Source organism: Pseudomonas sp. SD17-1, from assembly GCF_029201585.1.
GTDB classification, from domain to species: Bacteria; Pseudomonadota; Gammaproteobacteria; order Pseudomonadales; family Pseudomonadaceae; genus Aquipseudomonas; species Aquipseudomonas palmensis.
In genome coordinates, this window is sequence record NZ_CP104044.1 from 114051 (window position 1) to 171721 (window position 57671).

The 57671-nt window shown below is 64.5% G+C and carries 40 protein-coding genes, 3 tRNA genes and 4 rRNA genes (2 of these 47 cut by a window edge); 33 read left to right on the forward strand and 14 right to left on the reverse strand.

Translation table 11 applies throughout. The annotated features are described in order from the left end of the window. The 5 genes from N0B28_RS00545 to N0B28_RS00565 all read right to left on the reverse strand — a co-directional run. Positions 1 to 1369 carry the 5' portion of an acetyl-CoA hydrolase/transferase family protein gene (locus tag N0B28_RS00545; protein ID WP_275729801.1) on the reverse strand. 125 nt of this gene lie to the left of the window's left edge, so the window shows 1369 of its 1494 coding nt (coding positions 1-1369); the start codon lies at positions 1367 to 1369; its stop codon lies beyond the left edge, outside the window. A 178-nt stretch (positions 1370 to 1547) separates the two neighbouring features. Beyond that, complete coding sequence (locus tag N0B28_RS00550; RefSeq protein ID WP_043862332.1) at positions 1548 to 2984, reverse strand: NAD(P)(+) transhydrogenase (Re/Si-specific) subunit beta; 1437 nt, start codon at positions 2982 to 2984, stop codon at positions 1548 to 1550. A gap of 2 nt (positions 2985 to 2986) precedes the next feature. Then, positions 2987 to 3304, reverse strand: a complete 318-nt coding sequence (locus N0B28_RS00555; protein WP_043862333.1) for an NAD(P) transhydrogenase subunit alpha — start codon at positions 3302 to 3304, stop codon at positions 2987 to 2989. 11 nt (positions 3305 to 3315) lie between these two features. Then, entirely contained in the window at positions 3316 to 4437 is a 1122-nt protein-coding gene (locus tag N0B28_RS00560; protein WP_043862334.1) for a Re/Si-specific NAD(P)(+) transhydrogenase subunit alpha, read from the reverse strand. Between the two features lie 409 nt (positions 4438 to 4846). Beyond that, positions 4847 to 5773 (reverse strand): LysR family transcriptional regulator, encoded by a 927-nt coding sequence (locus N0B28_RS00565; RefSeq protein ID WP_104571727.1) that lies wholly within the window; start codon positions 5771 to 5773, stop codon positions 4847 to 4849. A gap of 152 nt (positions 5774 to 5925) precedes the next feature. On the opposite strand from N0B28_RS00565, the gene N0B28_RS00570 reads away from it, so the two are divergent. The 8 genes from N0B28_RS00570 to rrf (N0B28_RS00605) all read left to right on the forward strand — a co-directional run bounded on the left by N0B28_RS00570 (position 5926) and on the right by rrf (N0B28_RS00605) (position 14260). After that, positions 5926 to 7107 carry an acyl-CoA dehydrogenase gene (locus N0B28_RS00570; protein WP_054916007.1) on the forward strand — a complete coding sequence of 394 codons (1182 nt, stop codon included), beginning with the start codon at positions 5926 to 5928 and terminating at the stop codon, positions 7105 to 7107. 14 nt (positions 7108 to 7121) lie between these two features. Next, complete coding sequence (locus tag N0B28_RS00575; protein WP_275729808.1) at positions 7122 to 8342, forward strand: CaiB/BaiF CoA-transferase family protein; 1221 nt, start codon at positions 7122 to 7124, stop codon at positions 8340 to 8342. Between the two features lie 542 nt (positions 8343 to 8884). Beyond that, positions 8885 to 10421 (forward strand): 16S ribosomal RNA (locus tag N0B28_RS00580). Between the two features lie 84 nt (positions 10422 to 10505). Then, a tRNA-Ile gene (locus N0B28_RS00585) sits at positions 10506 to 10582 on the forward strand. A 7-nt stretch (positions 10583 to 10589) separates the two neighbouring features. Further along, positions 10590 to 10665 (forward strand) — tRNA-Ala (locus tag N0B28_RS00590). 224 nt (positions 10666 to 10889) lie between these two features. Next, a 23S ribosomal RNA gene (locus tag N0B28_RS00595) occupies positions 10890 to 13780 on the forward strand. Between the two features lie 138 nt (positions 13781 to 13918). Beyond that, a 5S ribosomal RNA gene (gene rrf, locus N0B28_RS00600) occupies positions 13919 to 14034 on the forward strand. Between the two features lie 110 nt (positions 14035 to 14144). Next, positions 14145 to 14260: ribosomal RNA gene (gene rrf, locus N0B28_RS00605) — 5S ribosomal RNA — on the forward strand. The 16S, 23S and 5S rRNA genes sit together here with 2 tRNA genes alongside, the layout of an rRNA operon. Before the next feature lie 140 nt (positions 14261 to 14400). On the opposite strand, the gene N0B28_RS00610 is transcribed toward rrf (N0B28_RS00605), so the two are convergent. The 5 genes from N0B28_RS00610 to N0B28_RS00630 form a co-directional block, all read right to left on the reverse strand. Next, complete coding sequence (locus N0B28_RS00610) at positions 14401 to 15579, reverse strand: PepSY domain-containing protein (RefSeq protein ID WP_275729810.1); 1179 nt, start codon at positions 15577 to 15579, stop codon at positions 14401 to 14403. Positions 15580 to 15665: 86 nt separating this feature from the next. Continuing rightward, a complete protein-coding gene (locus tag N0B28_RS00615; protein ID WP_229589798.1) occupies positions 15666 to 18170 on the reverse strand; it encodes a TonB-dependent siderophore receptor in 2505 nt (834 codons plus the stop codon). A gap of 92 nt (positions 18171 to 18262) precedes the next feature. Then, complete coding sequence (locus N0B28_RS00620; protein WP_210014896.1) at positions 18263 to 19231, reverse strand: FecR family protein; 969 nt, start codon at positions 19229 to 19231, stop codon at positions 18263 to 18265. Then, complete coding sequence (locus N0B28_RS00625; RefSeq protein ID WP_054915945.1) at positions 19221 to 19718, reverse strand: sigma-70 family RNA polymerase sigma factor; 498 nt, start codon at positions 19716 to 19718, stop codon at positions 19221 to 19223. Before N0B28_RS00625 ends, N0B28_RS00620 begins: the two co-directional genes overlap by 11 nt. A 95-nt stretch (positions 19719 to 19813) precedes the next feature. After that, the gene (locus N0B28_RS00630; protein ID WP_043861332.1) at positions 19814 to 20503 is read right to left on the reverse strand and encodes a GntR family transcriptional regulator; all 690 of its coding nucleotides are present in this window, start codon (positions 20501 to 20503) and stop codon (positions 19814 to 19816) included. A gap of 211 nt (positions 20504 to 20714) precedes the next feature. Between N0B28_RS00630 and lapG the strand changes: the two genes are divergently transcribed. Together lapG and lapD are read left to right on the forward strand one after the other, a co-directional pair. Continuing rightward, entirely contained in the window at positions 20715 to 21407 is a 693-nt protein-coding gene (lapG, locus tag N0B28_RS00635; protein WP_043861331.1) for a cysteine protease LapG, read from the forward strand. Between the two features lie 9 nt (positions 21408 to 21416). Continuing rightward, positions 21417 to 23354 (forward strand): cyclic di-GMP receptor LapD, encoded by a 1938-nt coding sequence (gene lapD, locus N0B28_RS00640; protein WP_210014895.1) that lies wholly within the window; start codon positions 21417 to 21419, stop codon positions 23352 to 23354. Between the two features lie 75 nt (positions 23355 to 23429). Here lapD and N0B28_RS00645 read toward each other — a convergent pair whose 3' ends face one another. Then, positions 23430 to 23741: a hypothetical protein gene (locus N0B28_RS00645; RefSeq protein WP_043861329.1), complete on the reverse strand. Its 312-nt coding sequence runs from the start codon at positions 23739 to 23741 to the stop codon at positions 23430 to 23432. A 168-nt stretch (positions 23742 to 23909) separates the two neighbouring features. Between N0B28_RS00645 and N0B28_RS00650 the strand changes: the two genes are divergently transcribed. The 12 genes from N0B28_RS00650 (at position 23910) to N0B28_RS00705 (ending at position 34849) form a co-directional block, all read left to right on the forward strand. Continuing rightward, positions 23910 to 24809 (forward strand): TauD/TfdA family dioxygenase, encoded by a 900-nt coding sequence (locus N0B28_RS00650; protein WP_043861328.1) that lies wholly within the window; start codon positions 23910 to 23912, stop codon positions 24807 to 24809. A gap of 20 nt (positions 24810 to 24829) precedes the next feature. Continuing rightward, complete coding sequence (locus N0B28_RS00655) at positions 24830 to 25849, forward strand: ABC transporter substrate-binding protein (RefSeq protein WP_078481728.1); 1020 nt, start codon at positions 24830 to 24832, stop codon at positions 25847 to 25849. Between the two features lie 4 nt (positions 25850 to 25853). Continuing rightward, entirely contained in the window at positions 25854 to 26717 is an 864-nt protein-coding gene (locus N0B28_RS00660) for an ABC transporter ATP-binding protein (RefSeq protein ID WP_275729822.1), read from the forward strand. Positions 26718 to 26732: 15 nt separating this feature from the next. Continuing rightward, positions 26733 to 27602 carry an ABC transporter permease gene (locus N0B28_RS00665; protein WP_054915880.1) on the forward strand — a complete coding sequence of 290 codons (870 nt, stop codon included), beginning with the start codon at positions 26733 to 26735 and terminating at the stop codon, positions 27600 to 27602. A gap of 90 nt (positions 27603 to 27692) precedes the next feature. After that, positions 27693 to 28505, forward strand: a complete 813-nt coding sequence (locus N0B28_RS00670; RefSeq protein WP_275729825.1) for a tetratricopeptide repeat protein — start codon at positions 27693 to 27695, stop codon at positions 28503 to 28505. A gap of 97 nt (positions 28506 to 28602) precedes the next feature. Beyond that, a complete protein-coding gene (locus N0B28_RS00675) occupies positions 28603 to 29055 on the forward strand; it encodes a MarR family transcriptional regulator (RefSeq protein WP_043861339.1) in 453 nt (150 codons plus the stop codon). Continuing rightward, the gene (locus tag N0B28_RS00680; RefSeq protein WP_100632978.1) at positions 29052 to 31142 is read left to right on the forward strand and encodes an FUSC family protein; all 2091 of its coding nucleotides are present in this window, start codon (positions 29052 to 29054) and stop codon (positions 31140 to 31142) included. The genes N0B28_RS00675 and N0B28_RS00680 overlap by 4 nt, the downstream gene beginning before the upstream one ends. Beyond that, a complete protein-coding gene (locus N0B28_RS00685) occupies positions 31139 to 31351 on the forward strand; it encodes a DUF1656 domain-containing protein (protein WP_043861322.1) in 213 nt (70 codons plus the stop codon). Before N0B28_RS00680 ends, N0B28_RS00685 begins: the two co-directional genes overlap by 4 nt. Continuing rightward, positions 31348 to 32223 carry an HlyD family secretion protein gene (locus tag N0B28_RS00690; RefSeq protein WP_275729830.1) on the forward strand — a complete coding sequence of 292 codons (876 nt, stop codon included), beginning with the start codon at positions 31348 to 31350 and terminating at the stop codon, positions 32221 to 32223. Before N0B28_RS00685 ends, N0B28_RS00690 begins: the two co-directional genes overlap by 4 nt. Continuing rightward, the gene (locus tag N0B28_RS00695; RefSeq protein WP_043861320.1) at positions 32220 to 33620 is read left to right on the forward strand and encodes a TolC family protein; all 1401 of its coding nucleotides are present in this window, start codon (positions 32220 to 32222) and stop codon (positions 33618 to 33620) included. Before N0B28_RS00690 ends, N0B28_RS00695 begins: the two co-directional genes overlap by 4 nt. A 278-nt stretch (positions 33621 to 33898) precedes the next feature. Further along, entirely contained in the window at positions 33899 to 34141 is a 243-nt protein-coding gene (locus tag N0B28_RS00700) for a DUF2789 domain-containing protein (protein WP_043861319.1), read from the forward strand. 69 nt (positions 34142 to 34210) lie between these two features. Next, positions 34211 to 34849 carry a hypothetical protein gene (locus tag N0B28_RS00705; protein WP_054915884.1) on the forward strand — a complete coding sequence of 213 codons (639 nt, stop codon included), beginning with the start codon at positions 34211 to 34213 and terminating at the stop codon, positions 34847 to 34849. A 3-nt stretch (positions 34850 to 34852) separates the two neighbouring features. Here N0B28_RS00705 and N0B28_RS00710 read toward each other — a convergent pair whose 3' ends face one another. Together N0B28_RS00710 and N0B28_RS00715 are read right to left on the reverse strand one after the other, a co-directional pair. Further along, a complete protein-coding gene (locus N0B28_RS00710; protein ID WP_043861317.1) occupies positions 34853 to 35293 on the reverse strand; it encodes a CBS domain-containing protein in 441 nt (146 codons plus the stop codon). Positions 35294 to 35397: 104 nt separating this feature from the next. After that, positions 35398 to 36024, reverse strand: coding sequence for a LysE family translocator (locus N0B28_RS00715; RefSeq protein ID WP_043861316.1), 627 nt, complete (start codon positions 36022 to 36024; stop codon positions 35398 to 35400). A 124-nt stretch (positions 36025 to 36148) separates the two neighbouring features. On the opposite strand from N0B28_RS00715, the gene N0B28_RS00720 reads away from it, so the two are divergent. The 8 genes from N0B28_RS00720 (at position 36149) to N0B28_RS00755 (ending at position 53684) form a co-directional block, all read left to right on the forward strand. Continuing rightward, on the forward strand, positions 36149 to 37567 hold the full coding sequence (locus N0B28_RS00720) for a PLP-dependent aminotransferase family protein (RefSeq protein ID WP_275729837.1): 1419 nt from the start codon (positions 36149 to 36151) through the stop codon (positions 37565 to 37567). 58 nt (positions 37568 to 37625) lie between these two features. Beyond that, on the forward strand, positions 37626 to 39623 hold the full coding sequence (locus N0B28_RS00725; protein WP_256582752.1) for a TonB-dependent receptor: 1998 nt from the start codon (positions 37626 to 37628) through the stop codon (positions 39621 to 39623). Positions 39624 to 39990: 367 nt separating this feature from the next. Next, positions 39991 to 41763 carry a ShlB/FhaC/HecB family hemolysin secretion/activation protein gene (locus N0B28_RS00730; protein ID WP_275729842.1) on the forward strand — a complete coding sequence of 591 codons (1773 nt, stop codon included), beginning with the start codon at positions 39991 to 39993 and terminating at the stop codon, positions 41761 to 41763. An 8-nt stretch (positions 41764 to 41771) separates the two neighbouring features. Next, positions 41772 to 42290, forward strand: a complete 519-nt coding sequence (locus tag N0B28_RS00735) for a toxin-activating lysine-acyltransferase (protein ID WP_275729844.1) — start codon at positions 41772 to 41774, stop codon at positions 42288 to 42290. Positions 42291 to 42330: 40 nt separating this feature from the next. After that, entirely contained in the window at positions 42331 to 51411 is a 9081-nt protein-coding gene (locus tag N0B28_RS00740) for a hemagglutinin repeat-containing protein (protein ID WP_275729847.1), read from the forward strand. Beyond that, positions 51411 to 52025 carry a GAD-like domain-containing protein gene (locus N0B28_RS00745; protein ID WP_043861310.1) on the forward strand — a complete coding sequence of 205 codons (615 nt, stop codon included), beginning with the start codon at positions 51411 to 51413 and terminating at the stop codon, positions 52023 to 52025. Before N0B28_RS00740 ends, N0B28_RS00745 begins: the two co-directional genes overlap by 1 nt. 4 nt (positions 52026 to 52029) lie before the next feature. Then, positions 52030 to 52647: a hypothetical protein gene (locus N0B28_RS00750; RefSeq protein WP_043861309.1), complete on the forward strand. Its 618-nt coding sequence runs from the start codon at positions 52030 to 52032 to the stop codon at positions 52645 to 52647. Between the two features lie 131 nt (positions 52648 to 52778). Further along, a complete protein-coding gene (locus N0B28_RS00755) occupies positions 52779 to 53684 on the forward strand; it encodes a hypothetical protein (protein WP_043861308.1) in 906 nt (301 codons plus the stop codon). Positions 53685 to 53753: 69 nt separating this feature from the next. Here the strand turns inward: N0B28_RS00755 and N0B28_RS00760 are convergent. Continuing rightward, positions 53754 to 53830, reverse strand: a tRNA-Arg gene (locus N0B28_RS00760). Between the two features lie 262 nt (positions 53831 to 54092). Here N0B28_RS00760 and gabD point away from each other — a divergent pair. The 3 genes from gabD to N0B28_RS00775 all read left to right on the forward strand — a co-directional run. Continuing rightward, complete coding sequence (gene gabD, locus N0B28_RS00765; RefSeq protein ID WP_043861307.1) at positions 54093 to 55535, forward strand: NADP-dependent succinate-semialdehyde dehydrogenase; 1443 nt, start codon at positions 54093 to 54095, stop codon at positions 55533 to 55535. 182 nt (positions 55536 to 55717) lie between these two features. Beyond that, positions 55718 to 56998, forward strand: a complete 1281-nt coding sequence (gabT, locus tag N0B28_RS00770; protein ID WP_043861306.1) for a 4-aminobutyrate--2-oxoglutarate transaminase — start codon at positions 55718 to 55720, stop codon at positions 56996 to 56998. Positions 56999 to 57134: 136 nt separating this feature from the next. Further along, a protein-coding gene (locus N0B28_RS00775) for a response regulator (protein ID WP_275729853.1) crosses the window boundary here: on the forward strand, positions 57135 to 57671 show its start. 666 nt of this gene lie beyond the right edge of the window; only the first 537 of its 1203 coding nucleotides appear in the window; its start codon is at positions 57135 to 57137; its stop codon lies beyond the right edge, outside the window.

The following is a 57671-nucleotide window of genomic DNA, read 5'->3' on the forward strand; positions in this document are numbered from 1 at the left end:
GGTAGTCCGGGTGCACACAGTTGTCGATGATCACCCGGGCGCGCTCGCGCGGCGCCAGGCCACGCAGGTCGGCCAGGCCCTGCTCGGTGACGAGGATGTCCACGTCGTGCTCGGTGTGGTCCACATGGCTGACCATCGGTACCACGCTGGAGATCGCGCCGCCCTTGGCGATGGACTTGGTGACGAAGATGGCCAGGTGCGCGTTGCGCGCGAAGTCGCCCGAGCCACCGATGCCGTTCATCATGCGCGTGCCGCACACGTGGGTGGAGTTGACGTTGCCGTACAGGTCGAACTCCAGTGCGGTGTTGATGCCGATGATGCCCAGGCGCCGTACCACTTCAGGGTGGTTGGAGATTTCCTGCGGACGCAGCACCAGCTTGTCCTTGTAGCGCTCCAGGTTGCCGAACACGTCGGCGTTGCGACGGGTCGACAGGGTGATGGAACTGCCCGAGGCAAAGCTCAGCTTGCCGGCGTCGATCAGATCGAAGGTCGAGTCCTGCAGCACTTCGGAGTACATGGTCAGGTCTTCGAACGGCGAGTCGATCAGACCGCACATCACCGCGTTGGCGATGCTGCCGATGCCGGCCTGCAGTGGGCCGAGCTTGTTGGTCATGCGCCCGGCGTCGACTTCCTGCTTGAGGAAGTTGATCAGGTGGTTGGCGATACCCTGGGTTTCGTCGTCCGGCGGCAATACGGTGGACGGCGAGTCCGCCTGCTCGGTGATGACGATGCCGACGATCTTGGCCGGGTCGATCGGGATCGCGGTGCTGCCGATGCGGTCATCGACTTTCACCAGCGGGATCGGCGTGCGGGTCGGCCGGTAGGTCGGGATATAGATGTCATGCAGGCCTTCGAGGTTGGCGTTGTGCGCCATGTTGATCTCGACGATGACCTGCTTGGCGAAAATGGCGAAGCTGGCCGAGTTGCCCACGGAGGTGGTCGGCACGATGTGGCCGTCTTCGGTGATCGCGACCGCTTCGATGACCGCGATGTCCGGCAGCTTGAGCTGCTGGTTGCGCAGTTGCTCGACGGTTTCCGACAGGTGCTGGTCGATGAACATCACCTTGCCGTCGTTGATGGCCTTGCGCAGGGTGCTGTCGACCTGGAACGGCATGCGACGGGCCAGCACACCGGCTTCGGTCAGCTGCTTGTCGAGGTCGTTGCCCAGGCTGGCGCCGGTCATCAGGCTGATTTTCAGCGGCGACAGCTTGGCTCGCTCGGCCAGTGCGTGGGGCACGGCCTTGGCTTCGCCGGCACGGGTGAAACCGCTCATGCCGACGGTCATGCCGTCCTCGATCAAACCTGCGGCATCGGCCGCACTCATTACCTTGCTGTGCAAAGAGGACAAGCGAATACGATCACGGTACATGGATTATTATCTCGGGCTACTAAAGCTAGATGCGCAGTCTATTGATTTCGCCTGTCGGCGTCCCGCGACCAAGGTCGAATGCGAAGGCCTGAAGTAGAGCCTTCTGTCGGCTGGGCGGGCATTAAAAAGCCCCAGCCGGTACCGCGCTGGGGCTATTTGTCACAGCCTTTTCAAGGGCTTATTCCACGGCTTTGACCATGTCTTCGATGACCTTCTTGGCATCGCCGAACACCATCATGGTCTTGTCCAGGTAGAACAGTTCGTTGTCCAGGCCGGCATAGCCGCTGGCCATGGAGCGCTTGTTGACGATGATGGTCTTGGCCTTGAAGGCTTCGAGGATCGGCATGCCGGCAATCGGCGACTTGGGATCGTTCTTGGCCGCCGGGTTGACCACGTCGTTGGCACCGAGCACCAGTACCACGTCGGCCTGGCCGAACTCGGAGTTGATGTCGTCCATCTCGAACACCTGGTCGTAGGGCACTTCGGCCTCGGCCAGCAGCACGTTCATGTGCCCGGGCATGCGCCCCGCCACCGGGTGGATCGCGTACTTCACGGTCACGCCGTTGTGGGTAAGCTTTTCGGTCAGTTCCTTGAGCGCATGCTGGGCACGGGCCACCGCCAGGCCGTAGCCGGGCACGATGATCACGGTGTCGGCGTTGCTCAGCAGGAAGGTGGCGTCGTCGGCCGAACCGGATTTCACCGGGCGCGCCTCCTTGGCACCGGCCGGGCCGGCCGCTTCTGCAGCGCCGCCGAAGCCGCCGAGGATCACATTGAAGAACGAACGGTTCATCGCCTTGCACATGATGTACGAGAGGATCGCGCCGCTCGAACCCACCAGCGAACCGGCAATGATCAGCATTGAGTTGTTCAGCGAGAAGCCGATGCCCGCCGCTGCCCAGCCCGAATAGCTGTTGAGCATCGAGACCACCACCGGCATGTCGGCGCCGCCGATCGGGATGATGATCAGCACACCCATCACGAAGGCCAGGGCCAGCATCAGGGCGAAGGCGGTCAGGTTGCCGGTGAAGGTGAAGATCAGGCCCAGGGCGATGGTGGCCAGGCCCAGCACCAGGTTGAGCTTGTGCTGGCCGCTGAACTGTACCGGCGCGCCCTGGAACAGGCGGAACTTGTACTTGCCCGACAACTTGCCGAAGGCGATGACCGAACCCGAAAAGGTGATCGCACCAATGGCGGCGCCAAGGAACAGCTCCAGGCGGTTGCCGACCGGAATCGGGTCGCTGATGCTGGCCACGATGCCCAGCGACTGTGGCTCGACCACGGCCGCGATGGCGATGAACACGGCCGCCAGGCCGATCATGCTGTGCATGAAGGCGACCAGTTCCGGCATCTTGGTCATTTCGACGCGTTTGGCCATGATCGATCCGGCAGTGCCGCCCACCAGCAGGCCGACGATCACGTAGCCGATGCCGTCGGTGGCCAGCTGCGCGCCCAGTTTGTAGATCAGGCCGACGGTGGTGATCACCGCCAGGGCCATGCCGAGCATGCCGAACAGGTTGCCGCGCCGCGAGGTGGTCGGGTGCGACAGGCCCTTGAGCGCCTGGATGAAGCACACCGAGGCGACAAGGTAGAGCAGGGTTACCAGGTTCATGCTCATGTTTACTTCTTCCCCTCAGCCTTCGCGGCCTTTTTCTTGAACATCTCCAGCATGCGCCGGGTGACGAGGAAACCGCCGAACACGTTGACCGCTGCCAGGGCCACCGCGAGGGTGCCCATGGTCTTGCCCAGCGGGGTCACGGTCAGCGCGGCGGCCAGCATGGCGCCGACGATGACGATGGCGGAGATGGCGTTGGTGACCGCCATCAGCGGGGTGTGCAGCGCCGGGGTCACGTTCCATACCACGTGGTACCCCACATAGATGGCCAGCACGAAGATGATCAGGTTGTAGACGCCGTGAGAGATCAGCATGTCTTCCATTGTCTGGCTCCTTATCCGTTCTTGCGGATGACCTGGCCGTCGCGGCACATCAGGCACGCGGCGACGATGTCGTCTTCGAGGTTGATCGTGAGGGCGCCGTCCTTGTCGAACAGCAGTTTCATGAAGTCGAGCAGGTTGCGTGCATACAGGGCCGAGGCGTCCGCACCGACCTGGGCTGGCAGGTTGGTGGGGCCGACGATGGTCACGCCGTTCTCGATCACCACCTGGTCGGCCACGGTCAGCGGGCAGTTGCCGCCCTGCGCGGCGGCGAGGTCGATGACCACCGAGCCCGGCTTCATCTGCGCGACGGTTTCGGCGCTGAGCAGGGTCGGTGCCTTGCGCCCGGGGATCAGCGCGGTGGTGATGACGATGTCGGCCTGTCTGGCGCGTTCGTGCACGGCCTGGGCCTGACGCTGCATCCAGCTGGCGGGCATGGGCCGCGCGTAGCCGCCGACGCCTTCGGCGCACTCGCGTTCCTCATCGGTTTCATACGGCACGTCGATGAACTTGGCGCCGAGCGATTCGATCTGCTCCTTTACCGCCGGGCGCACGTCCGAGGCCTCGATCACCGCACCCAGGCGCTTGGCCGTGGCGATGGCCTGCAGGCCGGCCACACCGGCGCCCAGGATGAGCACGCGGGCAGCCTTCACGGTGCCTGCGGCAGTCATCAGCATCGGCATGAAGCGTGGGTAGTGATGCGCGGCCAGTAGCACGGCCTTGTAGCCGGCGATGTTGGCCTGCGATGACAGCACGTCGAGGCTCTGCGCGCGGGAGGTGCGCGGCGCGGCTTCGAGAGCGAAGGCGGTGATCCCGCGTTCGGCCATCCTGGCAATCACGTCATTGTTGAACGGGTTGAGCATGCCCACCAGAACGGTGCCGCTGTTGATCTGGCCCAGTTCGCTTTCGTTGGGCGCCACAACCTTGAGTACAAGCTGTGCGCCAAACGCATCGGCAGCGCTGCCGATGGTCGCGCCTGCTGCTTCATAGGCACTGTCGGGCACGCTGGCATTGACGCCCGCGCCACGTTGCACAGTGACCTGATGACCCTGGCCGATCAGTTTCTTGATGGTTTCGGGGGTGGCAGCGACACGTGTCTCGCCCGTCTGCGTTTCGAGAGGAACACCAATGTGCACGTCAATTTCTCCTGCGTGATCTTTTGTTGGTAAACCAGCGCACTGCGGATGGTGCGTCTGGGGCGGCCGATCAGCACGATCCCGCCCTGAATCCGGGCGGGGCGCGGCATTTTGCAGGCGATCCTGAATCGCTTCAACCGGTTCTGAAGGGTGACGAACGATAAACTACAAGTCACCCTGTGACCGAATGTCGCAATAAACGGCCTGAAGCCCGCGAACCGTGGGCTTCAGGGACATTACGCAAAATTTGAAATTTTTTCAGACAAATTTCGCGAAAGCGCATTTGTGCACAGGCTTTATGTCGCGAAGGCCCCGTAAACAGCAGGGTTAAGGGGTGTTTTGGCGTGCACCGGAACAGTCTGCTCATTTGCGACATTTTCGTATATCTGTAGGGCTCGATATTTGCTGACTACGGGGTCAACAAACCGCTCTGATCCTTGTGCTGCGCGGTATAGCGCTGGGCCTCGGCTACCAGCCAGTCGCGAAAAGCACGCAGCGAGGCGGATTCCACCTTGCGCTCCGGGATCATCAGGTAATACGCCTTGATGCTCGACAGCGCATGCGGGTTGGCAATCACCAGCCTGCCCTCCCCCAGTTCATGCTGGATGAGAAAGGGCGGGATCAACGCCACGCCCATCTCGTGCATGGCGGCCTGGGCCAACATCGAGAATAGCTCATAGCGCGGGCCGGTCATGTCGCGGGCCACGTTCATTTCCAGGCTGTTGAACCACTGGCGCCAGGCATAGGGTCGGGTGGTCTGCTGCAGCAGCGGCAGTTGCGCGAGGTCCTCGGCGCTAAGGCTAGCCTGCCCTGCCAGCAAGGCCGGGCTGCACACCGGCACGGGGTTCTCGCCCATCAGGCGGTGGGACTGGGTACCCGACCAGTCGGCGTCGCCAAAATAGATGGCGGCGTCGAAGTGGGTGTCGGCGAAAAGGAACGGACGGGTGCGGTTGGTCAGGTTGACGGTGACTTCGGGGTGCAGGCGCTGAAAGTCCTTCAGTCGCGGCAGCAGCCATTGCGTGCCGAAGGTCGGTACCAGGGCCAGTTCGATCACGTTGGCGCCCTGCTGGCCCATCACCGACAGGGTATCGCGCTCCACCGCGTCCAGCTGGGTGGCGACGCGGCGGCTATAGGACAGGCCGGCTTCGGTGAGCTTCACGCCACGGCGCGAGCGTCGAAACAGCTCCACATTCAGAAACTCCTCCAGCCCGCCCACCTGTCGGCACACCGCGCCCTGGGTCAGGGAGAGCTCCTGGGCCGCCTTGGTAAAGCTTTCGTGGCGGGCTGCAGCCTCGAAGCACACCAGGGCCGTGGTGCTGGGGATCTTGCGCCGCATATACGTCAACCTCACTAATCAGTCGTAAAAATGGCCGTTGGTGCCGTTACGAAGTGAGAAATTATCACAAGAATATGCGCAATCCTCGTTTGTCGCCACGCCCGTTACGGCCTAGGATCAACCCACGACAAAACGTTTCCGAGGATTCGCACATGGCTGGCAAGGCAAGCTTCAACTGGATCGACCCGCTGCTGCTCGATCAGCAGCTCACCGAAGAAGAGCGCATGGTGCGTGACAGCGCGTTCCACTTCGCCCAGGACAAGCTCGCCCCGCGTGTGCTCGAAGCCTTCCGCCATGAGCAGACCGACCCGGCGATCTTCCGTGAAATGGGCGAGGTTGGCCTGCTGGGTGCGACCATCCCCGAGCAGTACGGTGGCAGCGGCCTCAACTATGTGTGCTACGGCCTGATTGCCCGTGAAGTGGAGCGTATCGACTCCGGCTATCGCTCGATGATGAGCGTGCAGTCTTCGTTGGTGATGGTGCCGATCAACGAATTCGGTACCGAGGCGCAGAAGCAGAAGTACCTGCCCAAGCTGGCCAGCGGCGAGTGGATCGGCTGCTTCGGCCTCACCGAGCCCAACCATGGCTCCGACCCGGGCTCGATGATCACCCGCGCCAGGAGCGTCGACGGTGGCTATCGCCTGAGCGGCAGCAAGATGTGGATCACCAACAGCCCGATCGCTGACGTGTTCGTGGTGTGGGCCAAGGACGATGCGGGCGACATTCGCGGCTTCGTGCTGGAGAAAGGCTGGGAAGGCCTGAGTGCCCCGGCGATTCACGGCAAGGTCGGCCTGCGTGCCTCGATCACCGGCGAGATCGTGATGGACAACGTGTTCGTGCCTGAAGAAAACATCTTCCCGGATGTACGTGGCCTGAAGGGCCCGTTCACCTGCCTCAACTCGGCGCGCTACGGCATCTCCTGGGGCGCCCTGGGTGCAGCGGAAGCCTGCTGGCACACCGCGCGCCAATACACCCTGGACCGTCAGCAGTTCGGCCGCCCGTTGGCCGCCAACCAGCTGATCCAGAAGAAGCTGGCCGACATGCAGACCGAGATCACCTTGGCCCTGCAAGGTTGCCTGCGCCTGGGCCGCATGAAGGATGAAGGCACTGCTGCGGTCGAGATCACCTCGATCATGAAGCGCAACTCCTGCGGCAAGGCGCTGGACATCGCCCGCCTGGCCCGCGACATGCTGGGCGGCAATGGTATCTCCGACGAGTTCGGCGTGGCCCGCCACCTGGTCAACCTCGAGGTGGTCAACACCTATGAAGGTACCCATGACGTGCATGCGCTGATTCTGGGGCGTGCGCAAACCGGTCTGCAGGCTTTCTATTAATAAGGAGCCAGCCCATGGGCGCGCTATCTCATCTGCGGGTGCTGGATCTGTCGCGAGTGCTGGCCGGACCGTGGTCCGGACAGATCCTCGCGGACCTGGGGGCCGAGGTGATCAAGGTCGAGCGTCCCGGGGCGGGCGACGACACGCGCGCCTGGGGCCCGCCGTTTCTCAAGGACGCCTATGGCGAGAACACCAGTGAGGCGGCCTACTACCTTTCGGCCAACCGCAACAAGCAGTCGGTCACCATCGACTTCACCCAGCCCGAAGGCCAGCAACTGGTACGCGAGCTGGCGGCCAAGTCCGACATCCTGATCGAGAACTTCAAGGTTGGCGGGCTGGCGGCCTACGGGCTGGACTACGAAAGCCTGCGGGCGATCAACCCGCGGCTTATCTATTGCTCGATCACCGGCTTCGGCCAGACCGGACCCTACGCCAAGCGTGCCGGTTATGACTTCATGATCCAGGGCCTGGGTGGCCTGATGAGCCTTACCGGCCGCCCGGAGGGTGAGGACGGTGCGGGGCCGGTGAAGGTCGGGGTGGCGTTGACCGATATTCTCACCGGGCTGTATTCGACGGTGGCGATATTGGCCGCCCTCGCCCACCGGGATCACGATGGCGGCGGGCAACACATCGACATGGCGTTGCTGGATGTGCAGGTGGCTTGCCTGGCCAACCAGGCGATGAACTACCTGACCACGGGTGTTGCGCCGCGTCGCCTGGGCAATGCGCACCCGAACATCGTGCCTTACCAGGATTTTCCTACCGCCGATGGCGACTTCATCCTGACCGTGGGTAACGACGGGCAGTTTCGCAAGTTCGCCGAGGTGGCCGGCCAGCCGCAGTGGGCGGATGACCCGCGGTTTGCCACTAATAAACTGCGTGTGGCCAACCGCGCCGAGCTGATCCCGCTGATTCGCCAGGCCACGGTGTTCAAGACTACCGCCGAGTGGGTCAGCCAGCTGGAGCAGGCGGGTGTACCGTGCGGGCCGATCAACGACCTGGCGCAGATGTTCAAGGACCCTCAGGTGCAGGCGCGTGGCTTGGCCATAGAGATTCCTCACCCGTTGGCCGGCAGCGTGCCGCAGGTGGCCAGCCCTATTCGTTTGTCCGAGACGCCGGTGGAGTACCGCAATGCACCGCCGCTGCTGGGGGAGCATACCGAACAGGTGCTGATGCAGGTGCTGGGGCTGAAGGGTGACGAGGTGCAACGCCTGCGTGGCGCGGGCGTGCTGTAGGCGCCCTCTCCTATCTATATAGAGGGTGGCTAGGGCTGATTTGATAAAGTTTCAAATTAGCCCTTGACGCACGATTTAATCTCTCTATAATTCGCCCCACTTCCGGCGCAGTCGAAACGAAAAACTCCTTGAATATCAACGAGTTGGACGTTTCAGGTCAGGCTGGAGGTGCTTCGATCGAAAGATCGGCAGCGGTGAAAAAGGTGGTTGACAGCAGGTTGTAACGCTGTAGAATTCGCCTCCCGCTACGAGAGATCGAAGCGAGTCAAGTGTTTGAAGTGAAACGAAAAACTTCAAAATAAACGCTTGACAGACTCTGAGGAAAGCGTAGAATGCTCGCCTCGGTTGAGACGAAAAGTTCTTGACCAACCGCTCTTTAACAACTGAATCAAGCAATTCGTGTGGGTGCTTGTGAGCTCAGACTGATAGTCAGAAAGATTATCAGCATCACAAGTGACTGCACGAAAATCGAAAGATTTGAAAGTAAGTCATTTGAGAATGCTGAGCCAAGTTTAGGGTTTTCTCAAAACCCAAGCAGTATTGAACTGAAGAGTTTGATCATGGCTCAGATTGAACGCTGGCGGCAGGCCTAACACATGCAAGTCGAGCGGATGAGAAGAGCTTGCTCTTCGATTCAGCGGCGGACGGGTGAGTAATACCTAGGAATCTGCCTGGTAGTGGGGGACAACGTTTCGAAAGGAACGCTAATACCGCATACGTCCTACGGGAGAAAGCAGGGGACCTTCGGGCCTTGCGCTATCAGATGAGCCTAGGTCGGATTAGCTAGTTGGTGAGGTAATGGCTCACCAAGGCTACGATCCGTAACTGGTCTGAGAGGATGATCAGTCACACTGGAACTGAGACACGGTCCAGACTCCTACGGGAGGCAGCAGTGGGGAATATTGGACAATGGGCGAAAGCCTGATCCAGCCATGCCGCGTGTGTGAAGAAGGTCTTCGGATTGTAAAGCACTTTAAGTTGGGAGGAAGGGCAGTAAGCGAATACCTTGCTGTTTTGACGTTACCGACAGAATAAGCACCGGCTAACTCTGTGCCAGCAGCCGCGGTAATACAGAGGGTGCAAGCGTTAATCGGAATTACTGGGCGTAAAGCGCGCGTAGGTGGTTCGTTAAGTTGGATGTGAAATCCCCGGGCTCAACCTGGGAACTGCATCCAAAACTGGCGAGCTAGAGTAGGGCAGAGGGTGGTGGAATTTCCTGTGTAGCGGTGAAATGCGTAGATATAGGAAGGAACACCAGTGGCGAAGGCGACCACCTGGGCTCATACTGACACTGAGGTGCGAAAGCGTGGGGAGCAAACAGGATTAGATACCCTGGTAGTCCACGCCGTAAACGATGTCAACTAGCCGTTGGAATCCTTGAGATTTTAGTGGCGCAGCTAACGCATTAAGTTGACCGCCTGGGGAGTACGGCCGCAAGGTTAAAACTCAAATGAATTGACGGGGGCCCGCACAAGCGGTGGAGCATGTGGTTTAATTCGAAGCAACGCGAAGAACCTTACCAGGCCTTGACATCCAATGAACTTTCCAGAGATGGATTGGTGCCTTCGGGAACATTGAGACAGGTGCTGCATGGCTGTCGTCAGCTCGTGTCGTGAGATGTTGGGTTAAGTCCCGTAACGAGCGCAACCCTTGTCCTTAGTTACCAGCACGTTATGGTGGGCACTCTAAGGAGACTGCCGGTGACAAACCGGAGGAAGGTGGGGATGACGTCAAGTCATCATGGCCCTTACGGCCTGGGCTACACACGTGCTACAATGGTCGGTACAGAGGGTCGCCAAGCCGCGAGGTGGAGCTAATCTCACAAAACCGATCGTAGTCCGGATCGCAGTCTGCAACTCGACTGCGTGAAGTCGGAATCGCTAGTAATCGCGAATCAGAATGTCGCGGTGAATACGTTCCCGGGCCTTGTACACACCGCCCGTCACACCATGGGAGTGGGTTGCACCAGAAGTAGCTAGTCTAACCTTCGGGAGGACGGTTACCACGGTGTGATTCATGACTGGGGTGAAGTCGTAACAAGGTAGCCGTAGGGGAACCTGCGGCTGGATCACCTCCTTAATCGACGACATCAGCTGTCTCATAAGCTCCCACACGAATTGCTTGATTCATTGAAGAAGACGATTAGGTTAGCAACCTTCGATTGGGTCTGTAGCTCAGTTGGTTAGAGCGCACCCCTGATAAGGGTGAGGTCGGCAGTTCGAATCTGCCCAGACCCACCAATTTGCTGGGGCCATAGCTCAGCTGGGAGAGCGCCTGCCTTGCACGCAGGAGGTCAGCGGTTCGATCCCGCTTGGCTCCACCACCCCGCTTGCCAGTTTGTCAAAGCTTAGAAATGAATATTCGCGTCGAATATTGATTTCTGAACTTTATCAGAATCGTTCTTTAAAAATTTGGGTATGTGATAGAAAGATAGACTGGACAGCACTTTCACTGGTGTGTGTTCAGGCTAAGGTAAAATTTGTGAGTAATTACAAGTTTTCGGCGAATGTTGTCTTCACAGTATAACCAGATTGCTTGGGGTTATATGGTCAAGTGAAGAAGCGCATACGGTGGATGCCTTGGCAGTCAGAGGCGATGAAAGACGTGGTAGCCTGCGATAAGCTTCGGGGAGTCGGCAAACAGACTTTGATCCGGAGATCTCTGAATGGGGGAACCCACCTGGCATAAGTCAGGTATCTTGTACTGAATACATAGGTGCAAGAGGCGAACCAGGGGAACTGAAACATCTAAGTACCCTGAGGAAAAGAAATCAACCGAGATTCCCTTAGTAGTGGCGAGCGAACGGGGACTAGCCCTTAAGTGGCTTTGAGATTAGCGGAACGCTCTGGAAAGTGCGGCCATAGTGGGTGATAGCCCTGTACGCGAAAATCTCTTAGTCATGAAATCGAGTAGGACGGAGCACGAGAAACTTTGTCTGAATATGGGGGGACCATCCTCCAAGGCTAAATACTACTGACTGACCGATAGTGAACCAGTACCGTGAGGGAAAGGCGAAAAGAACCCCGGAGAGGGGAGTGAAATAGATCCTGAAACCGTATGCGTACAAGCAGTGGGAGCCTACTTTGTTAGGTGACTGCGTACCTTTTGTATAATGGGTCAGCGACTTATATTCAGTGGCGAGCTTAACCGAATAGGGGAGGCGTAGCGAAAGCGAGTCTTAATAGGGCGTTTAGTCGCTGGGTATAGACCCGAAACCGGGCGATCTATCCATGGGCAGGTTGAAGGTTAGGTAACACTGACTGGAGGACCGAACCGACTACCGTTGAAAAGTTAGCGGATGACCTGTGGATCGGAGTGAAAGGCTAATCAAGCTCGGAGATAGCTGGTTCTCCTCGAAAGCTATTTAGGTAGCGCCTCATGTATCACTGTAGGGGGTAGAGCACTGTTTCGGCTAGGGGGTCATCCCGACTTACCAAACCGATGCAAACTCCGAATACCTACAAGTGCCGAGCATGGGAGACACACGGCGGGTGCTAACGTCCGTCGTGAAAAGGGAAACAACCCAGACCGTCAGCTAAGGTCCCAAAGTTATGGTTAAGTGGGAAACGATGTGGGAAGGCTTAGACAGCTAGGAGGTTGGCTTAGAAGCAGCCACCCTTTAAAGAAAGCGTAATAGCTCACTAGTCGAGTCGGCCTGCGCGGAAGATGTAACGGGGCTCAAACCATACACCGAAGCTACGGGTATCACTTAGGTGATGCGGTAGAGGAGCGTTCTGTAAGCCTGTGAAGGTGAGTTGAGAAGCTTGCTGGAGGTATCAGAAGTGCGAATGCTGACATGAGTAACGACAATGGGAGTGAAAAACTCCCACGCCGAAAGACCAAGGTTTCCTGCGCAACGTTAATCGACGCAGGGTTAGTCGGTCCCTAAGGCGAGGCTGAAAAGCGTAGTCGATGGAAAACAGGTTAATATTCCTGTACTTCTGGTTATTGCGATGGAGGGACGGAGAAGGCTAGGCCAGCTTGGCGTTGGTTGTCCAAGTTTAAGGTGGTAGGCTGAGATCTTAGGTAAATCCGGGATCTTAAGGCCGAGAGCTGATGACGAGTTGCCATTAGGCGACGAAGTGGTTGATGCCATGCTTCCAAGAAAAGCTTCTAAGCTTCAGGTAACCAGGAACCGTACCCCAAACCGACACAGGTGGTTGGGTAGAGAATACCAAGGCGCTTGAGAGAACTCGGGTGAAGGAACTAGGCAAAATGGCACCGTAACTTCGGGAGAAGGTGCGCCGGTGAGGGTGAAGGACTTGCTCCGTAAGCTCATGCCGGTCGAAGATACCAGGCCGCTGCGACTGTTTATTAAAAACACAGCACTCTGCAAACACGAAAGTGGACGTATAGGGTGTGACGCCTGCCCGGTGCCGGAAGGTTAATTGATGGGGTTAGCTAACGCGAAGCTCTTGATCGAAGCCCCGGTAAACGGCGGCCGTAACTATAACGGTCCTAAGGTAGCGAAATTCCTTGTCGGGTAAGTTCCGACCTGCACGAATGGCGTAACGATGGCGGCGCTGTCTCCACCCGAGACTCAGTGAAATTGAAATCGCTGTGAAGATGCAGTGTATCCGCGGCTAGACGGAAAGACCCCGTGAACCTTTACTATAGCTTTGCACTGGACTTTGAATTTGCTTGTGTAGGATAGGTGGGAGGCTTTGAAGCGTGGACGCCAGTCTGCGTGGAGCCATCCTTGAAATACCACCCTGGCAACTTTGAGGTTCTAACTCAGGTCCGTTATCCGGATCGAGGACAGTGTATGGTGGGTAGTTTGACTGGGGCGGTCTCCTCCTAAAGAGTAACGGAGGAGTACGAAGGTGCGCTCAGACCGGTCGGAAATCGGTCGTAGAGTATAAAGGCAAAAGCGCGCTTGACTGCGAGACAGACACGTCGAGCAGGTACGAAAGTAGGTCTTAGTGATCCGGTGGTTCTGTATGGAAGGGCCATCGCTCAACGGATAAAAGGTACTCCGGGGATAACAGGCTGATACCGCCCAAGAGTTCATATCGACGGCGGTGTTTGGCACCTCGATGTCGGCTCATCACATCCTGGGGCTGAAGCCGGTCCCAAGGGTATGGCTGTTCGCCATTTAAAGTGGTACGCGAGCTGGGTTTAGAACGTCGTGAGACAGTTCGGTCCCTATCTGCCGTGGACGTTTGAGATTTGAGAGGGGCTGCTCCTAGTACGAGAGGACCGGAGTGGACGAACCTCTGGTGTTCCGGTTGTCACGCCAGTGGCATTGCCGGGTAGCTATGTTCGGAAGAGATAACCGCTGAAAGCATCTAAGCGGGAAACTTGCCTCAAGATGAGATCTCACTGGAGCCTTGAGCTCCCTGAAGGGCCGTCGAAGACTACGACGTTGATAGGTTGGGTGTGTAAGCGCTGTGAGGCGTTGAGCTAACCAATACTAATTGCCCGTGAGGCTTGACCATATAACACCCAAGCAATTTGCGTCGAACGACCAGATTGCGGTGTTGTGAAGACACAGTAAGCCGAAGATTTGTAACTCACAAACATCACATACCCGATTCGCTGGAGTGTCTGAACAAGACCTTCTGGCAACAGAATTTCTTGACGACCATAGAGCATTGGAACCACCTGATCCCATCCCGAACTCAGTAGTGAAACGATGCATCGCCGATGGTAGTGTGGGGTTTCCCCATGTGAGAGTAGGTCATCGTCAAGATTAAATTCCGAAACCCCTATCTGCATCTGCAGGTAGGGGTTTTGTCTTTAGAGTAGAAGCATCAAGAATTCGCCGGCACGTCGCAATGTACGGGCCAGCACACAGAATTTCTTGACGACCATAGAGCATTGGAACCACCTGATCCCATCCCGAACTCAGCAGTGAAACGATGCATCGCCGATGGTAGTGTGGGGTTTCCCCATGTGAGAGTAGGTCATCGTCAAGATTCAATTCCAGAACCCCTGTCTGTGCTGCAGACAGGGGTTTTGTCTTTTCAGGGGCTAGGGTAGCGGGTTGTTCCTGCCACCCTCTGCACCGGCCAGGCCGACCCCTGCACACAATGGGCTGCAGGAGCCGACCTTCAGTCTATGCAGTGCGCGGAGCCCGGCTACTGCGCCGCGCCAGCAACTTGCGCCACCAGATATACACCCCTGTCACCGACAGCACCGCAATCACTACCCCCAGCACCGCGATCATCACCTGGCCTGTAGTGCCGAGGATCCTGCCGCCATGTATGGGTAGTTGCAGCCGGTAGAAGCGTTCCCCCAGGGTGCCCTGGCCAGCGATCTCCTGCCCCAGCAGGCGCCCGTCGGTGCCATGGAAGAACAACCACGACTTGCCCTGTGCATCGGTGTCGTGCTGTCCGAAACCGGCGCCATAGAAGTTGTACTCGAAGCTGTAGTACAACTCGCCGATCGGCGCCGTCAGCCCCAGCCGCTGGCCCTCCTGCTGCGCCAGCTGATGGGCTTGATGCCATGTCAGCTGGGTCTGTCCCAGTTCTTCCCTGGGCAGCCTGCCACGGGCCTCATAGACGCTTGGTTCCACCGGCGAGAACAGCGACACCGCCGGCTTGAACACCTGGCTGGGCAGGTTCATCGCCACACTGCTGACGGCCACCGGCAACAGCAGCAGCCACAGCCACAAGCCCCCAGCCCTGTGGATATCCATGTTCAGTCGATACGCATGCCCGCCCTTGATCTTCCAGGCCGTGCTCCATTTGCGCCAGAACGGACGACCACGGGGCAGGGTCAGCAGCAGGGCGATGAAGCAGTCGAGCACCCACAGGATCGCCACCACGCCCATCAGCCACAGCCCCCAGTTGCCCGGCAGGGTCAGGTTGTAGTGCAGCTCGAGGACGAACGGCATGAAGTTCTCCCGCGAGAAACAGCACTCGCCCCAGTAGCGCTGGCCCAACGTCTGGCCGCTGACCGGGTCGAGGTAGAACACCGTGTTCTTCTCGGCATACGGCTTGTCGGTGGCCGGGTCGTTGCGCGGCACCATCGCCAGCAACGCCGAATGGCCGGGCTCGTCGGGGTATTCCATGTACCACACCTGCAGGCGCGGGTGTTCGGCCTGCACCTTGTCCACCAGGTTGCCGGGGTCCTGGCGGGGGCCTTGCGCCGGGGCTTCATAGAACGAAGGGTTCAGCCATTCGTCGATCTCGTGGTTGAACGCCAGCACGCTCCCGGTGAGCCCTGCCAGGGCAAGGAACAGCGCGGTGGCCAGGCCGATATAGCGGTGCAGCAATACGTAGAGGTGGCGCATATAAAGGGATTCCAGATCAGGTCGCCAGATGCGACAAAGCCAGCGCCTGGAATCAGGCACTGGCTTTGCGGCTCACGGGGGTGTGGTCAGAACTGATAGCTGACCGTGGCGCTGACATTGCGCTCTTCACCCATGTAGCAGTAGTTCAGGCTCGCGCACGAGGCGATGTAGCTCTCGTTGGTGAGGTTGTTGGCATTGAGCCGCACATCCACGCCCTTGAGCCCGACCTTGCCCAGGTCGTAGCCCACCGACGCATCGAACAGGGTGTACGACGGTACCTTCATGGTGTTTTCCGCATCCACCCAGCTGTAGCCCACGTAACGCACGCCACCGCCTACGCGCACACCGTCCAGCACCCCCTGGCGGAAGTTGTAGTCCGCCCACAGCGAGGCCATGTGCTTTGGCGCCTGGGTTGGCGAGTTGCCCTTGTTGTCGAGTGTGCTGCCAGCCAGGGTGCTCGGCATCGTCTTGCTGTACTCGATGTCGGTGAAGGTGTAGCTGCCCAGCACCTTGAGGTTCTCGCTCAACTGCATGTGCGCTTCCAGCTCCAGACCCTGGGAGCGTACCTGCCCGACCGGGTAGTAGAAGTCGTCCTGCGGCTGTTTGGTGGCCAGGTTCTCCTGCTCGATGCGGAACACCGAGGCGGTGAACAGGTTGTCGGTGCCCGGCGGCTGGTACTTGATACCGGCCTCCCACTGGGTGCCTTCGGTCGGTGCCAGCGGGTTGCCGGCGGCATCGGCGTAGGAGTTGGGGTTGAACGACTCCGAATAGCTCAGGTAGGGCGCAATACCGTTGTCGAACAGGTACAGCACGCCCGCGCGGCCGGTGAGCTTGGTGCGGTCATCGCTGATCCTGGTGCCCAGTGGGCGGGTAGGCTCGGCGATACGATTCTCATCCGAGGTCTTCACCCAGTCCTGCCGCAGCCCCAGCGAGAAGCGCCACTTGTCCAGCTCGATCAGGTCCTGGGCGTAGATGCCGGTCTGCTGCAGGCGCCGGGTGTAGCTGGTCGGTGCGTAATAGGTGATCTGCGAATTGCCGTACTGCGGGTTGAACGCATCGATCGACGCCAGGCCGCCGCTGCTCCAGTCCACCACGGTCTTGCGTCGCTGGTAGTCCAGGCCCACCAGCGTGGTGTGCTTGGCCGCGCCGGTGAAGTACTCGGCCTGCAGCATGTTGTCGATGATGTAGGAGTGCAGTTTCTCGTCGGCACCGGTGTAGTAGCGGTTCAGCTTGTTGCTGGTGGGCGACTCGTAGCCCCAGGCGTACACCTGGTCCATCTTCACCGTCGAGTCCAGGTAGCGGAAGTTCTGGCGTGCGGTGAACACATCGTTGAAGCGATGCTCGAACTGGTAGCCGAACGACTGCTGATTGCGCTCGTAGCTGTCGATGCCCGGCTCGCCCTCGAAGAAGTGTTCCGAGATACGCTGGCCGTTGCGTTTGTGCAGCGCGCCATCGGCTGGCACGCCGGCGTGGTAGCCGCCTTCCGGATCGTTCTGCAGGTAGGCCTGCAAGGTCAGCGAGGTGTCCTCGGTGAAGTCGATGCTCAGGGTCGGCGCCAGCGCATAGCGCTTTTCTTCGTTGTGATCGAACTGGGTGTCGGACTGATGCGTCAGGCCGGTCAGGCGGTAGGCGATACGCTTGTCGTCGTCCAGCGGGCCGCTGAAGTCGAAGCCCACCCCACGCTGGCCCTGGGTGCCGACGGTAGCCTGCACCTGGCGGAAGGTCTCGTACAGTGGCTTCTTGGTGGTCAGTGCCACCAGGCCACCTGGCGAACTGCGGCCATACAGCACCGACGACGGACCTTTGAGAATATCCACGCGCTCGAGGAAGTACGGGTCGATCTGCATGGTGCTGAAGGTGCCGCTGTCACCCATCGACTTCAGGCCGTCGATGTAGATGTTGTCCACCGAGCCATCGTTGAAGCCGCGCATGGCCACATAGTCATAGCGGTGGGTCGCGCCATACGGGTTGGTCAGCACGCCCGGGGTGTAGCGCATGGTCTGCGAGACCGTCTGCGCGCCCTGGTCGTCCATCTGCTGGCGGGTTACCACAGACACCGACTGCGACGTCTCCAGCAGCGCGGTACTGGTCTTGGTCGCGATCTGGCTGTGGGTGGCGTTGTAGCCCTCCATGCTGCCCAGCGCGTTGCCCAGGGCAAAGCCACGCACGTCGGTGGTAGGCAATGCCAGTGCGGCGTCCTGCGGGGCCGCATGCAGCACATAACTGGTGCCATCCTGGCTCACCGCCTCCAGCCCCGTGCCATTGAGCAACTGGCGCAGCGCCTGGTCGGTGGCGTAGCTGCCCTGCAGGCCGGGCGACTGCGCGCCCTGGGTCATCTGCGGGGTGCTCGACAGCGTGATGCCGGCCTGGCGTGCGAACTGGTTCAGCACCTCGTCCAGCGAGCCGGCGGGGATGTTGTACTGCTGGCTGGCGCTGCCCGCAGGTTCGGCCATCACTACCATCGGCACGCTGGCCAGGCCCAGCGCGGTACCGAACAGTGCGGCGCGCACCGCCTTGCCCAGGCGTGAATCTAAGAGAGGTTGAAACTCATTACTGTCAGTGAGCCGCGGCTGGGCCAGGGTATCGCGCATGAAGAGCATCCGTAGGGTCGGTAAGGGCAGAAGGGAGTCGCTTACTGTCCTAGCCGGACGTGCCGACAAAACCCGCCAAAAAAATCAGCGCATCACGCCTGGCGTTCCAGGCGTACCCACCAGCGCGTGCGATAGCTGACATGCACCGGCAGGGTCTGCGGCAGCAGGTGCAGCAGCTTGTCGGTGTCTTCCAGGCGGAACACCCCGGACAGGCGCAGGTTGGCGATATCGTCGGAGCAGCTCAGGTAGCCGTGGCGGTAGCGCGCCACCTCGTCGATGAAGTCCCCCAGGCGCATGTTGCGCGTGACGATCAGGCCATCGGCCCAGGCACCGGGGTCCATGTTCTGCTGCGCCACGGGCGTGGCGCCCTGGGCATTCACCAGAAAGGCTTCGCCAGCAGCCACCCATTGCAGCCCGGCGGGGCCGGGGTGATGGATCGCCACCTTGCCCTGGCTGACCGTGACGCGGGTGCAGTCGCGCTCCTGACGCACCACGAAGCGCCCATCGAAGCCTTCGAGCAGCGCATCGCGGCTCTGCACCAGCAACGGCCGCCCAGCCGGGCCGAGCGGGTGTTCGGCGCAGGTCAGCATCAACTCCCCGTGCTTGAGGCGCACCAGGCGCTGGCGGCTGTCGAAGGCCAGGTCCGCGGCGGTATGGGTATTGAGATCGAGCAGGCTGCCATCGGGCAGGCGGATGCTGCGCCGCTCGCCGGTGGCCGTGGCGAAATCCGAGGTCCACGGGTCGAGCAGGCCAATGTCCTTGCTGACCCAGGCCGCTGAGCCAAGCATCACCACGCCGCCCAGCAGCTTCATGGCCTGGCGCCGGTGCAGCCGCTGCTGGCTGTTCTCCAGGGTCTGCAGGGCGACGACACCGGCGCCCGGCACCGCACGCAGGTTCATTTCCTGCTGCAGGCTGTGCACCCGTTGCCAGGCCAGTTCGTGCTCGTGGCTGGCGCTGCGCCACTGCTCGCACTGGGCCTGCAACTGCGGGCTGGCGCCGTTCTCGCGCACCCGCAGCATCCAGTGAATGGCCTGCTTGACCACGCGCGGGCTAGGGTTCATAGCGCAGCAGGTAGCAGTGATAGAGGGCGTCGGCCACATACCGCTCCACCGAGCGCAGCGAGATACCCATCTGCTCGGCGATCTGCTTGTGGCTCAACCCTTCGCACTGGGCCAGCAGGAACGCGGTGCGCACCTTGGGCCTGAGGCCGTCGAGCAGGCACGCAATGCGTTCCAGCAGTTCCAGCAGCAGCTCGCGGGTTTCCGCTGATGGCACCTCGGCCTCGGGCAGCTGCGCCAGGGCTTCGAGGTAGGCACGCTGCAGCTCTTCGCGGCGCCAGTGATCGATCACCAGCCCCCGTGCGATGGTACGCAGGAATGCGCGTGGTGCATTCAGCTCCAGTTGTTCGCGCCGCTGCAGCAGGCGCACGAAGGTGTCCTGGGCCAGGTCCGCGGCATCGGCCGCATTGCCCAGGCGGCAGCGCAGCCAGGTGTTCAGCCAGCTGTGGTGTTGCTGATAGAGCCTGTGCACAGAGTCGTGGGAGGACATGAAGGCGCGCTGCAACCAAGGTCATAAATGATAATTAGTCTCATTGTTATGGGGCCTTGCGCAATTTGCAACCACTGACCGACCCGGCGGCGCGTTCAGCCCTGCGGCTGGCTGGCCAGGTACTGCCTGATGGCCTGCATGCCCTTGTCCAGGTGCTGGGTCAGAAGCTGTACAGCTTCGTCCACCTGGCCGGCCTGGGCTGCGTCCACCAGCGCGATGTGATCGTCCTGGGTCAGCTTGCCCAGCCCCATCGACGACAGATGAAACCGCAGGAAGCGCGCCTCTTCGCTCAACTCGTTGTCGATCAGGCGCAGCAACTTCTGATTGGGCGCCTTGCGGTACAGGGCCATGTGCAACAGGCGGTTGAGCTGGCCCATTTCGGCGTGCCGGGTCTCGTTCTGCAGTTGCTCGATGTAGCCCCGGGCCAGGGCGATGTCCTCGGCGTCCAGCAGCGGGATCGACTGGCGCAGCGCCTCGCTCTCCAGGATCACCCGCAGCCCGTAGGAGTCCATCGCATCTTCGCTGATCAGCGGGGCCACCACCGCGCCCTTGTGCGCAACCACCTGCAGCAGCGACTGCGCCTCCAGCTGACGCAGGGCCTCGCGCACCGGCATGCGGCTGACCCCGAACAGCGTCGCCAGCTCCTGTTGGCGCAACGCCATGCCGGGTGCCAGGCGCCCGTCGAGGATGGCGCTGCGCAGGCGCTCTTCGATCACGCTGCGCGCCAGGTGAGCAGGCACCTGCTCGTCACCCAGAATGCTCAGGAGTTTGATTTTTTCGGCCACGCTGACTGCCCTGCTAGCAAAGATTGGATCCAATGACCCTAGTGATGACGGTTGCGCCTGTCAAATTCAGGCCGGCGCGGGCCTGCGGGCGTTCGCGGCGGCTATCCTGAATGAAGTCGCAGCGCTTTGGAAGCTTGCCGCCGTGCGCCATTGTCTTTTGCCCGCCCAGCCTGCACCATCGCGATTCCACGATCTGCATGGACCGCCGGCCTTGGCGATACGTTGGGCTTTGCCTCTGACCCCGCGCCGGGCTGGCCTGGCGCTGTTGCTCGGCTGCGTATTGCTGGGCAACCTGCGCGCGGACTGGGACTTTTCCCAGATCAGCCGCAAGGCCCAGGCCCTGTACGGCCCCCTTGGTGCCGGCCAGCAGCGTATCGATGCCTGGCAGCAGTTGCTTGCCACCCAGCGCCAGGGCAGCGAAGCCGAGCGCCTGCAGGTGGTCAACCAGTTCTTCAATCGCCAGTTGCGCTACGTCGAAGACCCCGAACTGTGGCAGCAGGCCGACTACTGGTCCACCCCGATCCAGTCACTGATCAAGGGCGCCGGCGACTGCGAAGACTACGCCATCGCCAAGTATTTCAGCCTGCGCCGCCTGGGTATCCCCAGCGAGAAACTGCGCATTACCTACGTCAAGGCGCTGCGCCAGAATCGCGCGCACATGGTCCTGACCTACTATTCCACTCCAGAGGCGATGCCGCTGGTGCTCGACAGCCTGATCGACACCATCGAGCCGGCCAGCCAGCGCACCGACCTGCTGCCGGTGTATGCCTTCAATGGCGAGGGCCTGTGGCTGACCGGGGCGGGTGGCAATCGCAAGGTCGGCGACAGCAAGCGCCTGTCGCGCTGGCAGGATCTGTTGAAGAAGATGCAGGCCGAGGGGTTTCCCACCGAGCCGGCTTACTGAGGATTGCGGATGTCACTGTTCAAGCAATTGTTGCTCGCCATCTGCCTGTTTCTGGTGGTCGCCTTCAGCGGCAGCTTCATGGTCGGCCTGGAAAGCTCGCGCAGCCAGTACGTCAATCAGCTGCGCGCGCATGCGCAGGACGCCGCCACCGCGCTGGCGCTGTCGCTCACGCCGAACATCGACGACCCGGCAATGGTCGAGCTGATGGTCAGCTCCATCTTCGACAGCGGCTACTACGCCAGCATCCGCGTGATCGACCTGGGCCCCAATGCCCTGCTGGTGGAGCGTCACGCCGAGCCGGACAGCAGCGGTGTGCCGGCCTGGTTCATCCGCCTGATCAACCTGGAGCCGGCCGGCGGCGATGCCATCGTCAGCCGCGGCTGGCAGCAGGCGGCGCGGGTCGAGGTGGTCAGCCACCCGATGTTCGCCCTGGCCAAGCTGTGGCGCAGCGCGCTCGGCAGCCTGGCCTGGCTGCTGGCCTGCGGGGTGGTCAGTGCACTGCTGGGGGCGCTGCTGCTGCGCCGTCAGCTGCGACCGCTGGACTACCTGGTGGCGCAGTCCCAGGCCATTGCGCGTCGCGAGTTCCTCAGTGCGCCGCGCCTGCCGCGCACCCCGGAGCTGCGCCGGGTGGTGCAGGCCATGAACCAGATGGTCGAGAAACTCAAGGCGCTGTTTCTCGAGGAGGCCCAGCGCAGTGAAGCCCTGCGCGCCGAGGCCTGGCAGGACAGCCTGACCGGCCTGGGCAACCGGCGCTTCTTCGAGATGCAGCTGTCTGCCCGGCTCAGCGCCCAGGACGAAAGCCCCGGCTACCTGATGCTGGTGCACGTGCAGGACCTGGCCGGGCTCAACCTGCGCCTGGGCGGCCAGCGCACCGATGCCCTGCTGCAGGCTCTTGCGCAGCAGGTGCAGCGGGTGTGCGCGCACTATCCCAAAACCCTCGATCTGATCGCCCGTAGCCGTGGCGGCGAGTTCGCCGTGCTGGCACCGGGGCTGGTGCATGACGAGGCCGTGCACCTGGCCCAGGAACTGGAGCAGACCCTGCACAGCCTGTACGACACCGGCGCTTCCGACCGTAACCCGGTGGCCTGGATCGGCCTGGCCCCCTACAGCCCGGGCGACGCCCCGCAGGCCCTGCTCGAGCGCTGCGACGAAGCCCTGGCCCAGGCGCAGAGCCAGCAGCTGCCGACGTGGGTCTGCCTGCCCGCGCACGCCCCGGCGCTGCTGGACCACGACTGGCATGCCCTGCTGCAACACGCCCTCGACCAGCGCCGCTTCGAGCTGTTCTTCCAGCCGGTGGTGGCGACGCACGAGCTGGGCCGCGTATTGCAGTACAAGGTGCTGTCGCGCCTGCCCGACGGGCATGGGCAAACCCTCCCCGCCGGGCGCTTCCTGCCCTGGCTCGAGCGTTTCGGCTGGTCGATCCGGCATGACCTGCTGATGCTCGAACAGGTGCTGGCCCACCTGCAGCGCCATGACCAGGCGCTGGCGCTGAACCTGTCGGCGGCCACCCTGGCCGCCCCCCAGGCGTTGCAGGCGGTGTACGAGCTGCTGGGGCGTCACGCGGTGCTGGGCCCGCGCCTGACCCTGGAGATCGGCGAAGAGCAGTTGCCCGACCAGGCCGCGCTCGAGCAGCTGGCACGGCAACTGGGCGCGCTGGGCTTCAAGCTGAGCCTGCAGCACTTTGGCGGGCGCTTCAGCATGATCGGCAACCTGGCGCACCTGGGCCTGGCGTACCTCAAGGTCGACGGCAGCTTCATCCGCGCCATCGATCAGGAGCCGCACAAGCGCCTGTTCATCGAGGCGATCCAGCGCGCAGCGCACAGCATCGACCTGCCATTGATTGCCGAGCGGGTGGAAACCGAAGGCGAACTGGAGGTGCTGCGCGACATGGGGATTTTCGGGGTGCAGGGGCGTTTGATCGGCGAGCCCCGGCCCTGGGCGCCGTAGTGGCTTCTTCGCCGGCCACGCCGGCGCCTGCAGGCGACGGTGACCCCGCAGGCGCCGGCCTGGCGGGCGAAGCTGCTAGATCAACGGCCGCTCCTCATCGATCAGCTTGTTCAACCCCCCCATGGTCTGGCGCGCGCTCGAACGGCTGAGCAGCTTGGCCTGTGCGCTCGCCGGCAGGTCGGTGATGCTGATCACGCCCTTGCTGGTCAGTACCTCGATCAAGTCCTCCAGCACCCGGATCATGTCCAGGTCGCTCTGCTGCAGCTTCTTGGCAAACCAGGCCTGGGCCTCCGGCGAATCGTTGGGCAGCGCTTCGTTCTCCTCGGCAAAGGGCGTCGACTCCAACCGCACGATCTGCCCACGGGTGTCGCGTTGCACATAGAACATGGCTTTTCCCCCTGATGACATCTGCTTGATGGCCTCAGCAGCATAGGCCACGCGAGGCGGACAACCCTCTCTATGCTTATTCTCTAAAGGTATTTAAATTATTTTTCTTATGCATTTATATTTATTTCCACGCGCAGTTACCGACCCGACACGTGGGAGTGAAAAGATATGTCAGCGGCCCCTGGCGCCTTGTCGTACACCGACAGCGCCCAACCCCAAGCCTTCGAGATTCGTCCGTTTGCCGGTGCCGTGGGCGCCGAGATCATCGGCCTGGACCTGAGCCGTCCGGTCAACGCTGGCGATTTTGCGCGCATCCACCGCGCGCACCTGGACCACCATGTGGTGGTGTTCCGCGACCAGCGCATCACCCCCCAGCAGCAGATCGACTTCAGCCGCCGTTTCGGCGTGTTGCAGATCCACGTGCTCAAGCAGTTCCTGCTCGGCGGCCACCCCGAGATCCTGATCGTCTCCAACATCATCGAGAACGGCCAGAACATCGGCCTGGGCGATGCCGGCAAGTTCTGGCACTCGGACCTCTCCTACAAGGAACTGCCCAGCCTGGGCTCGATGCTGCATGCCCAGGAGCTGCCCAGCGAGGGCGGCGATACCCTGTTCGCCGACATGCACAAGGCCTGGGACCAGTTGCCCGCCCACCTGCGCGCCGCCGTCGAAGGCCGCAGCGCCGCGCACTCCTACACCGCGCGCTACAGCGAAACCAAGTTCGAAGGCAACTGGCGCCCCACGCTCACCGCCGAGCAACTGGCCCAGGTGCAGGAAGTGATCCACCCGGTGGTGCGTACCCACCCGGAAAACGGGCGCAAGGCGCTGTTCGTCAGCGAGGGCTTCACCACCCGCATCGTCGGCCTGCCCGAGGACGAAAGCCGCCAGATCCTGGCCGAGCTGTACGCCCACAGCGTGCTCGAACACAACATCTACCGCCACCAGTGGCAACCCCACGACCTGGTGTTCTGGGACAACCGCTCGCTGATCCACCTGGCCGCCGGCTGCCCCGCGCACCTGCGCCGCAAGCTGTACCGCACCACCATCCAGGGCGACGCCCCTTTCTGACCCGTCTTCAGGAGTACCGCATGCGCAACTCAATCAGCCGCCTGGCGGCCAGCATCGGCCTGGGCGTCAGCCTGCTCGCCGGCAGCCTCGTCGCCCCCGCCACGGCCCAGGCCGAAGGTGAAATCCGCATCGCCGAACAGTTCGGCATCGTCTACCTGCTGCTCAACGTGGTGCGCGACCAGCACCTGATCGAGAAGCACGGCAAGGCCCAGGGCATCGACATCAAGGTCGACTGGACCCAGCTCTCGGGCGGCGCCGCGATCAACGACGCGCTGCTGTCCGGCTCGGTGGACATCGCCGGTGCCGGCGTCGGCCCGCTGCTGACCATCTGGGACCGCACCTACGGCCGCCAGAACGTCAAGGCCGTGGCCTCGCTGGGCAACTTCCCGTACTACCTGGTCAGCAGCAACCCCAACGTCAAGACCATCGCCGACTTCACCGAAAAGGACCGCATCGCCCTGCCGGCGGTTGGCGTCTCGGTGCAGTCGCGCTTCCTGCAGTACGCCGCCGCCCAGCAGTGGGGCGACAAGGACTACGCGCGCCTGGACAAGTACACCCTGGCGGTCCCGCACCCCGACGCCACCGCCGCGCTGCTGGCCGGCGGCACCGAGCTCAATGCGCACTTCTCCAACCCGCCGTTCCAGGACCAGGCGCTGGCCAACAAGAATGTGCACGTGGTGCTCGACACCTACGACCTGCTCGGCCCCAACTCGCCCACCGTGCTGTTCGCCACCGAAAAATTCCGCAACGACAACCCCAAAACCTACCAGGCCTTCGTCGACGCCCTGGCCGAGGCGGCCGACTTCGCCCAGCACGACAAGGGCGCGGCGGCCGATACCTACATTCGCGTGACCAAGGCCAAGATCGACCGCGAGGCGCTGCTCAAGATCATCGACAACCCGCAATACGAATTCAGCGTCACGCCGAAGAACACCTACAAGCTGGCCGACTTCATGTACCGCATCGGCGCGATCAAGCACAAACCCGAATCGTGGAAGGACTACTTCTTCCAGGACGCCAAGCCACTGCAGGGGAGCTGAGCGCATGACCGCCCGCTTGCCAGGCCACACGGCCAGCAACCTGAGCCCCGTGAGCGCACCGGCGCTGCTGCAGGTGGACAACCTCAGCCTCGAATACCGCACCGCCCAGCGCGTGGTGCGGGCCACCCACCAGGTCAGCTTCGAAGTGGACAAGGCCGACCGTTTCGTCCTGCTCGGCCCCTCAGGTTGCGGCAAGTCGACCTTGCTCAAGGCCGTGGCCGGCTTCATCGAGCCCCGTGAGGGCGCGATCCGCCTGCAGGGCCAGCCGGTGCACGGGCCGGGCCCGGACCGCATCGTGGTGTTCCAGGAGTTCGACCAGCTGCCGCCGTGGAAAACCGTCAGGCAGAACGTGATGTTCCCGCTGCTGGCCTCCGGCACGCTCAAGCGCGCCGAGGCCGAACAGCGCGCCCTGCATTACCTGGACAAGGTCGGCCTGGCGGCATTTGCCGATGCGTACCCGCACACCCTCTCCGGCGGCATGAAGGCGCGCGTGGCCATCGCCAGGGCGCTGGCCATGCAGCCCAAGATCCTGCTCATGGACGAACCCTTTGCCGCCCTCGACGCGTTGACCCGGCGCAAGATGCAGGAAGAACTGCTGCTGTTGTGGGAGGAGGTGCGCTTCACCCTGCTGTTCGTCACCCACTCCATCGAGGAGGCGCTGGTGGTGGGCAACCGCATCCTGCTGTTGTCGCCGCACCCGGGGCGCGTGCGCGCCGAGATCCACAGTCACCAGTACGACCTGCAGAGCCTGGGCGCTGCCGACTTCCAGGCCAGCGCGCGGCGCATCCATCGTCTGCTGTTCGACGATGATGCCGCCGCCGAGCAGGACGCCGCCCTGGATTTCACCGACATCCGCATCGCCTACTGACCGGGAGCCCCACCGATGACCACCTCTGCACCGGCTCCGCGTCAGGAGTACGAAGTCACCCTTGAACCCCTGCTCAGCGTACCGCTGGAACGCGAGCTGCCCCTGGGCCAGCGCCTGTGGCAACAGGGCTGGCTGCGCAAGAGCCTGATCCTGATCCTGCTGGCGCTGGCCTGGGAAGCCGTGGCGCGCTATCAGGGCAACGACCTGTTGCTGCCCAGCTTCCTGCAAACCGCCGCGGCGCTGTACGACGGCCTGCTCAGCGGCGAACTGCCGGCCAAGGTCGGGGTGTCGCTGGTGGTGCTGCTCAAGGGCTACCTGCTGGGCATCGTGCTGGCCTTCGGGCTCACCAGCCTGGCCGTGTCGACCCAGATCGGCCGCGACCTGCTCAGCAGCCTGACCTCGATGTTCAACCCGCTGCCGGCCATTGCCCTGCTGCCGCTGGCGCTGCTGTGGTTCGGCCTGGGCGACAACAGCCTGATCTTCGTGCTGGTGCACTCGGTGCTGTGGGCGCTGGCGCTCAACACCTATGCCGGCTTCATGGGTGTGTCCGAAACCTTGCGCATGGCCGGGCGCAACTACGGGCTGCGCGGCTTGCGTCTGGTGGTGCACATCCTGATTCCGGCGGCGCTGCCGTCGATCCTGTCGGGGCTCAAGATCGGCTGGGCGTTCGCCTGGCGTACCCTGATCGCCGCCGAACTGGTGTTCGGTGCCACCAGCGGCAAGGGCGGGCTGGGGTGGTACATCTTCCAGAACCGCAACGAGCTGTACACCGACAAGGTGTTCGCCGGCCTGGCCGTGGTGATCCTCATCGGCCTGCTGGTCGAGAGCCTGGTGTTCAATACCCTCGAGCGCGTCACAGTACGGCGCTGGGGCATGCAGCGCTGAGCGCATCGGGGCGACAAAAGTGCGCGTCCTTGTCTAGGCTTGCCTCACAGGGTGGCATGGGCCACCCACCGGTCAGTCAGGGATGAACCGTTGTCTGCTGCCAGCACCATCTACCCACTGCTCGCGCGGCTGTTGCCCAGGGCGATCGCCCCCGATCCGGGCGGGCAGACCCAGCGCCACACGGCCGGCATCGGCATGCCGGCCCAGCGTGCGGTGCTCGGCAGGGGCTTCTGCCTGGTCAACCGCCTGGACGAAGCCGTCGACCTGCAGACGGTGTATGCCGACCTGCGCCAGCAGGCCCTGGATGGCAGCGTGGTGGCGCTCAACGACCTCGGCTGGGTATGGCTCAACGGCAAGTACTGGCGTGCCGAACCGGCCCTGGCCGGGCGCCTGCTGCGCATGGCGGCGCTGCAGGGCAGTGCGGTGGCCTGGTACAACCTGGGCCAGCAGCACTATTTCGGCAAGGGCGTGACCATCGCCTACGCCAGCGCCGCCGAGTGCTACCGGCAGGCCTTCGAGCGCGGCCTGGACGAAGCCGCCGCGGCGCTGGGCGACCTCTACGAAGAAGAGATCTGCGATACCCACCTGCAAACCTGGCAGGTCGATCCGCAGCGCGCCTACGACTGGTTCATGCAGGGCGCCCAGCGCGGCGATGGGCGCTGCCGGTTCGAGATCGGCTACCGCCTCCTGCATGGCCAGCAGGTGCGGGCCGATGCCAGGCTCGCCGTGTACTGGCTGGAGCTGGCGGCCGCAGCGGGGGTGATGCCGGCGGCCGAGGAACTGGCCATGCATTTCAGCGTGGCCGGCAACCCCATGCGCTATCTGTTCTGGCGCGACCGGGCGATCAGCCTGGGCAGCCCGCGGGCGCTGACCCTGAAACACGAAGACCAGTACCGGCGCTGACCTCGGCCGACGGATGCCGCATTGCCGCTATTGACGCCCGGGGCGTTGATCGAAGAACATTGATAGTTAGCAAACTATGAATCTCGACACCTTGCCCATGAATCTTGATGCACTGCAACTGAACATCAGCAGCGGCATGGTCGCGGCCAGCCGTCACTGGCGGCGCATCTGCCAGGCCACGCTGGTCGGCTACGGCATCTCCGAAGCCTGCGCGGTACCACTGCTGATGATCGTGCGCCTGGGCGATGGCGTGCACCAGGTGGCGGTAGCCCAGGCCGCAGGGCTTGAAAGCCCGTCGCTGGTGCGCCTGCTCGACCAGCTGTGCAGCGCCGGTTTCGTATGCCGCAGCGAAGCCCCCGGTGACCGCCGCGCCAAGGCCCTGAGCCTGACCCCGCGCGGGCGCGAGCTGGCCGAGGCGATCGAGGCCGAGCTGGTGCGCCTGCGCCGCCAGGTGCTGCACGACATCCCGCCCGCCGACCTCGAAGCGGCGCTGCGTGTGGTGCGCGCCTTCGAAGACGCCGCGCAGCGCTCGCCGGGCGTGCCTTCATGAAGGACTTCTTCAGCTCCATGCCGCCGGCGCGGGACTGGTTCTACGGCGTGCGCACCTTCGCCGCGTCGATGATCGCCCTGTACATCGCCCTGCTCATGCAACTGCCGCGCCCCTACTGGGCGATGGCCACGGTCTACATCGTCTCCAGCCCGTTCGTCGGGCCCACCAGTTCCAAGGCCCTGTACCGCGCCCTGGGTACACTGCTGGGCGCGGCGGGGGCGGTGTTCCTGGTGCCGCTGCTGGTTCAGACCCCGGTGCTGCTCACCTGCGCCATCGCCCTGTGGACCGGCACCCTGCTGTTTCTCTCGCTGCACCTGCGCACCGCCAACAGCTACGCGCTGATGCTGGCCGGCTACACCCTGCCGATGATCGCCCTGCCGGTGGTGGACAACCCGCTGGCGGTATTCGACATCGCCTCCTCGCGGGCCCAGGAAATCTGCCTGGGCATCGTCTGCGCGGCGGTGGTCGGGGCGATCTTCTGGCCGCGCCGGCTCACCCCGGTGGTGGTCGGCGCCACCGGCAACTGGTTCGCCGAGGCGATCCGCTACTGCGACACCTTTCTTGCCCGCCAGGCCACGCCCGAAACCGTGGGCGGGCTGCGCGCCTCGATGGTCACCACCTTCAACTCGCTGGAGATGATGATCGGCCAGCTGTCCCACGAGGGCGCGCGGCCGCAGACGGTCAAGAATGCCCGCGAGCTGCGCGGGCGCATGATCCACCTGTTCCCGGTGATCGACGCCCTCGACGACGCGCTGCTGGCCCTCGAAGGCCGCGCCCCGGCCCAGGCGGCGCAAGTGCAAGGCTTGCTGGAGCAGGCCCGCAGCTGGTTGCAGGCCAGCGCCGAAGACGCCTCGGTGGCGCGCTGGACGGCGCTGCGCGAGCAGCTCGAACGCCTGCAACCGAGTGTCGCCGCCCTCGACGAGCGCCCCGGCCTGCTGCTGTCCAATGCCCTCTACCGGCTGGGCGAATGGATCGACCTGTGGCAGGACTGCTGCAGCCTGCAGCACGCCATCCGCGACGAAGACCTGTCGCCCTGGCGCGCGGTGTACCGGCACTGGCGCCTGGGCCGCCTGACGCCGTTCTTCGACCGTGGGCTGATGCTCTACTCGGTGTTCTCCACCTTCACCGCGATCCTCGCCGCCACCGCGCTGTGGATACTGCTCGGCTGGCCCGACGGCGCCAGCGCCGTGATCCTCGCGGCGGTGGCGTGCAGTTTCTTCGCGGCCATGGACGATCCCGCGCCGCAGATCTACCGGTTCTTCTTCTGGACCACCCTGTCGGTGGTGTTCGCCAGCCTCTACCTGTTCCTGGTGCTGCCCAACCTGCATGACTTCCCGATGCTGGTACTGGCGTTCGCCGTGCCGTTCATCTGCGTCGGCACCCTCACCGTGCAGCCGCGCTTCTACCTGGGCACCTTGCTCACCATCGTCAACACCGCCTCGTTCATCAGCATCCAGGGCGCCTACGACGCGGACTTCCTGACCTTTGCCAACGCCAACCTGGCCGGCCCGGTGGGGTTGCTGTTCGCCTTCATCTGGACCCTGGTGGTGCGCCCGTTCGGCGTGGAGCTGGCGGCCAAGCGCCTGACCCGCTTCAGCTGGCACGACATCGTCGGCATGACCCGCCCGGCCAGCCTGGCCGAACACCGGCGCCTCGGCGTGCAGATGCTCGACCGCCTGATGCAGCACCTGCCGCGCCTGACCCAGACCGGCCAGGACACCAACAGCGCGCTGCGCGACCTGCGCGTGGGGCTCAACCTGCTCGACCTGCTGGCCTACATGCCACGGGCCACGCCGCCGGCACAGGCGGCGCTGGCGCAGGTGATCGCTGAGGTGGGTGCGCACTTTCAGGCGTGCCTCAAGGCCCGCCGCCGCCTGCATGCGCCGGCCGACCTGCTGCGCAGCATGGAGCGTGCGCGGCATGCCCTGAACCTTGAGGCCATGGCCGACTGCGGGGAAACCCGCGTGCACCTGCTGCATGCCCTGAGCGGCCTGCGCCTGGCGCTGCTGCCGGGGGTGGAGGTGGTGCTGGAACCGTCCGACGATCAACCGCAACTGCCCTACGGCATCGATGGAGCCCCCCTGTGATCGGTGAACTGGATATCAGCGGGGTATTTCTGCCCACGCTGCTGGTGATGATGGTGTTCACCTATGTGCTGTTCCTGGGGGTGCACGCGGTACTCACGCGCCTGCACTTCTACCGCCTGGTCTGGCACCGGGCGCTGTTCAACGTTGCTCTCTACGCCGTGCTGCTGGGCACGGTCGACCACTTTTGCCGAAGCCTGATGCTGCCATGAAAAAACCCTTACTGACCCTGGGCCGCGTGGTCCTGACCCTGCTGGTGGTAACGCTGGCAACCGTGCTGGTGTGGCAGATGGTGCTGTACTACATGTTCGCCCCCTGGACCCGCGACGGCCACATCCGCGCCGACGTGATCCAGATCGCCCCCGATGTGTCCGGGCTGATCCAGCAGGTGTGGGTACGCGACAACCAGGTGGTCAAGCGCGGCGACGTGCTGTTCAGCATCGACCAGGACCGCTTCCACCTGGCCCTGCGCCAGGCCCAGGCGACCCTGGCCGAACGCCGTGAAACCCTGGCCCAGGCGCAGCGCGAGGCGCGCCGCAACCGTGGCCTGGGCAACCTGGTGGCGCAGGAGCAGCTCGAAGAAAGCCAGTCGCGCCAGGCCCGCGCGCAATCGGCCCTGGCCGAGGCGCAGGTGGCGGTGGACGCGGCGCAGCTGAACCTCGACCGTTCGGTGGTACGCAGCCCGGTCGACGGCTATCTCAACGACCGCGCCCCGCGCGCCCACGAGTTCGTCAGCGCCGGGCGCCCGGTGCTGTCGGTGGTCGACAGCAACTCCTACCACGTCGATGGCTATTTCGAAGAGACCAAGCTGGGCGGCATCCATATCGGCCAGGCCGTGGATATCCGCGTGATGGGCGACGACGCGCGCCTGCGCGGTCGCGTGCAGAGCATCGCCGCAGGCATCGAGGACCGTGACCGCAGCAGTGGCGCCAACCTGCTGCCCAACGTCAACCCGGCCTTCAGCTGGGTGCGCCTGGCGCAGCGCATACCGGTGCGCATCGCATTCGACGAGGTGCCGGAAAACTTTCGCATGATCGCCGGGCGTACTGCCACGGTGTCGATCATCGAGGATGCCGCCCGATGAAACGCTTTGCGCTGCTGGGCGCAGGGTTGCTGCTGTCGGCCTGCCAGATGGTCGGGCCCGACTACAGCGTGCCCAAGGAGGCGGCGGTCAATCGCGGCGACCTGCAGGGCGCGCTGCGCAGCGACGCCGACAGCGTGGTCTCGGCACCGGTGCCCGCCAACTGGTGGCACCTCTACCAGGACCCGCGTCTCGACGCGCTGGTCAACCAGGCGCTGGCCGCCAACACCGAACTGCGCGTGGCCGCGGCGAACATCGCGCGGGCGCGGGCACAGGTCGAGGAGGCCGAGGCCCAGGGCGGGTTCAATGGCGGGGTCAAGCTGGGTGCGCAGCGCCTGCAGGAGTCCGGCGAAGCCTTTCTGCAACCCGACAAGGTGCCGGTGGCCAACATCGGCGAGGCGATCCTCAGCGCCTCGTACCAGTTCGACCTGTGGGGCACGCTCAAGCGCGGCGTCGAGGCCGCCCAGGCCCACGCCGACGCCACCCAGGCTGCCGCCGACACCGCCCGCATCACCCTGGTGGCGGATGTGGTGCGGGCCTACACCCAGGTGTGCGCGGCCAACGAGGAATACCACATCGCACGGGCCTCGCTGGACCTGCAGGAGCAGAGCGTGACCCTCACCCAGCGCCTGCGCGATGCCGGGCGCGGTGACGAAACCCAGGTGACGCGCACCGAGACCCAGTTCAAGTCGCTGCGCGCCGAACTGCCGCGTTACCAGGCCATGCGCGAGGCGGGCCTGTACACCTTGTCGATGCTGCTGGCCAAGCCGGTCGAGCAACTGCCGGCGGGTACCGCGCACTGCGCCGAGCTGCCGCACATCGCGCAACGTGTGCCGGTGGGCGATGGCGCCGCGCTGCTCAAGCGCCGCCCCGACATCCGCCAGGCCGAACGCAGCCTGGCGGCGGCCACTGCCGGCATCGGCGTGGCCACCGGGCAACTGTACCCGGACATCAGCATCGGCGCGCAGGTGGGCACCATCGGCATCCTCGAGAACCTGGGCAAGCCGGCGACCAACCGCTGGGGCTTTGGTCCGCTGCTGACCTGGACCGTGCCCACCAATGGTTCGCGGGCACGCATTCGCCAGGCCGAGGCCTCGACCCAGGCGGCGCTGGCGCATTTCGACGGGGTGGTGCTCAACGCCATCCGCGAGACCCAGACCAGCCTGGCGCAGTACAGCGCGCTGCTTGACCGGCGCGACGCGCTGGCCGAGGCCGAGCGCTCGGCGCAACTGGCGGCCGACCAGACCCACCGGTTCTTCAAGGCCGGGCGTGAATCGTTCCTGGCCGACCTGCAGGCCACGCGCACCTACACCGACATGCGTGCGCAGCTGGCGGCGGCCAATACCCAGGTCGCGATGGGGCAGATCGGCTTGTTCCTGGCGCTGGGCGGCGGCTGGTAGCAACCGCTATCTTGCAGGGCCATTCTGGCCCGCTCCCACATGGGCAGCGGTGATCCTTGTGGGAGCGGGCTTGACCCGCGATTGGGCCGCAAAGCGGCCCCCACCCACCCTCGAGCGACGCCATCGGCATCGGAACGTCTGCATGTACCGCAACTGCAGCGACTAAACTCCAGCGGTCGGGACCGGCGGTGAAATTAAACGCCAACCCGACTGACCTCGAACGACCTGTGCGCTGTCTACCCCATTCAACCCGGCCTGACGCCCAGAAGGAGTGACCCATGGAAGCACCTACCCACAGCTTTAGCGCCCTGTTCAAGCAGCTTGGCCTGCCCGATGATCCCAAGGGCATCGACCAGTTCATCACCAGCCACTCGCCGCTCAAGGGCGACATCAAGCTGGTGGATGCGCCGTTCTGGACGCCGGCACAGCGCGAATTCCTCAAGGAGGCGATTCTGGAGGATGCCGACTGGGCCGTTCAGTTCGACCAGCTCAACGAGGCGCTGCGCAATCCCCGCAAATAAGCGCTGAGCGGCACCTGTACCTGCAGTTGGCGTTGCTATGCTCAGAAAAACAATAAGGGGATGGCGCCAATGAAAGATCCCTACGCACCCGGCTTCTGGGCGGCCGTGACCGCCCTGGGCCTGCTGAGCACCGGCTACTTCTACGGCGTTCGCCAGCTCTACCAGCTGGTGGAGGCCATGCACTTCATGTACGCGGCCGCCGCCGTGATTGCGGCGCTGGCCCTCACGGCCCTGGCCTGGAGCAGCTGGCAGCAGCTCAAGGTGCGCAAGCGCCAGCTAGAGCAGGGCCGCACCCTGGTGGCCATCTGGAACACCAAGGTTGCCCTGCGCCGGGTCGAAACCGTATTCGACCGCTACTTCTGGGGCAGCTACTGGCAGCCGGGGCGCACTTTTCAGGAAGTGATGGGCGAGCTTGAAGGCACCCCTCTCGAACAGAGCCTCGAAGCCCTCAAGCGCCAGTGCCAGCAGCTCGACCAGCAGACCCGCGGGCGCCACCGCTACTGGCTGAACAACGCCCGCGAACTTTCCAGCGTGGCCACGGCCATGGCCCGCGAACGCTACCAGCTCGACCTGTGCGACTCGCAGCAGAGTGCCGGGCGCGGCAGCGCCGTGCTCAACCGCGATCTCGAAGTGCTGGTGTACACCTGGTCGGCGCGCCTGCGCAGCTTCGACCACCAGCTCGACGAGCTGGAGGGCGAATACCGCTGAGGTTCATTCGCCGCGGATGTACTGCTCCAGTTGCAGGATCAGGTTGGCCTGTTCGGCAATCGCCGCCTTGACCAGGTCGCCAATCGACAGCAGACCGATCAGCTGGCCGTTCTCCACCACCGGCAGATGGCGCAGATGGCTGTTGGTCATCAGGTTCATGCACACCTCCACGCTCTGGTGCGGGTCTACCGTGACCACCGGTGCGCTCATGATGTCGCGTACCGGCGTGCCCACCGACGAACGTCCCTTGAGCACCATCTTGCGGGCGTAGTCACGCTCGCTGATGATCCCGACCACCTGGCCGTCATCGACCACCGGCAAGGCGCCGACGTTCTTCTCGCCCATCACCATCAGTGCCTCGAGCACCGTCTGGTGCGACCTGATGGTGTGTACCGCATGGTGTTTTTCTTCTTTGGTATTGAGCAGCTCTTTCACGGTTTTCATGTGCAGCCTCGGCGGTGGATAAGCGGCGATGCCTATCCCCTAAGAATCGTGCACGGATGCCCACTCGGCAAGGTTGAAAACGCCATGGGGCCGATTGAAAAACGTCATGCTCCGTCGAAACCGCGCATCAGCATCAACGCCACGCCTGTCAGCAGCACCGCCGTGGCCCGTTGCAGCAGGCGCCGACGCGCCGGTTGCTGCAGCACATGACGGATGCGCTGGCCGAAATAGCAGTACAGGCAGCCGCTGGCAAACTGCAGCAGCAGGAAGGTCAGGCCGAGTACGGCGATGTCGCGGGTGTGGCTGGCAAACTGCGGGAACACCGCGCTGAACATCAGGATGCTCTTGGGATTCGACAGCCCGGTCAGCAGGCCCCTGGCGAACAGCGCCCGGAAACCCTCCAGCGCCGGCCCGCCGCTATCGCCCAGCGCCAGCCCGGTACTGGTCCACTGCCGCCAGGCCAGGTACAGCACATACGCGACCCCCAGGGCCTGGATCAGCTGGCGCACCAGCGGGTAGCCCTGGATCAGCGCCGAAAAGCCCAGTGCAAACACCAGAATCGACAGCAGGTAGGCCACGCTGGCGCCCAGTTGTGCCGGCAGCGACTGGCGCAGGCCGGCCTTGAGGCCCAGGCTCAGCAACAGCAGGGTCATCGGCCCTGGGCTGAAGGTCATGCTGGCGCAGAACACCACGAAGTAACCGAAAGAGGAGGGCGTCAGGCCGAGGCTCATGGGGCAGTGCTCACAGTGCAAAGGCCGCAGTCTAGAGCGCGGGCCACGCTGCGGGCAGGCCAAGCAGCGGGCAATCGCACCCGACTTTACTGGTAGGATTACCGGTAAACCTGTGGAGACCTGCATGCTGCCCGTCATCGAGTTCTGCCCCGGAACACCCAAGGTCCAGCAGATCGCCGAAGCCTGGGCGCGTGCCATCGAGGCCGGCGAGCTGCCGGCGGGCAGTCGCCTGCCGCCGGTGCGCGAACTGACCGCGCAACTGGGCGTGAGCAAGTTCACCGTGATCGAAGCGCTGGACCGCCTGCGTGCCCGCAACCTGATCACCTCCAGCCAGGGCCGCGGGCACTTTGTCGCCAGCCGTCACGCGCCGAGGGTGCCGGGGGGCGACACCGACTGGCTGCCGCAGGACCTGGCCAGCGTGCTGCGCCGCTCGCTGCTGGCCGATGACAACACCCTGCGCCCCGGCAGCGGGCACCTGCCGCCCGACTGGCTGGAGCCCGGCAACCTGCGTCAGGCATTGCGCGCCGTGGCCCGCTCCACGCGCCTGCGCATTGGCGGCTACGGCACGCCGGCCGGTTACCTGGCGCTGCGCCAGACCCTGCAGACGCGCCTGCTCAGCCAGGGCATCGCCGCGCCGCTGGAGCAGATCGTCACCACCAGCAACACCGTGCAGGCGCTGGACATGCTGCTGCGGGTGATGCTGCGCCCGGGCGATTGCGTGGTGCTCGACAGCCCGTGCTATTTCAACTTCCACGCCAACCTGGCCCTGCACGGCGCGCGCATCGTCACCGTGCAGCGCACCGCCGAGGGCCTCGACCTGGCGCGTTTCGAACAGTTGCTGGCGCAGCACCGGCCCAGGCTGTACCTGACCACCAGCGTGCTGCACAACCCCACCGGGCACTCGTTCACTGCGGGCCAGGCGTTCGCGCTGTTGCAGCTGGCGCGCCAGTACGACTGCCATGTCATCGAGGATGACCTCTACGCCGACCTGCACCCGCAGGCGCCGGCCCGCCTGGCGGCGCTGGCGGGCCTGGAGCAGGTGACGTACCTGTCCGGGTTCTCCAAGACCCTCAGCGCCAACGCCCGGGTCAGCTATGTGGTGGCCGCGCCGCAACTGGCCGCCAGCCTCACCCACATGAAGCTGATGAGCGGCGGCATTACCTCCGAACTGCTGGAGCAGGTGGTCGAACAGTTGCTTACCGATGGCAGCTACGACAAGCACCGCAAGCGCCTGCAACTGCGCCTGCAGGAAGCGGCCGGGCGCGTCGAGCAGCGCCTGCGGGCGCTGGGCTGCGAGCCGCTGCAGGGGTATGCCGGCGGCCTGTTCATCTGGGTGCGGCTGCCCCCCGGTTGCGACGCCCAGGCCCTGGCCCGTGCAGGCCTGGCGCGGGATGTGCTGCTGGGGCCGGGCAGCCTGTTCGGCCCCGAGCCCGGCCTGTTGCAGTGCATGCGCTTCAACGTCGCCTGCAGCGACGACCCGCAGCTATGGTCGGAGCTGGCGGTACTATTGGACAGTTTTGCCGACCCGGCATCTGCGTTATAACGAACCCCCAAAAACGTCGGCACAGTGTGTAGCCGGCGGCCACCTTCAAGGAGTCACCATGTTGCCAAGGCGGCCCACCGTCCTCACCTTCCTGTTGCTTGGCGCGGGCTCCGCGAGCGCCGACAGTGTCGACCTGGCGCCGCTGGAAGTCACCTCCACCCGCGTGACCTCCGAATGGTTGCAGACCCCGGCCGCCGTCAGCTCGGTGAGCGTCGCCGACAAGCCCGGCGAACAGATGCTAACCCTCGACAGCCTGCTGATGGCGGTGCCCGGTGCGGTGCCGCAAAGCCGCTACAACATGGCCCAGGGCATGCGCCTGTCGATTCGCGGCTTTGGTGCCCGCTCCAGCTTCGGCATGCGCGGCATCCGCGTACTGGTCGACGGCGTGCCGCTGACCATGCCCGATGGCCAGACCGAGATGGACGGTGTCGACCTGAGCCTGGTGGAAAACATCGAAGTGATCCGCGGCTCGGCTTCCACCCTGTACGGCAACGGTGCCGGCGGCGTACTGGCGATCACCACCCGCGAGCCCTCGCTGGAGCCGCGCACCCTCGTGGACGTGGGTGGTGGTGCCGACGGCTATCGCCGCGTGCGTGCCGAAACCAGTGGCACCTCCGGCAACCTTGGCGGGTTGCTGGCGCTCAACGTCACCAACATGGACGGCTACCGCGATCACGCCGCCTCCGAAGCGCGCAACCTCACCGGCAAGCTGCGCTGGCAGGCCGATGCCGGCGTGCTGGGGGTAACCTTCCAGGCCCTCGACAACCGCTCCGAAGACCCTGGCGCCCTGACCCTCGCGCAGGTGCGGGACAAGCGCAGCCAGGCGCGCCCGCAGAGCCTGCTGTTCGACTCCGACGAACAGATGAACCAGCAACGCCTGGCGGTCAACTGGACCAGCCAGCTGAGCGACACCGACAGCTACCAGCTGCGTACCTGGCTGGGCCGGCGTGACTTCGGCAACCGCCTGCCGCTGCGCGCGGGCGGGCAGACCACCTACGAACGCCTGTTTGCCGGTGTCGGCGGGCAGTACACGCACCTGGCCAACTGGTTCGGCCTGGGTCATCAGCTCACCACCGGCATCGACATCGAGCAGCAGCGCGACGACCGCGAGCGGCACAACAACGAAGTCGGTGGTCACACCGGCAACCTCACCCTGCGCCAACGCGAAAAGGCCGGTGGCTATGGGCTGTACGTGCAGGACAGCATCGACCTCACCGAGCGTCTGCAACTGACCCTGGGCGGACGCTATGACGCCACGCGCCAGTCGGTCGACGACCGCTTCCCGAGCGACGGCGACGCCTCCGATGCGCAGCGTTTCGAAGACTTCAACTACAGTGCCGGCCTGAGCTACCGCCTTACCGAGCACACCATGGCGTATGCACGGGTGGCCACCTCGTTCGAGACCCCCACCCTCAACGAACTGAGCAACCCGACCGCAGGCGGCTTCAACACCGGGCTGCAACCGGCGCGGGCGCTGACCCGCGAGCTGGGTGTGAAGGGCGAGTGGGACGACCTGCGCCTGGAGGCGGTGGTGTACAGCATCCTGCTCAAGGACGAACTGGTGGCGCAGAGCACCGACCGCGGCAACACCTACAGCAACGCCGGCAAATCGCGGCGTGACGGCTTCGAGTTGAGTGGCGAATACCGCCCTGTGGATAACTGGCGCCTGTCGATGGCCTACAGCTACAACGACTACCACTACACCCGTTTCGAGGGCTATGACGACAACCGTCTGCCGGGCATTCCCCGGCAGATCTTGTTCACCGAGGTGGGCTACGAGTCGGATGCGTTCTATGCACGGGTCAACATGAACGCCTATGGCCCGCAGTATGCGGACAACGCCAATGAGGCGCGGGTGGCGGGCAATGCCTTGTTCAACCTGCGCGTGGGCACGGTACTCAAGCTTCAGGGCCAGGAGCTGGAGCCGTACGTGGGTGTGGATAACCTGACTGACCGGCGTTACTACGACAACCTGCGCATCAACGACACAGGCGCCCGTTACTACGAGCCGGGCCCAGGTCGGACCTTGTACGCGGGCATCCGCGCGAGCTTCTGAAGACCTGACGCCGAGCGAACAAGGCTGGCAACGCCGATCCTGCAGGCCATGGCGCGTTGCAATCGATGCAGGAGCCGGCCTTGCCGGCGAAGCGCCGCGCGGGCGGCGCTCGATCTGATGATCGCCGCAGAAGCAGCGGCTGGCACCTTGTGAGGGCACATCTGGTGCCATCCCCTGCAAAACCTTGAACCCCATCACGTTTCCCGCACCCCGTTGCAACTTTCTCGCGATATCCCCGTCAGAGCGGTGCGGAAGAGGTTGTAGGACAAATCACCGTCCCTCCCAGCAGGCTTGAACATTCAGCCGCGCACAACGCTCCGCCCCCCGATAACACTCCCCCAAGAATTCCGGCCCACAAGGATGTGCCATGCTGCCGATCGCCCATTGCCGGGCGTTGACGACACGTGTTGCCCACTGCTTCGTCAGCACCTCGCGCCCCACTCCCGCTGCCGCACTGCTGCTGGCCCTCGCTGCCTGGGCCGCCGGTGCCGGCACCGCCGCACACGCCGCCGACCCGAATGCCGAGCTGCTGCGCCAGCGCGACCGCGAGCGGGTGCAGCGCGAGCAGCTCGAAGCACGCCCCGACGTGCGCCTCGAAGCACCGCTGGCCGATGAAGGCGACGGCCGCCTGCCCGCCAACGAAACCCCGTGCTTCCCTATCCGCCAACTGCGCCTGGTGGGCGATTCGGCCGAGCGCTTCCAGTGGGCGCTGCGCGCCGCCAACCCCAAGGATGACCCGGCCACCGGGCGCTGCCTGGGCAGCGCCGGCATCAACCTGACCATGAAGCGCATCCAGAACGCGATCATCGAAAAAGGCTACGTCACCACCCGCGTGCTGGCCCAGGCCCAGGACCTCAACAGCGGCGAACTGACCCTGACCCTGATTCCGGGGCGTATCCGCGACATCCGCTTCGCCGAAGGCACCAGCTCGCGCGCCAATGCCTGGAACGCGCTGCCGGCGCACTCGGGCGACCTGCTCAACCTGCGCGACATCGAACAGGCCCTGGAGAATTTCAAGCGCGTACCCACCGCCGAAGCCGACATCCAGATCGCCCCGGCCCAGGCCCGCGACGCCGGCCCCGGCGAGAGCGACATCGTGATCGCCTGGCGCCAGGCCTTCCCGGCGCGGCTCAGCCTGTCTGTGGATAACTCCGGCAGCAAGACCACCGGCAAGTACCAGGGCAACCTGGCGTTGTCGCTGGACAACATCCTCTCGCTCAACGACCTGTTCTACGCCAGCGCCACCCACGACCTGGGCGGCGGCGAGTCGGGCAATCGCGGCTCCAAGGGCAACACGCTGCACTACTCGCTGCCGTTCGGCTACTGGCTGCTGGGCTTCACCACCAGCGAGTACGACTACCACCAGCAGGTGGCCGGCGAGAACGAGACCTACCAGTACCGCGGCGAAACCCGCAACAACGAGCTGCGCCTGTCGCGCCTGCTGTACCGCGATGCGGTGCGCAAGACCACGGCCTGGGGCAGCCTGTGGACGCGTACCTCGGAAAACTTCATCGACGACACTGAAATCCAGCTGCAGCGCCGGCGCATGGCCGGCTGGGAAGCGGGCCTGAGCCACCGCGAATTCATCGGCGCCTCCACCCTCGACCTGAGCGCGGGCTACCGTCGCGGCACCGGTGCCCACGGCGCATTGCAGGCGCCAGAAGAACTCACCGGCGAAGGCACCTCGCGCTCCAAGATCATCAGTGCCGATGCCCAGCTGCAGGTGCCCTTCATCGCCTACAACCAGCGTATGCGCTACATCGGTGGCTGGCGCGCGCAGTGGAACCGCTCGGCGCTGGTGCCGCAGGACCGCTTCTCCATCGGCGGGCGCTACACCGTGCGCGGCTTCGACGGCGAGAACATCCTCTCGGCCGAACGCGGCTGGACCCTGCGCAACGAGATCGGCCTGGCCCTGGGCGATACCGGCCAGGAGCTGTACACCGGCGTCGACTACGGCGAAGTCAGCGGCCACTCCAGCGAGTACCTGGTGGGCAAGCGCCTGGCCGGTGCCGTGGTGGGGGTGCGCGGCGGCTACAAGGCGCTGTCGTATGACTGGTCCTGGGGTACGCCGCTGAAGAAGCCCGACGGTTTCGAAACGGCCAACATCACCAGTGCCTTCACTGTCTCTTTGTCGTTCTGAGGCCCGCCATGCGTATCGATCGCTTCGACATCATCGCCCCCGGGCTCTTCGACGAGCCCTGGAACGAGGCCACCGTGCTGGGCTCGGCCACCTGGCTGTGGATGCACTCCACAGCTCACCGCGACGCACCGCTGCACAGCCTGGCCACCCTGTTGCTGCCGGCGCTCAAGCACCGCCAGTTCGTGCTCGGCAGCGAGGCCGGCAAGCCGGTGTTCTACCTGTCCTGGCTCAACCTCGACGGCGCCGCCGAGCAGCGCTACATCCAGCGCTCGCCTGTCGAGATGGCCGATGCCGACTGGAACAGCGGCGAACGCCTGTGGATAAACGACTTCGTCGCCCCGTTCGGGCATGCGGCAACGCTGGCGCGCCTGGTGCAGCGCCAGCTGTTCCCCAACCGCTGCATGCGCGCCCTCGACCACCAGGGCGAAGTGCGCGGCCTGCGGGTCAAGACGTACCTGGGGATCGGCGTGATTCCCGAACAGGCCAAGGCCTGGTTTGCCGCTCACCCGCTGGAACTCACAGCGTAACCCTGACTTCTGGCGGTCTGGCACCGCAAATGGAATTGCAATGAACAAGCATCTCTACCGTATCGTTTTCAACAAGGCTCGCGGGCTGCTGATGGTGGTTGCCGAGAACGTCGCCAGCCAGGGCAAGGCGCCGGGCACCACCACCGGGCCCGTGGCCGGCTCGGCCGGCACACTGGCCGAACTGGGCCGCCTGCGTTTCGCAATGATGCTCGCCCTCGGCCTGGTGGCGCTGGATGCTGCACCTTCCTGGGCCGCCGGGGTGGTTGCCGATGGGCGTGCGCCAGCAGCCCAGCGCCCGAACGTGGGCCAGAGTGCCAACGGCACGCCGCAGGTGAACATCACCGCCCCCAGCGCCGCTGGCGTGTCGCGCAATACCTACAGCCAGTTCGACGTGGACAAGCGCGGGGTCATCCTCAACAACGGCGTCAAGGCCAGCCAGACCCAGCTGGGTGGCTGGATCCAGGGCAACGGCAACCTGAGCAAGGGCAGTGCGCGGGTGATCCTCAACGAGGTCAACGCCAGCAACCCCAGCCAGTTGCGCGGCTATGTGGAAGTGGCCGGGCAACGCGCCCAGGTGGTGATCGCCAACCCGGCCGGCGTCACTTGCGACGGCTGCGGCTTCATCAACGCCAACCGCGCCACCCTGACCACCGGCCAGGCGCAGCTTGAGAACGGCCGCATCACCGGCTACCAGGTCAAGGGCGGTACCCTCAGCATCCAGGGCAAGGGCCTGGACAGCGCCGACGCCGACTACACCGACCTGATCGCGCAGAGCGTGCAGGTCAACGCCGGCATCTGGGCCAAGGACCTGAAAGTCACCGCCGGGCGCAACCAGGTCAACGCCGACAACACCCGCGCAACCCGGCTGGCAGGCAGCGACGAGGAGGCCCCCGCAGTCGCCATCGACGTGGCCAAGCTCGGCGGCATGTACGCCGGTAAGATCATGCTGGTGGGCACCGAGGGCGGTGTGGGCGTGCGCAACGCCGGCACGATCGGTGCCGGCGCCGGCGAAGTGGTGATCAGCGCCGACGGCAAGCTGCTCAACAGCGGTACCCTCAGCAGTGCCGGCGCCACCCGCGTCGCCGCCAAGGGCGGGGTCGACAACAGCGGCACGGTCTATGCCAAGGGCGACCTGCAGCTGAGCAGCGCCGGCGACCTGAACAACAGCGGCACCCTGGCCAGCCAGGCCAATGTCGAACTCAAGGCGACCGGCGCGCAGTCGACCATCACCAGCAGCAAGGGCTCGGCACTGGCTGCCGGGCTGGACGAGAGCGGCAAGCTGGGCAAGGCCGGCAACCTGACCCTCACCGCGCAGCGCGTGCAGGCCCACGGCGAACACCTGGCCGGCGGCGACCTGCAGGTCAGTGCAGGCGACGTCGACCTGAGCGCCAGCCGTAACGTGGCCGGCAACATCACCCTCACCGGCGGCGACATCAACCTCGCCAACGCCAGCGTCGATGCCAGCAAGACCCTCAGTGCCACCGCGCGCCAGACCCTGCGCAGCGACGCCGCCAAGGTGGTGGCGGGCAACCTGCAAGTACGCGCCGGCGAGCTGTCGAACGTGGGCGGCGAGCTGACCCAGAGCGGCAAGGGCAGCACCTCGATCAAGGTCGACGGCACCCTCGACAACCGCAGTGGCCGCATCGCCAGCAACGCGACCCATGCCACGCTCAGCGCCGCCACCGTGGTCAACACCCAGGGCCGCGTCGAGCATGCCGGCGCCGGCACCCTGCAGTTGACTGCCACGACGCTCGACAGCGCGCAGGGCACGCTGGTCAGCACCGGCACCCTGCAGGTCAACGCCGGCCAGGTTCAGCTCGACGCCGGCGTGGCTCAGGGCAAGGACGTATCGATCGAGGCCGACACCCTGTCCAACCGCGGCGGCAAGGTCCTGGCCACCCAGGGCGGCAGCCTTGCGGTCACCACCCAGGGCCTGCTCGATAACACCGGCGGCACCCTTGCGGCCAGCGGCAACGGCGTGTTCAACGCCGGCACGCTGGACAACCGCAGCGGCACCGTGAGCGCCGGCGGCACACTGTTTGCGGGCGCTGGCGAGCTGTTCAACACCGCCGGCACCTTCGCCGCGATCCGCCAGATGACGCTGACTGCGGCGCACCTGAACAACAGCGGCGGTACGGTCGGCTCGGTACAGGGCGCCCTGCTGCTGACTGCACGCGACAGCCAGCTGGGCAACGTGGGCGGGCGCCTGGAAGCGGCGGGCGACATCGTGGTGAACGCTCAGGGTATCGACAACAGTGGCGGCGTGATCAGCGGCCTGGCACTCAACCTGAACAGCAATGGCCAACTGCTGCAGAACGCCCAGGGCACCCTGGATGCGCGCAGCACCCTGGACCTGCGCAGCGGGCGCCTGGAAAACGCCGGCGGGCTGATCCAGTCCCAGGGCAGGCTGTACATCGATACCGGCGAACAGGCACTGGTCAACCTCGACGATGGCAGCGGCAAGGGCATCATCAGCCAGGGTGCGCTGGAGATTCACAGCGCGCATCTGAGCAACGCCGGCGGTTACATTTCGGCCAAGGGCGCGATGCAACTGCTGGCCACCGACGTGACCAACGCCGGCGGGCGCATCGTCGGCGCCGACAGTGTGCAGGTGCAGGGCCTGCGGCTGAACAACCAGGCCGGGCAGATCCAGGCGCTGGGCGCCATCGACGTGGCCTCGGCCGAACGTGTGGACAACCAGGGCGGCCTGATCCGCTCCGCAGGTTTGCTGCATGTGTCGACCGGCACCCTCGCCAACAACGCCACCCAGGCCGACAACCAGGGCCTGCAAGGGCACGCCCTGCGCCTTGAGTCCGACGTGCTGGGCAACCAGGCCGGTGTGATTCGCGCCGACACCACGCTGGACATCGGCGTCAGCCAACTGCTGGACAACGCGGGCGGGCTGATCAGCTCCAGCCAGCACCTGAACATTACCGACCGTGACCCCGCTGCGCGCCGCCAGAGCATCAGCAACCTCGACGGGCGCCTGCTGGCCGGCCAGTCGCTGAGCCTGAACGCCGCCTACTACAGTGGCAACGGTCAGGCCGTGAGCCTGGGCGACCTGACCCTGCGCCTGCTCGCAGGCCTTGAACTCAGTGGCCTGCTGCAGGCCAACGGCACCCTCGACGTGCAGACCGGCGGTGCGCTGAACAACAGCGGCAAGCTGCTGGCCGGCCGCTCCATGCTGCTCGACGCCAGTACCCTGGACAACCGCGCCGAGGGTGAAATCAGTGCCGACCAGGTGCGCATCACTGCCCACCAGAGCCTGACCAACCGTGGCCTGATCGACGGCCAGAAGGTACGCCTGCAAACCGGCGTGCTGTACAACCTGGGCACCGGTCGCATCTACGGCGACCAGATGGGCATCGCTGCCGGCACCCTGGTCAACGCCAACGAGGGCGACCGCTCCGGTGCCATCGCCGCCCGTGCGCGCCTGGACATCGGCGCCACGCAGATCGACAACAGCGAAGCGGCGCTGATCTTCAGTGCCGGCGACATGGCCATCGGCGCCACGCTGGATGACGCCGACCACGCCAGCGGCCGCGCCGCGCTGCTGACCAACGCCAGTGCCACCATCGAGTCGCTGGGGCACATGGCGCTGGAAGTGCAGACCCTGCGCAACCTCAACAACCACTTCAGCACCCGCGACGTGGAAATCAGCCGCCAGAGCTTCCAGGAATTCCAGCTGGCCGGCTCGCCCAACCGCTACCAGGCCGACCAGGTCACGTTCCGCCACAACGAAGTGCAGTACCTGATCACCCCCGAGGGCCAGAAGGACAACTGGAACCGCTACGACGTGACCCGCGTGGTGCGCGAAACCCAGATCGCCACCTCGGCGCCGGGGCAGATCCTGGCCGGCGGCAACCTGGTCATCAACGCCGGCGAAGTGCTCAACGACAAGAGCCGGATCATCGCCGGCGGCCTGCTGCAGGGCGCCATCGGCAGCCTGGTGAACACCGAGTTCAAGGGCCAGCAGGTCACCACCGACAGCGGCACGGTGACCAACTTCTACCGTATCCAGCGCAAGGGCCGCGACCGCCAGGGCGCCCGCGTGGCCGGTTATGTGCCCGCGCCGCTGATCCAGGAAATATCGCTGCAGCCCACCGTATGGCAGGAGCTGGCCGCCGTCACCGGCAGCGGCACCCAGCTCGGCGGCCATGCCAGCCAGCTGAGCGACCAGCAGGCCGCCGGCGCCGGCGCGGTGGACAGCGCCGCCGCCAATGCCTACCAGGTGGCGCCGATCATCGAGGTGGCGGCGCAGGCCGGGCTCGATGCCGAAGGCGTCGGCGAGCAGATCCGCACCGGCGGCCCGGTGCTGACCCTGCCGAGCAACAGCCTGTTCGACAGCAACCCGCAGGCGGTGCGCAATTATCTGGTGGAAACCGACCCGCGCTTTGCCGGCTACCGCAACTGGCTGTCGTCCGACTACATGCTGCAACAGTTGCACCTGGACCCGGGGCAGACCCTGCAACGCCTGGGCGACGGCTTCTACGAACAGAAGCTGATTCGCGAACAGGTCGCCCAGCTCACTGGCCGGCGCTTCATCGACGGCTATGCCAACGACGAGGAACAGTACCGCGCGCTGCTCGACAACGCGGTCACCGTGGCCAACACCTGGCAACTGGTGCCGGGTGTGGCGCTGAGCGCCGAGCAGATGGCCCAGCTGACCAGCGACATCGTGTGGCTGGTGGAAAAACAGGTGACCGTGGCCGGCGGCGAAACCCGCAGGGTGCTGGTGCCGCAGGTGTACGTGCGGGTGCAGCAGGGCGACCTCAACGGCGCGGGTGCGTTGATGGCCGGCCAGCAGCTCAAGCTCGACGTGAACGACACCCTGAGCAACAGCGGCAGGCTCGGCGGGCGCAGCATCCTGGCGCTCACCGCGCAGAACGTGGAGAACCTCGGCGGGCGCATCCAGGCCGACAAGGTGTCGGTGCAGGCACGCGAGAACCTCGACAACCTCGGCGGCCTGATCGGCGCCGTGGACAGCCTGGCGATCAGCGCCGGCAACGACCTCAACGTCATCTCCAGCACCCATGACAGCAGCAGCGAGCAGGGCACGCGCAGCAACCTGTCGCGGGTGGCCGGGCTGTTCGTCAGCGGCGCCGGCGGCACGCTCACGGCCTCGGCCGGCAACGACATCAACCTGGCCGGCGCCCAGGTGGTCAACGCCGGTGCCAACGGCAGCACGCAACTGGTGGCCGGCAACAACCTGAACCTGACCACCGTCACCGAGTCGCACCAGCAGTCGATCACCTGGAACAGCAGCAACTGGCGCAAGGACGCCAGCCGCACCGAGGTGGGCAGCAATGTGCAGGGCACCGGCGACGTCAGCCTCAAGGCCGGTCAGGACATCAACCTGCGCGCCAGCCAGGCCAGCAGCGAGCAGAGCATGGTGATGGCCGACGCCGGCCGCGACGTGAACCTGATGGCCGGGCAGAACTACCAGTTCGCCGACGAGGCGCACAAGGTCACCGGTGGCAACGGCATGTTCTCCAAGACCACCAGAACCACCCGTGACACGCTCAGCGAAACCACCGCCCAGGGCTCGACCCTCAGCGGCGAGCACACCTACGTGCAGGGCGGGCGCGACATCAACCTGCAGGGCGCCAACGTGGTGTCCAGCCAGCAGACCATCCTGGTGGCGGGCAACGACGTCAACATCGCGGCGGCCAGCGACAGCCGCAGCGAGCGCCACGACAAGACCGAGAAGACCAGCGGCCTGTTCAGCGGTGGTGGCATCGCCGTGACCGTCGGCACCCAGGAGCAGCGGGTCAAGGACATGACCACCAGCACCACCGCGGTGGCCAGCACCGTCGGCTCCACCGAAGGCGACGTGCTGATCGAGGCCGGCAAAAGCTATCGCCAGGTCGGCAGCCAGGTCATGGCGCCCAAGGGCGACGTGGATATCCGTGCCGAGAAGATCGCCATCGTCGAGGCGCGCAACACCAGCGAGCGTGAGCGTCAGACCCTGTTCAAGCAGACCGGCGTGTCGCTGACCCTGACCAACCCGGTGATCAGCGCCATCCAGACCACCCAGCAGATGAAGCAGGCCTCGGACAAGACCGAAGACGGGCGCATGAAGGCGCTGGCCGCGGCCACTGCGGCACTGGCGGCCAACAACGCGGCCACCGCGGTGGCCACCGATCCGGGTTCGGCGGGCGGGATCAACCTGAGCCTGTCGCTGGGCACCAAGAAGAACCAGAGCACCACCGAGCAGCACAGCGATACCGCTGCCGGCTCGACCATCGTCGCCGGCAACGACGTGCGCCTGATCGCCACCGGCGCCGACGAGGACAGCACCCTCACCGTGCGCGGCAGCCAGATCAAGGCCGGCAACAATGCCAGCCTGCTGGCCGACGGCGACATCAACCTGCTGGCCGCCACCAACACCAGCACCCAGCAGACCGACAGCACCGGCAGCAGTGCCAGCGTCGGTATCGGCCTGTCGCTGGGTGGCACACGCAACGGCTTCACCCTCGACCTAGGGGTGTCGGGCAATCGCGGCGAAGCCGATGGCGAGGACCTCACCCACACCAACACCCATATCGATGCCGGCAACCAGCTGGTCATGGTTTCGGGCGGCGACACCAACCTCAAGGGCGCGGTGGTCAGCGGCAAGCAGGTGGTGATGGACGTGGGCGGCAACCTCAACATCGAGAGCCTGCAGGACACCAGCACCTACACCGTGGACGAGAAGAGCCTGGGCGTGGGTATCAGCCTGTGCATTCCGCCGTTCTGCTATGGCATGAGCTCGGTCAGTGGTGCCAGCGGCAGCTTCGGCGCCACCGACATCGACTCCAGGTACGCCAGCGTCACCGAGCAGTCGGGGATCAAGGCCGGCGACGGCGGCTTCGATATCTACGTGGCCGGCAACACCGACCTGGTGGGCGCAGTGATCGCCAGCAGCGACAAGGCCGTGCAGGACGGCAGCAACCGCCTGGTCACCGCCAGCCTGACCAGCCGCGACATCAGGAACGAGGCCGAGTACAAGGGCAGCAGCCTGAGCCTTGGCGGCGGTTACCGCGAGGTCGGCAAGGACCAGCAGGGCAACGCCACCAGCGGCGCCACGCAAACCCCTGGCACCGACCTTGCGAAAAACGAGAACGACATCGGTGTGAGCATGCCGATCGCCATCAGTGCCAGCGATAGCGCCAGCAGCGTGACCCGCAGCGGTATCAGTGGTGGCAGTATCGTCATCACCGATGCGGCCGAGCAGCACAAACGCACCGGCAAGAGCGTGGACGAGGCCATAGCCAGCCTCAACCGCGACGTGTCCAGCGACCGCGATGGCAGCAATGCGCTGAAGCCGATCTTCAACGAGGAGCAGATTCGCGCCGGGTTCGAGATCGTCGGCGCGTTCGCCAACGAGGCGGGCACCCTGCTCAACAACAAGGCCAAGGAAGTCGACGCCAAGCGTAACCAGGCCAAGGAGGCCGAAGCCAAGGCCGCCAACCCGGAACTGGGCGACGGCGAGCGTACTGCCTTGCTGCTGGCGGCCAGCGACCTGCGCCATCAGGCCGACGGCATTGCCGAAAACTGGGGCGCCGGCGGCACCTACCGGCAGATCACCACCGCGCTGGTGGGCGCGGCCAGCGGCAACATCAGCGCCGGCAACACGGCGTTCATGCAGGGCCTGGTGGTCAACTACGTGCAGCAGCAGGGCGCGGGCTATATCGGCGAGCTGGTGGCCAACGGCAGCCTTATCGAAGGCTCGCCGGTACACGCGGCGCTGCACGGCATCCTCGCCTGCGCGGGCGCGGCGGCCAGCAGCCAGAGTTGTGGCAGCGGTGCGGCCGGGGCGGCGGCATCGAGCGTGCTCACCGGGTTGTTCTCCGAAGCCAGCCCCAACGAGTCCGAGGCGCAACGTGAAGCCAAGCGCAACCTGATCACCAGCCTGGTCACCGGGCTGGCCGCCAGCACCGGCCTGGATGCCGCCACCGCCAACACCGCCGCTGGCGCCGCCACCGACAACAACTGGCTGGCCACCCAGCAACTGGTGCAGGCCAAGAAGGAGCTCAAGGAAGCCGAGGGCCTGGCGGACGAGCTCAAGGTCATTGCCAAGTGGGGCTTCATCAGCAAGAAGCAGGACCTGCTGACCCAGGTTGGCGTGGGGCGTGGCCTGGTCGAGGCCGGCATCAACGATATCGAGGGGCTGGCGCAGTTCATCGCGCACCCTATCGATGGCCTCAAGGGCATCAAGGAACTGATTTCCAACCAGGAGGCGCGCGACAAGCTGGGCGCCGATGTGGTGGATGAACTCAACGCCAAGATCGACCGCGTGACCCTGGCGCTGGAGGTGGGCGGTGACGAGCACGCCATGCAACTGGGGCGTGACCTGGGCGAGATCGTGTGGCAGGCCGGCAGCATTGCCACCGGCGTGGGCGGCGCGGCCAAGGCCGGCGTGACGCTGGCCAAGACCGGCATCAAGATGGGCCGGGCGGGTCTGGAAAAAATGGCCGCCAAGGCCGAAGTGCTGGTCAAGGAAGCGCCGGTGGCCAAGGTCGAGCTGCCCCCTGCCGGCAAGCCGGCGGCGGGTGCGGGCACCGTGGCCACCGTCGAGCGCCTGGACGAACTGCCCGTGAAGCAGTTCAACCCCTATGACAACCCGCGCTACAAGGAGATGACGCCCACCGAGCAGCAGGCGTACCTCAAGGAATACAACAAGCAGTTGCAGGCCCAGCAGGACGCCATCAACAACATGACCGCCGACGAGTTCAAGTTCGCCCGCGAGGCGTTCGACAGCACCGGGCGCAACCCCGACGCGGTGGCGCTGCAGCGCAAGTTCGGCCGCGAATTCGAGCGCAGCGTGGCGGAGAACATCCAGAAGGGCCTGGTCAACAACGGCGTCGACCCCAAGGTCGCGGCGCAGATGGCCAAGGCACGGGCCAAGGAAATCAAGTCGAACCTGGCCGCACTGCACGAGCCCGACATGGTAGCTGGCGGGTGGGTAAAACCCGACCCTGTTAGAATGGGCAATTCGAACGTCAACTCGTCGATCGGCGCCAGCTGGTCGAGCCGGTTGCCGCTGCTGGACGAGACCGTGCGCAAGGCGGTGGAGGCGGGCAACGGCAGTGCCAAATTGAACATCAGGTTAGAGCTAGCCAGGGGAGCCAGTCAGTGATGAAGGACGCATTTCTCGAGATGTTTATCGAGGCCATGGGCGAGCCTGCCCATCAGCGGCCCGTGCCGGCCGAAAGCATCGCGCAGTACCGTGGCCGCCTGCCGGACAAACTGCTGGAGTATTGGCAGGAGCAGGGGTGGGGCAGCTATGCCGACGGCCTGTTCTGGCTGGTCAACCCGCACGACTACCAGCACCTGCTGGACATGTGGCTGCAAGGCACCGAGTTCGAAAAGCTGGACACCTACCATGTGATCGGCCGCACGGCCTTTGGCGACCTCTATGCATGGGGCGAAACCTATGGCCGCAAGCTGATCGTGCTGTGTGCGTACAACCGCGTGTACGCCATGAGCAGCGAAAAGAACGTGCCCTGCAGCAACCCGGACCTGGAGCTGCAGTCGTTCCTGTCGATGGTCGAGCGCGAGGACTTCGACATGGAGGACGCCGATGGCGAGTTCCTGTTCGAGCGTGCGCTGCAGGCCCTGGGCCCGCTGGGCGAGCAGGAGCTGTACGGCTTCGAGCCCGCGCTGGTGATGGGCGGCAAGGCGGTGCTGGGCAACCTGCGTAAGCTGCAGCTGGATGTGCACCTGACGATTCTTCGCCAGTTCGGTCGCTGAGCGCATGACCCTGCTCGATGACTGGATAGCGTGCCGCGAAGGTCGCGTCGTGCTCGACAGCTCGCACTTTCTCGGCTTGTTCAAGGAGCATGGCAGCGACGCGGAGCTGGCGCAGATCTTTGCCGGCTTTGCCCAGGCCGATGCCTTGCAGGCGCGGGCGCAGCAGGTGCTGGCGGCAGGTTCGCTGGACAGCAGCCTGTACCTGTTGCCGCAGCGCGGCTGCGATGAAGGCCGGCTCAAGGCCGCGGCGCTGGCCTGGTGGAACGAACAGGCACGGTACTGCCTGTCCACCCAGGGGCCGTGGCCGGAGCAGGCCCACTGGCAGCCTGTGGTCGAGGTGGTAAGCCGCGAGGTGGCGTTGAAGGCGTTGCAGAGCGATGCGCCGAATGCCTGGGTGTTCGAGCATTTCGCCGACACGGTCATCGAGGACGTGCGTGACAGCCAACTGCCGATGTACGCGCTGCTCGAAGCGTTGTACGGGATTGCCGCTGACTATTACCTGGCGTGGTACATCGCGGCGCCGCTGCTGGCGCTGGAGGTGGATTTTGCGCGTTACTTCGAGCTGTGGCGGCTGGGGGGCATGAGCGTGGTGCTGCAGGACCGGCTGCTGGTGGCCGGTTGACAGGTATCAGCAGAGCCGGCATCGACGGCGAACAGGCCCGCACCGCCTGCCAAAACCTCCGGCACTGCCTGTAGACTCTCCAGCGCCCCGCACCTGTGCGGTTGATCGATCAAGCGTTGAGAGGATAGAGAATGAGTCTCTGGGATGACCTGAAAAAGAAAGCCGTCGACGCCAACCCCGAGCTTGCCGCCAAGGCGGCCCAGGCGCTGACCAAGGCCAGGGAACTGGCCGTGGAGGCCGGGCAGAAGGCCGCGCCGGTGCTCAAGGAGGCCAGCGAAAAGGCCGCTGCCTACGCCCAGGAGAAAACCCCGATCCTCAAGGCCCAGGCGCTCAAGGCCATCGACGACGCCAAGGTGCGCCGCGCCGAGCTCAAGGAGCGCGCCAGGCACGACAAGGCCGCGCGCGAGGAAATGGTGCGCACCATGTATGACATCAGCCTGTCGCCCGACGACCCCAACTTCATCGACGAGCCGTTCAACCACTACGATCGCCAGTTGCATTTCTTCGTGGTCACCGGCGAGATTCTCGACACCCAGAAGCGCAACCAGACCCACCTCAGCGCCAGCCACTCGCACCATTCCGGCGGCGGCTACATGATCGACGGCTACGGCTCCATCGGCGGCAGTTCGTCGTCGATGCACGTGAGCAGCCACAACATCCAGGAGCATGAGTTCTGGGTGAAGCTGCGCGATGGCAGGGAAGCATGTTTCCAGTTCGCCGACAGCGCCGTGCGCATCCGCACCGGGCAGACAGTGAGCATGCTGTTTGCGCGCCCTGCCGACACCCAGACCGGGCAGATGGTGGCGCTGTACAACCACAGCTCGCAGGAAAACCATGTGATCGCCGGGCCGGCCGCGATCAACCAGATATTCAACCTGTATACCGTCGAGCCCGGGCTGTTCAACGGCAATGAGGTGACCACCCGGCGCAACCGCCTGCTGCAGGAGCTGGATCGGCGGCTGGGGCAGTTGGCCAGGTATTCGGCATTGCATGGCAACAGCCAGGGGCAGCTGATAGAGGGCGAGCGCACGGTCTGAGCCCGGCCTGCCCCTTTTTCGCGCCCATGAAAAAAGGCCCGGGTTTTCACCTGGGCCTTTTGTCGTAGATGGCGCACTCGGCGGGATTCGAACCCACGACCCCTGCCTTCGGAGGGCAGTACTCTATCCAGCTGAGCTACGAGTGCAACGCGGGCGCCATGATACCCATCTGCACCCTTGGCGTCCATCGCCAGTAATGTTGTGTTCGATTCCGAACACTCGCTGGCGCAAAAGTGACGTTGATCTGAAATTTCAGGGTCTGCTAGGCTTTTTGTTCTTTTTTTCGAACACCCTATTGTCCTTTGTTCCCGTTGATCCTAGGATTCGTTTGAGATTTCAAACGCTCTCCTTTTTCTACAAATCAATAATTCGCCCTGTGTTCGCACGGTGCAGTTAAGGAAGCCCGACATGCAGCTCAAAGACGCCCAGTTGTTCCGCCAGCAAGCCTTCGTCAACGGAGAGTGGCTGGACGCGGACAACGGTCAGACGATCCAGGTGACCAACCCGGCCACCGGTGAAGTGCTCGGCACCGTGCCTAAAATGGGCGCCGCCGAAACCCGTCGCGCCATCGAGGCCGCCGACAAGGCCCTGCCGGCCTGGCGCGCACTGACCGCCAAGGAGCGTGCTGGCAAGCTGCGCCGCTGGTTCGAACTGATGATCGAGCACCAGGACGACCTGGCCCGCCTGATGACCTCCGAGCAGGGCAAGCCACTGGCCGAAGCCAAGGGCGAAATCGCCTATGCCGCCTCGTTCATCGAGTGGTTCGCCGAAGAAGCCAAGCGTGTCTATGGCGACACCATCCCGGGCCACCAGCCCGACAAGCGCCTGATCGTGATCAAGCAGCCGATCGGCGTTACCGCGGCAATCACCCCGTGGAACTTCCCGGCTGCGATGATCACCCGCAAGGCCGGCCCGGCCCTGGCCGCTGGCTGCACCATGGTGCTCAAGCCCGCTTCGCAGACCCCGTACTCGGCCCTGGCCCTGGTCGAGCTGGCCACCCGTGCCGGCATCCCGGCTGGCGTGCTGAGCGTGGTCACCGGCAGCGCCGGCGACATCGGCAGCGAACTGACCGGCAACCCGATCGTGCGCAAGCTGTCCTTCACCGGCTCGACCGAAATCGGTCGCCAGCTGATGGCCGAATGCGCCAAGGACATCAAGAAGGTTTCCCTGGAGCTGGGCGGCAACGCTCCGTTCATCGTGTTCGACGACGCCGACCTGGACAAGGCCGTCGAGGGCGCGATCATCTCCAAGTACCGCAACAACGGCCAGACCTGCGTCTGCGCCAACCGTATCTACGTGCAGGACGGCGTCTACGACGTGTTCGCCGAGAAGCTCAAGGCGGCAGTCGCCAAGCTCAAGATCGGCAACGGCCTGGAAGACGGCACCACCACCGGCCCGCTGATCGACGGCAAGGCCGTGGCCAAGGTGCAGGAGCACATCGCTGACGCGGTGAGCAAGGGCGCCAAGGTACTGAGCGGCGGCAAGCTGATCGAAGGCAACTTCTTCGAGCCGACCATCCTCGTCGACGTGCCGAAAAGCGCTGCCGTGGCCAAGGAAGAAACCTTCGGCCCACTGGCTCCGCTGTTCCGCTTCAAGGACGAGGCCGAAGTCATCGCCATGTCCAACGACACCGAATTCGGCCTGGCCTCGTACTTCTATGCCCGCGACATGAGCCGTGTGTTCCGTGTCGCCGAAGCCCTGGAATACGGCATGGTCGGCATCAACACCGGCCTGATCTCCAACGAGGTCGCGCCGTTCGGTGGTATCAAGGCCTCGGGCCTGGGCCGCGAAGGCTCCAAGTACGGCATCGAGGACTACCTCGAAATCAAATACCTGTGCATCAGCGTCTGATCGCAGCGTAAGGCTTTACCTCTGCCAGCGGGGCGCGAGAGCGCCGTCCCGCTGGCCTTTTTTACACCGTGACATCCGGCCGCCTGGGCCCCTGCAGCAGTCGATCAACGCATGCTGCTGCAGTCGAATACCGGCCGCCCCGATCGAATCGCGCCACCTGCGTGTGGCGAAATGAGGACATTATGAGCAAGACCAACGAATCCCTGATGCAACGCCGTGTAGCCGCCGTCCCACGTGGCGTCGGCCAGATCCACCCGATCTTCGCCGAGTCGGCCAGGAACGCCACCGTGACTGACGTCGAAGGCCGCGAGTTCATCGACTTCGCCGGCGGTATCGCGGTACTCAACACCGGTCACGTGCATCCGAAAATCATCGCTGCCGTTGAAGCTCAACTGCACAAGCTGACCCACACCTGCTTCCAGGTACTGGCCTACGAGCCGTATGTCGAAGTGTGCGAAAAGATCAACGCGCTGATCCCGGGTGATTTCGCCAAGAAAACCCTGCTGGTCACCACCGGTTCCGAAGCCGTTGAAAACGCCATCAAGATCGCCCGTGCCGCCACCGGCCGTGCCGGCGTGATCGCCTTCACCGGCGCCTACCACGGTCGCACCATGATGACCCTGGGCCTGACCGGCAAGGTCGTACCGTACTCGGCCGGCATGGGCCTGATGCCAGGCGGCATCTTCCGCGCCATCTACCCGAACGAACTGCACGGTGTGAGCATCGACGACTCGATCGCTTCGATCGAACGCATCTTCAAGAACGACGCCGAAGCCAAGGATATCGCTGCGATCATCCTGGAGCCGGTCCAGGGCGAAGGCGGTTTCTACGTCGCGCCTAAAGAGTTCATGAAGCGTCTGCGCGCCCTGTGCGACCAGCACGGCATCCTGCTGATCGCCGACGAAGTACAGACCGGCGCTGGCCGTACCGGTACCTTCTTCGCCATGGAACAGATGGGCGTCGCGCCTGACCTGACCACCTTCGCCAAATCCATCGCTGGCGGCTTCCCGCTGGCCGGTGTGTGCGGCAAGGCCGAGTACATGGACGCCATCGCTCCAGGCGGCCTGGGCGGCACCTACGCCGGTAGCCCGATCGCCTGCGCCGCGGCCCTGGCCGTGATGGAAGTGTTCGAAGAAGAAAAACTGCTGGACCGCAGCAAGGCAGTCGGCGAGCGTCTGGTCACTGGCCTGCGCAAGATCCAGGACAAGCACCCGATCATCGGTGACGTGCGTGCCCTGGGCTCGATGATCGCGGTCGAGGTGTTCGACAAGGCCGGTTCCCACACCCCTAACCCGACTGCCGTTGCAGCCGTCGTGGCCAAGGCGCGTGACAAGGGCCTGATTCTGCTGTCGTGCGGTACCTACGGCAACGTGCTGCGTATCCTGGTTCCACTGACCTCGCCTGACGAGCAGCTGGACAAGGGTCTGGCCATCATCGAAGAGTGCTTCGCCGAACTGGCGTAAGTGTGACGCGATAGGAAAAAACCCGCCTCGGCGGGTTTTTTTTCGCCCAAAGCCCGACAAGGGCGCTAAGGTTTGCACAGGAGCTATCTTGGAAGACGCCCTGGATGGCGTGCATCGAGATGTCAGGAGAAGCCCGATGACCGTTTCAAACCCACCCACCGCACCCTGTGTGCTGATTGCCGAAGGCGACCCGTGGGTGCGTGACATGCTCAAGGACATGCTGCTCAGCGTGCGCTGCGATGCCCGCCTGCACGTCTGTGCCAATGGCCACGAGGCGCTGTCCGCGCTGGCCAGCCAACCCGATCTGATCATCGCCGCCCGCGAGCTGCCCGGCATCGACGGCCTGGACCTGCTGCGCAGCGTGCGCGCCAAGCGCCGCAGCTTGCCGTTCATCCTGATCAGCAGTCGCAGCGATGTGGCCAGCGTGCGCGAGGCGCTGCCGCTGGCGCCCACGGCGTACCTGAGCAAGCCGCTCAATGCCGACCTGCTGCGCCAGCGCCTGGAGGAGCAACTGCTTGGTGCCGGCGAGGCGGTGGCCTGCCCGGTGCCGGCATTGCGCCCGGGCATCACCTTGTCGCGGTTTCTCGAAGACCACCGCAGCACCGCCGATGGCGGGCCGTTGCTGGCTGATGTGAAGCAGGCGATCAAGCACGCGCTCAACCCCGAGGGGCTC

What these genes read in the sequence shown, in the direction of transcription:
- N0B28_RS00550 (WP_043862332.1), bottom strand. Translation starts at nt 2,984, where the DNA reads ATGAGCATGAACCTGGTAACCCTGCTCTACCTTGTCGCCTCGGTGTGC.
- N0B28_RS00555 (WP_043862333.1), bottom strand. Translation starts at nt 3,304, where the DNA reads ATGGAAGACATGCTGATCTCTCACGGCGTCTACAACCTGATCATCTTC.
- N0B28_RS00565 (WP_104571727.1), bottom strand. Translation starts at nt 5,773, where the DNA reads ATGCGGCGCAAGATCCCCAGCACCACGGCCCTGGTGTGCTTCGAGGCT.
- N0B28_RS00570 (WP_054916007.1), top strand. Translation starts at nt 5,926, where the DNA reads ATGGCTGGCAAGGCAAGCTTCAACTGGATCGACCCGCTGCTGCTCGAT.
- N0B28_RS00575 (WP_275729808.1), top strand. Translation starts at nt 7,122, where the DNA reads ATGGGCGCGCTATCTCATCTGCGGGTGCTGGATCTGTCGCGAGTGCTG.
- N0B28_RS00610 (WP_275729810.1), bottom strand. Translation starts at nt 15,579, where the DNA reads ATGCGCCACCTCTACGTATTGCTGCACCGCTATATCGGCCTGGCCACC.
- N0B28_RS00615 (WP_229589798.1), bottom strand. Translation starts at nt 18,170, where the DNA reads ATGCGCGATACCCTGGCCCAGCCGCGGCTCACTGACAGTAATGAGTTT.
- N0B28_RS00620 (WP_210014896.1), bottom strand. Translation starts at nt 19,231, where the DNA reads ATGAACCCTAGCCCGCGCGTGGTCAAGCAGGCCATTCACTGGATGCTG.
- N0B28_RS00625 (WP_054915945.1), bottom strand. Translation starts at nt 19,718, where the DNA reads ATGTCCTCCCACGACTCTGTGCACAGGCTCTATCAGCAACACCACAGC.
- lapD (WP_210014895.1), top strand. Translation starts at nt 21,417, where the DNA reads ATGTCACTGTTCAAGCAATTGTTGCTCGCCATCTGCCTGTTTCTGGTG.
- N0B28_RS00645 (WP_043861329.1), bottom strand. Translation starts at nt 23,741, where the DNA reads ATGTTCTATGTGCAACGCGACACCCGTGGGCAGATCGTGCGGTTGGAG.
- N0B28_RS00650 (WP_043861328.1), top strand. Translation starts at nt 23,910, where the DNA reads ATGTCAGCGGCCCCTGGCGCCTTGTCGTACACCGACAGCGCCCAACCC.
- N0B28_RS00655 (WP_078481728.1), top strand. Translation starts at nt 24,830, where the DNA reads ATGCGCAACTCAATCAGCCGCCTGGCGGCCAGCATCGGCCTGGGCGTC.
- N0B28_RS00660 (WP_275729822.1), top strand. Translation starts at nt 25,854, where the DNA reads ATGACCGCCCGCTTGCCAGGCCACACGGCCAGCAACCTGAGCCCCGTG.
- N0B28_RS00665 (WP_054915880.1), top strand. Translation starts at nt 26,733, where the DNA reads ATGACCACCTCTGCACCGGCTCCGCGTCAGGAGTACGAAGTCACCCTT.
- N0B28_RS00675 (WP_043861339.1), top strand. Translation starts at nt 28,603, where the DNA reads ATGAATCTTGATGCACTGCAACTGAACATCAGCAGCGGCATGGTCGCG.
- N0B28_RS00680 (WP_100632978.1), top strand. Translation starts at nt 29,052, where the DNA reads ATGAAGGACTTCTTCAGCTCCATGCCGCCGGCGCGGGACTGGTTCTAC.
- N0B28_RS00690 (WP_275729830.1), top strand. Translation starts at nt 31,348, where the DNA reads ATGAAAAAACCCTTACTGACCCTGGGCCGCGTGGTCCTGACCCTGCTG.
- N0B28_RS00695 (WP_043861320.1), top strand. Translation starts at nt 32,220, where the DNA reads ATGAAACGCTTTGCGCTGCTGGGCGCAGGGTTGCTGCTGTCGGCCTGC.
- N0B28_RS00700 (WP_043861319.1), top strand. Translation starts at nt 33,899, where the DNA reads ATGGAAGCACCTACCCACAGCTTTAGCGCCCTGTTCAAGCAGCTTGGC.
- N0B28_RS00705 (WP_054915884.1), top strand. Translation starts at nt 34,211, where the DNA reads ATGAAAGATCCCTACGCACCCGGCTTCTGGGCGGCCGTGACCGCCCTG.
- N0B28_RS00710 (WP_043861317.1), bottom strand. Translation starts at nt 35,293, where the DNA reads ATGAAAACCGTGAAAGAGCTGCTCAATACCAAAGAAGAAAAACACCAT.
- N0B28_RS00715 (WP_043861316.1), bottom strand. Translation starts at nt 36,024, where the DNA reads ATGAGCCTCGGCCTGACGCCCTCCTCTTTCGGTTACTTCGTGGTGTTC.
- N0B28_RS00720 (WP_275729837.1), top strand. Translation starts at nt 36,149, where the DNA reads ATGCTGCCCGTCATCGAGTTCTGCCCCGGAACACCCAAGGTCCAGCAG.
- N0B28_RS00725 (WP_256582752.1), top strand. Translation starts at nt 37,626, where the DNA reads ATGTTGCCAAGGCGGCCCACCGTCCTCACCTTCCTGTTGCTTGGCGCG.
- N0B28_RS00730 (WP_275729842.1), top strand. Translation starts at nt 39,991, where the DNA reads ATGCTGCCGATCGCCCATTGCCGGGCGTTGACGACACGTGTTGCCCAC.
- N0B28_RS00735 (WP_275729844.1), top strand. Translation starts at nt 41,772, where the DNA reads ATGCGTATCGATCGCTTCGACATCATCGCCCCCGGGCTCTTCGACGAG.
- N0B28_RS00740 (WP_275729847.1), top strand. Translation starts at nt 42,331, where the DNA reads ATGAACAAGCATCTCTACCGTATCGTTTTCAACAAGGCTCGCGGGCTG.
- N0B28_RS00745 (WP_043861310.1), top strand. Translation starts at nt 51,411, where the DNA reads ATGAAGGACGCATTTCTCGAGATGTTTATCGAGGCCATGGGCGAGCCT.
- N0B28_RS00750 (WP_043861309.1), top strand. Translation starts at nt 52,030, where the DNA reads ATGACCCTGCTCGATGACTGGATAGCGTGCCGCGAAGGTCGCGTCGTG.
- N0B28_RS00755 (WP_043861308.1), top strand. Translation starts at nt 52,779, where the DNA reads ATGAGTCTCTGGGATGACCTGAAAAAGAAAGCCGTCGACGCCAACCCC.
- gabD (WP_043861307.1), top strand. Translation starts at nt 54,093, where the DNA reads ATGCAGCTCAAAGACGCCCAGTTGTTCCGCCAGCAAGCCTTCGTCAAC.
- gabT (WP_043861306.1), top strand. Translation starts at nt 55,718, where the DNA reads ATGAGCAAGACCAACGAATCCCTGATGCAACGCCGTGTAGCCGCCGTC.